This is a genomic window from Pseudomonas sp. NPDC089534, from assembly GCF_044749305.1.
Classification (GTDB): Bacteria; Pseudomonadota; Gammaproteobacteria; order Pseudomonadales; family Pseudomonadaceae; genus Aquipseudomonas; species Aquipseudomonas ekonensis.
In genome coordinates, this window is the sequence record NZ_JBIVHR010000026.1 from 1 (window position 1) to 57,302 (window position 57,302).

A 57,302-nucleotide genomic window follows, 5' to 3' on the forward strand; every position below is an offset into this window, starting at 1 on the left:
CATGAAAGAGAAATGTGGCTGGTTGCATGAGAGTAAGAAGACGTCGAACGGGATGTAGCTAACTTGTAGGCTACTGCCCAGGTCACGATTCCAAGCTGACCCATGCAAACACAGTGGGCAAACTCTACGCCAACTACGGGAGGAAAAACAAGCCCTGTGAAGCCCCCGGTTTTCCTGAGCTTGCCACTAATAACCGGTTCGCGGGCGCGGGCTTAGACGATTGCGTTGTTCAGTTGTTTTCGATCGTTATAAGCCAAGTTCATATTCGAATCGAACGTTAAAACAATGCACTGTTTTATGGCGATTGCGTTACACATTAGTGCACGCATAACGCAATCGCGTTACTTATAGAAACAGTCAATCAGCCACGATAGTAGCGTTGTGGAACAAATGGCATTTTGCTTACAAGCATTGGCACCTTTTTCCCACGCACGATGGCCCAGACTGGCGTGTCGAGGGTGACGTAAGCGTTGTCGAGGTAACCCATCGCCACCGGTCCGCCCAGGGTCGGGCCGAAGCCGCCGCTGCACACGCTGCCGATGATCTCGCCCGCTTCATTGACGATTTCCGCGCCTTCGCGCACCGGCGTGCGTTCCTGCGGCAGCAGGCCGACACGTTTGCGCGCCACGCCGTTCTGCTGCTGCGCGAACACGTTGTCCGCGCCCGGGAAGCCGCCGGCCCGTGCGCCGTCGGCGCGGCGGGGTTTGGAGATGGCCCACAGCAGGCTGGCTTCGATCGGGGTGGTGTCGGTGTTCATGTCGTGGCCGTACAGGCACAGGCCGGCTTCCAGGCGCAGCGAGTCGCGGGCGCCGAGGCCGATGGCCTGGACTTCCGGTTCGGCCAGCAGGGCACGGGCGAGCTTTTCCGCGTCGGCGGCCGGCACCGAGATTTCGTAGCCGTCCTCGCCGGTGTAGCCCGAGCGGCTGACGAAGCAGTCCACGCCCAGCAGGTTCACGCGGGTGAACTGCATGAAGGTCATTTTCGCCACGTCCGGCGCCAGGCGCGCCAGCACGGTCACCGCCGCCGGGCCTTGCAGGGCGAGGAGCGCGCGCTCCTCGAACAGCGCCTCAATGGTGCACTGGCCGCCGATGTGCTTTTGCAGGTGGGCCAGGTCCTGGTCCTTGCAGGCGGCGTTGACCACCAGGAACAGTTCGTCGCCGCCCAGGTTGGCCACCATCAGGTCGTCCAGGATGCCGCCGGTTTCGTTGGTGAACATGGCGTAGCGCTGCATGCCCACCGGTAGGTCGATGATGTCCACCGGCACCAGGCTTTCCAGGGCCTTGGCGGCGCCGGCGCCGGTCAGGCGGATCTGGCCCATGTGCGAGACATCGAACAGGCCGGCCTGCTCACGGGTGTGCTGGTGTTCCTTCATCACGCCCAGCGGGTACTGCACCGGCATGTCGTAGCCGGCGAACGGCACCATGCGGGCGCCGAGTTCCAGGTGCAGGGCGTGGAGCGGGGTTTTCGACAATTGTTCGGTGGACATCTTCAACTCCTTGGAAGGTGGGCTGCTGCCGATGCGCAGGCATCAGCATTCGATAATGTTGACTGCCAGACCGCCGCGGGCGGTCTCTTTGTATTTGCTTTTCATGTCGGCGCCGGTCTGGCGCATGGTGCGGATGACCTTGTCGAGGGAGACGAAGTGCTGGCCGTCGCCGCGCATGGCCATCCGCACGGCGTTGATCGCCTTCACCGAACCCATGGCGTTGCGTTCGATGCAGGGCACCTGCACCAGTCCGCCGATGGGGTCGCAGGTCAGGCCGAGGTTGTGCTCCATGCCGATCTCCGCGGCGTTCTCCACTTGCTGCACGCTGCCGCCGAGGACTTCGCACAGGGCGCCGGCCGCCATCGAGCAGGCCACGCCGACTTCGCCCTGGCAGCCGACTTCGGCGCCGGAGATCGAGGCGTTTTCCTTGTACAGGATGCCGATCGCGGCCGCCGTCAGCAGGAAACGCACGACGCCGTCGTCGTTGGCGCCGGGGATGAAGCGCATGTAGTAATGCAGCACCGCCGGGATGATCCCGGCTGCGCCGTTGGTCGGTGCGGTGACGACCCGGCCGCCGTAGGCGTTTTCCTCGTTGACGGCCAGGGCGTAGAGGTTGACCCAGTCCAGCACCGACAGCGGATCGCGCAGGGACGACTCCGGGTTCTTGCACAGTTGCCGGTGCAGCGCCGCCGCCCGGCGCTTGACCTTCAGGCCGCCCGGCAGGATGCCTTCGTTGCGGCAGCCGGCGGCCACGCAGTCCTGCATCACTTGCCAGATCTTCAGCAGGCCGGCGCGGGTTTCCGCTTCAGGGCGCCAGGCGCTTTCGTTGGTCAGCATCACCTGGCTGATCGACAGCCCGTAGGTGGCGCAGTGGCCGAGCAGCTCCTTGGCGGTCTTGAACGGGAAGGTCAGCGGCGTGGCGTCCTCGACGATGCGGTCGGCCCCGGCGGCGTCCTCGTCGACCACGAAACCACCGCCCACCGAGTAGTACTCGCGGCTGCGGATCTGCAGGCCGGCGGCGTCGAACGCGCGGAAGATCATGCCGTTGGGGTGGTAGGGCAGGGGCTTGCGGATCATCGCCAGGTGTTCTTTCTCGTTGAACGCGATTTCGTGTTCGCCGAGCAGGTTGAGGCGGCCGTTGGCGCGGATGTCGGCCAGGCGGGCGGTGACGGTGTCGGTGTCGACGGTGTCCGGGTGTTCGCCCTCAAGGCCCAGCAGCACGGCCTTGTCGCTGCCGTGCCCCTTGCCGGTGGCGCCGAGGGACCCGTACAGCTCGACCTTCACGCAGGCGGTGGCGGTCAGCAGGTTTTCCCGGCGCAGGCCTTCGACGAAGCGCGCGGCGGCGCGCATCGGGCCGACGGTGTGGGAGCTGGAGGGGCCGATGCCGATCTTGAACAGGTCGAACACGCTTAACGACATGGTTGTTCTCCGGTTTCTTGTTATGGGGTATCAGCGGAATCTGGGGGTGCCGCATTCCCTTGTAGGAGCGGGCCTGCTCGCGATAGCGGTGCTTCAGTCGATGCATTGATTGACTGACATACCGCTATCGCGAGCAGGCTCGCTCCCACAGGGGGCTGCGGTGCAGGCGGGACCTTCGAACCGGTCCCGCCCTGTCTCAAGCGTAGCTTTCGATCGACGGGCAGGCGCAGACCAGGTTGCGGTCGCCGAACACGTTGTCGACGCGGCCGACCGGCGGCCAGTACTTGGCCTCGACCAACGACGCCACCGGGTACACCGCCTGCTCGCGGCTGTACGGGTGAGTCCACTCGCCGACCAGCTCCGCCGCGGTGTGCGGGGCGTTCTTGAGCGGGTTGTCGTCCTTGTCCAGGGTGCCGTTCTCCACCGCGCGGATCTCTTCGCGGATGCGGATCATGGCGTCGCAGAAGCGGTCCAGCTCTTCCTTGGATTCGCTTTCGGTCGGCTCGATCATCAGCGTGCCGGCCACCGGGAACGACATGGTCGGGGCGTGGAAGCCGAAGTCGATCAGGCGCTTGGCCACGTCATCGACGCTGATGCCGCTGCTGTCCTTGAGCGGACGCAGGTCCAAGATGCATTCGTGGGCCACCAGGCCGTTGCTGCCGGTGTACAGCACCGGGTAGTGCTCTTCGAGGCGGCGCGAGATGTAGTTGGCGTTGAGGATCGCCAGCTGCGAAGCGCGCTTGAGGCCGGCGCCGCCCATCATGCGGATGTACATCCAGGTGATCGGCAGGATGCTCGCGCTGCCGAACGGCGCCGCGCAGACCGCGCCTTCCTTGCGCTCCATCTCGGCGTGGCCGGGCAGGAACGGGGCCAGGTGCGACTTGACGCCGATCGGGCCGACGCCCGGGCCGCCGCCGCCGTGAGGGATGCAGAAAGTCTTGTGCAGGTTCAGGTGCGACACGTCGCCGCCGAACTTGCCCGGTGCGCAGAGGCCGACCATCGCGTTCATGTTGGCGCCGTCGATGTACACCTGGCCGCCGTTGTCGTGGATGATCGCGCAGATTTCGCGGATGCCTTCCTCGAACACGCCGTGGGTCGACGGGTAGGTGATCATCAGCGCGGCGAGGTGTTCGCGGTGCTCGATGGCCTTGGCGCGCAGGTCTTCGATGTCGACGTTGCCGCGGGCGTCGCACGCGGTCACCACCACGCGCATGCCGGCCATGTGGGCGGTGGCCGGGTTGGTGCCGTGGGCGGACGACGGGATCAGGCAGATGTCGCGGCGCTCGTCGCCACGGCTCTGGTGGTAGGCGCGGATCGCCAGCAGGCCGGCGTATTCACCTTGGGAGCCGGCGTTCGGCTGCAGCGACACCGCGTCGTAGCCGGTGGCGGCGCAGAGCATCGCTTCCAGCTCGGAGGTCAGCTGCTGGTAGCCGGCGCTCTGTTCGGCCGGGGCGAACGGGTGCAGGGCGCCGAATTCGGCCCAGGTCACCGGGATCATTTCGCTGGCGGCGTTGAGCTTCATGGTGCACGAGCCCAGCGGGATCATGGTGCGGTCGAGCGCCAGGTCCTTGTCCGCCAGCTTGCGCAGGTAGCGCATCAGCTCGGTTTCGGAGTGGTAGCGGTTGAACACCGGGTGGCTGAGGATCGGCGACTGGCGCACCAGCGCCGCCGGTAGGGTGCCTTGCGCCGAGGCGGCGAGGGCGGCGAAGTCCGGCAGGGCCTTGCCGTCGGCGAACAGCGCCCACAGGGTCTCGATGTCGGCCTGGGTGGTGGTTTCGTCCACCGACAGGCCCAGGCGCTGGGCGTCGACCGTGCGCAGGTTGATCCGCTGGGCGCGGGCCTTGTCGTGCAGCGCGGCGGTCTGCGCGCCGGTGGCCAGGGTCAGGGTATCGAAGAAGTGCTTCTGCTCGACGTTCAGGCCCAGGGCGCCCAGGCCCTTGGCGAGGATCGCGGTCAGGTGGTGCACGCGGTGGGCGATCTGGGTCAGGCCTTTGGGGCCGTGGTACACGGCGTACATGCTGGCGATGTTGGCCAGCAGCACTTGGGCGGTGCAGATGTTCGAGGTGGCCTTCTCGCGGCGGATGTGCTGCTCGCGGGTCTGCATGGCCAGGCGCAGGGCCGGCTTGCCGAAGCGGTCGACCGACACGCCGACCAGGCGGCCCGGCATGTCGCGCTTGAACGCGTCCTTGGTGGAGAAGTACGCCGCGTGCGGGCCGCCGAAGCCCAGCGGCACGCCGAAGCGCTGGGCGCTGCCGATGGCCACGTCGGCGCCGAACTCGCCCGGCGGGGTCAGCAGGGTCAGGGCCAGCAGGTCGGCGGCCACGGCCACCAGGGCGTTGGCGGCGTGGAAGCGCTCGGTCAGCTCACGGTAGTCGAACACGTCGCCGTTGCTCGCCGGGTATTGCAGCAGGGCGCCGAAGAACGGGGTCACGTCGGTCAGTTCGCGCTCGTCGCCCACGACCACGTCGATGCCCAGCGGCTCGGCGCGGGTGCGCAGCACGTCGAGGGTCTGCGGATGGCTGTGGACCGAGGCGAAGAACTGGTGGCTGCCCTTGTTCTTGCTCAGGCGCTTGCAGAAGGTCATGGCTTCGGCGGCGGCGGTGGCTTCGTCGAGCAGGGAGGCGTTGGCGATCGGCAGGCCGGTGAGGTCGCTGATCAGGGTCTGGAAGTTCAGCAGCGCTTCGAGGCGGCCCTGGGAAATCTCCGGCTGGTACGGGGTGTAGGCGGTGTACCAGGCCGGGTTCTCCAGCAGGTTGCGCAGGATCGTCGACGGCGTGTGGCAGTTGTAGTAGCCCTGGCCGATGTAGGTCTTGAACAGTTGGTTGCGGCCGGCGATGGCCTTGATCGCGGCCAGGGCCTGGGCTTCGCTCAGGCCGTCGTCCAGGCCGAGCACGCTGGTGCCCTTGATGCTGTCCGGGATGACGCTGGCGCTCAGGGCCTCGAGGGAGTCGAAGCCGAGGCTGTTGAGCATGGCCTGCTCGTCACCGGCGCGCGGGCCGATGTGACGGGCGATGAATTCGTTGGCGGTGGTCAGGTTCACTTGAGTCATGTCCGGTCTCCTCAGGCGTCGGCGTTGGCTTTGAGCAGACGGTCGTAGGCGTCCTGGTCCAGCAGTTTGCCGACGGCGCTGGCGTCGCTTGGCTTGAAGCGGAAGAACCAGCCGTCGCCCAGCGGGTCTTCGTTGACTTGTTCCGGGCTGTCGTTGAGCAGTTCGTTGACGGCGACCACGTCACCGTCCAGCGGCATGTACACGCCGCTGGCCGCCTTCACCGATTCCACCGTGGCGGCTTCGGCGCCCTTTTCGTAGGCCTGAAGCTCCGGCAGCTGAACATAGACCACGTCGCCCAGGGCGTTCTGCGCGAAAGCGGTGATGCCGACCGTGACGGTGCCGTCGGCTTCGGCGCGCAGCCATTCGTGATCTTCAGTGAAACGCAACTCGCTCATGGAAACTCCTAGGGGCCGGACTCGTCCGGTGGACGCGGTGGAAGGCTGGGGCCGTAAAGCCCTTGTTTATGGATGGGTACTTAGCAAGAACGCGGCCAATGTTGATTTATCGTTGTAAATCAATGGCTTATATAGATGCTGGTGAGTCTTGGAACGACTGGCTGTAGCGAAATCGCTACAGCTTGGGGCGGGGAGAAAAGCTGAACCGGATCAAAGCCTTGCGCGGCGGTGGTCGCAGGCGCCTGTATCGATATCGTTCCGCTGTAGCGCTTTCAGTACAGTTGGAGGTCGCTTTTGAGGCGGGTGGGGACTTGGCCGACGCCATCGCCAGCAGGCTGGCTCCCACAATGTTTTGCTGTGTCCAGGCCGTTGCGTACAGCCTGGATTCCTGTGGGAGCCAGCCTGCTGGCGATGGCGTGCGCAAGAACGCCGCAGCGGTTCAGGGCTTGTTGGGAATGCCGTACTTGCGCAGGCGGTGGGCGATGGCCGTGTGGGAGGTCTGCAGGCGGCTGGCCAGTTGGCGGGTTGAGGGGTAGCTGACGTAGAGGGTTTCGAGCAGGGATTTCTCGAAGGCTTCGACGGCCTGTTCGAGGCTGTCGACGTCGGTGTCGGCCTGGCGCGCCACCGAGGTGCCGGCGATGTCGAGGTCGCCGATGTCCACCAGGCTGCTTTCGCAGATCGCGGCGGCGCGGAAGATCACGTTCTGCAGTTGCCGCACGTTGCCCGGCCAGCGGTTGCCGAGCAGCGCCGGATAGGTGCCGGGCGCGAGGCGGCAGACCGGGCGCTGGATCTGCGCGCAGGCCTGCTGCATGAAGTGGCGGGCCAGCAGCAGGATGTCCTGGCCGCGTTCGCGCAGCGGCGGCACTTCGACGTTGAGCACGTTGAGGCGGTAGAACAGGTCTTCGCGGAACAGGCCTTCGCTGACCATTTTCTCCAGGTCGCGGTGGGTGGCGCTGAGGATCCGCACATCGACCTTCACCTCGCGGTCGCCGCCGACCCGGCGGAAGCTGCCGTCATTGAGGAAACGCAGCAGCTTGGCCTGCAGGTACGGCGACATCTCGCCGATCTCGTCGAGGAACACCGTGCCCTGGTTGGCCAGTTCCATCAGCCCCGGCTTGCCGCCGCGCTGGGCACCGGTGAAGGCGCCGGGGGCGTAGCCGAACAGTTCGCTCTCGGCGAGGTTCTCCGGCAGCGCCGCGCAGTTGAGGGCCAGGAACGGCGCGCTGTGCCGTGCGCTGATGGCATGGCAGGCGCGGGCCACCAGCTCCTTGCCGGTGCCGGTCTCGCCCTGGATCAGCAGCGGCGCATCGAGGGCCGCCACCCGCTGCGCCCGGGCCTTGAGGGTGCGGATGGCGGGGGAGTCGCCCAGCAGCGCATCGAAGCCTTCGGCGTGGTCGTGGTGCAGGGCCGAAAGCTGTTCGCCGATGCGGTTGGGTTGGTACAGGGTCAGCAGGGCGCCGGCGTCGGTGATCGGCGTGGCGTCCAGCAGCAGGGTCTGGCCGTTGACGGTGATTTCCCGCAGCGGCAGGCGGAAGCCTTGTTCGAGCAGGGTGTCGAGCAGGCCCGGGTCGTTGAACAGTTCGGCGACGCTTTCGCCCGCCGGCTCCCGGCCGTACAGCGCGATCAGCGCCGGGTTGGCCAGCAGCACCTTGCCGGCGCTGTCCAGGGCCAGCACCGGGTCGGTCATCGCCGCGAGCAAGGCGTCGAGCTGCAGGTGCCGGCGCTGGCCGGGCAGGATGTCGACCACGGTCACCGCTTCCACGCCGCGCACGCGGAACAGCGCGTCCTTGAGCTCTTCGAGCACTTGCGGGCTCAGGGTCGGGGCGTCGATGTAGACGTTGGGCGGCACCATCTCCACCGCATCCAGGTTGAGGTTGCGCCCGCCGAGCAGGGCCAGGACTTCCTGGGTGATGCCGACGCGGTCGATGAAGCTGACGTGGATACGCATGGGGCGGTTCAGTGTTCTGCGGTGCGGAGGGTGGCAAGTATGCCTTGGGGCGGGGGGATGGTGAAACCTGTCGCAGCGGTCGGGACGACGCCGGTCCCCGCAGGAGCGAGCCTGCTCGCGATGGCGCAATGTCAGGCGACATCAGTGTCGGCTGTCCAAACGCAATCGCGAGCAGGCTCGCTCCCACTGGGATTGGGGGATCGGGGCTACTCGAAATGCTCGGGGTTCACCGCGTCGCCGGACTTCATGTTCAGTTGCTGGCGCACGTCCTCGAACATCAGGTCGTAGTGCTTGTGGACCGAGCCGATGCTGCTGAGCGCCTTGGGGATGCCGTACTTCTCGGCGATCTGCGTCACGTTGCGGGCGAAGTTGTAGGCTTCTTCCTTGGGCAGGAAGAACGGCTCGTCCACTGTCTTGCCCTGGATCGTCCCGTGCATCCTGAACTGCATTCCCTTGCCTTTGTGCGGATCCTGGAAGACCTCGTAGGTCAGGCTGATGTCGTAGCTGACGTCGTTCTTGTCCAGCGCGTGGCGCTCGATGTGCAGACGGCCGGGTTCGAATTGGGCCATGGTTCTCTCCTTTCAAGGCATGGGAGAAGGGCAGACCCTCGATCTGCCCCGCCGTTTTTTCTTATCGGTAGGTGATGCCGGGCGTGGCGGTGCTGACCCGCGTGCCGGCGGTGCCCTGGACGATGGCTTCGATGTCCGAGAGCGAACCGATCACCGCGACCTTGCCAGTATGGCGCGCGAATTCGCAGGCTGCCTGCACCTTCGGCCCCATGGAGCCGGCGGCGAATCCCAGGCGCTCCAGTTCGTCGGGGTGGGCCTGGGCGATGGCTTTCTGGGTGGGCTTGTTGAAGTCGATGTAGGCCGCGTTGACGTCGGTGGCGATCACCAGCAGGTCGGCGTCCAGCTGTTCGGCCAGCAGCGACGAGCACAGGTCCTTGTCGATCACCGCCTCGATGCCCTTGAGGTTGCGGTTTTCGTCGTACATCGTCGGGATGCCGCCGCCGCCGGCGCAGATCACGATGCTGCCCTTGTCCAGCAGCCACTTGATCGGGCGGATCTCGAAGATGCGCTTGGGCCGCGGGCTGGCCACCACACGGCGGAACTTGTCGCCGTCCGGGGCGATCGCCCAGCCTTTTTCGGCGGCGAGCTTCTCGGCCTCCGCCTTGCCGTAGACCGGGCCGATGGGTTTGGTGGGGTTCTGGAAGGCCGGGTCCTTGGCGTCGACCTCGACCTGGGTGAGCAGGGTGGCGAACGGCACTTCGAAGTCCAGCAGGTTGCCCAGTTCCTGTTCGATGATGTAGCCGATCATGCCTTCGGTCTCGGCGCCGAGCACGTCCAGCGGGTAAGGGGTGACCGAGGTGTAGGCCGCCGCCTGCAGCGACAGCAGGCCCACTTGCGGGCCATTGCCGTGGGCGATGACCAGTTGGTTGCCGGGATGGATCTTGGCGATCTGCTCGGTGGCGATCCGGATGTTGGCGCGCTGGTTGTCCGCGGTCATGGGTTCACCCCGGCGGAGCAGGGCGTTACCGCCCAGAGCAACGACGATACGCATGGTGCGAGTCCTTCTGAAAAAGGAAAGTGCAGACGGAACAAGTGCGGTCACTGTGGGAGCCGGGCTTGCCCGCGATGGCGACGGGTCAGTCAGCATTGTCGTTGACTGACACACCGCTATCGCTGGCAAGCCAGCTCCCACAGTGACCGTGTCGCGTCAGTGGGAGCTTCGCCGGGTTACAGGTCGGCCAGGGTCGAGACCAGGATCGCCTTGATGGTGTGCATGCGGTTCTCCGCTTGCTCGAAGGCGATGCAGGCCGGCGATTCGAACACGTCGTCGGTCACCTCGATGCCGTTGGCCAGGTGCGGGTACTGTTCGGCGATCTGCTTGCCGACCTTGGTGTCGCTGTTGTGGAACGCCGGCAGGCAGTGCATGAACTTGGTGCGCGGGTTGCCCGAGGCCTTCATCAGTTCGGCGTTGACCTGGTACGGCAGCAGTTGCTGGATGCGTTCGCCCCAGGCTTCCACCGGCTCGCCCATCGACACCCAGACGTCGGTGTGGATGAAGTCCACGCCCTTGACCGCCGCTTTCGGGTCTTCGGTCAGGGTGATGCGCGCACCGCTCTCTTCCGCGTATTTCTTGCAGCGGGCCACGAGGTCGTCATGGGGCCACAGGGCTTTCGGCGCGCTGATGCGCACGTCCATGCCCAGCTTGGCGCCGATCAGCAGCAGCGAGTTGCCCATGTTGTTGCGGGCGTCGCCCAGGTAGGCGTAGCTGATTTCGTGGATCGGCTTGTCGGCGTGCTCACGCATGGTCAGCACGTCGGCGATCATCTGGGTCGGGTGGTATTCGTCGGTCAGGCCGTTGAACACCGGCACCCCGGCGAACTTGGCCAGTTCTTCGACGATCTCCTGCTTGAAGCCGCGGTACTCGATGGCGTCGTACATGCGGCCCAGCACGCGGGCCGTGTCCTTCATGCTTTCCTTGTGGCCGATCTGCGAGGAGTTGGGGTCGATGTAGGTGACGTTGGCGCCCTGGTCGTAGGCGGCGACTTCGAAGGCGCAGCGGGTGCGGGTCGAGGTCTTCTCGAAGATCAGGGCGATGTTGTTGCCCTTGAGGTGCTGCTGTTCGGTGCCGGTGTACTTGGCGCGCTTGAGGTCGCGGGACAGGTCGAGCAGGTAGCGCAGCTCGCGGGCGGTGTGGTGTTCCAGGCTGAGCAGGTTACGGTTGTGGATGTTGAACGCCATGATGATTCTCCTTGGATTCGGTGATCGGCCCGGCCGCGCCGGGTGGGGGCGGCCGGGAAAATGGTCGTTTAGTAGTCGATGGGGTCGCGCACGATCGGGCAGGTCATGCAGTGGCCGCCGCCGCGTCCGCGGCCCAGTTCGCCGGCGCTGATGGTGATGACCTCGATGCCGGCCTTGCGCAGCAGGGTGTTGGTGTAGGTGTTGCGGTCGTAGCCGATGACCACGCCCGGTTCCACCGCCACCACGTTGTTGCCGTCGTCCCACTGCTCGCGCTCGGCGGCGAAGCTGTTGCCGCCGGTCTCGACCACGCGCAGCTGCTTGAGGTTGAGGGCGTCGGCCACCACTTCGATGAACGATTTGTTCTCGCGGCGCACGTCCATGCCGTAAGGCTTGCTGCTGTCGGGGCGGATGATGAACGGCACGATTTCCTTGACCACCTCCGGGAAGACCGTCACCAGGTCGCGGTCGCAGAAGCTGAACACGGTGTCCAGGTGCATCGCCGCGCGGGATTTCGGCAGGCCGGCCACCACGACCTTCTCCACCGCGCCCTTGGCGAACAGCGACTGCGCCAGTTGGCCGATGGCCTGGCGCGAGGTGCGCTCGCCCATGCCGATCAGCACCACGCCGTTGCCGATCGGCATAACGTCGCCGCCCTCAAGGGTAGCTTGGCCGTGGTCTTTGTCCGGGTCGCCGTACCAGACCTCGAAGTCGGCGTTGGCGAACTCGGGGTGGAACTTGTAGATGGCGGTGGCCAGCAGGGTTTCCTGACGGCGGGCCGGCCAGTACATCGGGTTGAGGGTCACGCCGCCGTAGATCCAGCAGGTGGTGTCGCGGGTGAACTGGGTGTTGGGCAGCGGCGGCAGCAGGAAGCTGGAGTGGCCCAGGTAGTCGCGGTACATCTTGATCACGCTGGCGCCTTCGCTGTCCGGCAGGTCCTCGCCGGCCACGCCGCCGATCAGGAACTCGGCGAGCTTGCGCGGCTCCAGGCCTTCGAGCCAGCTGCGCACTTCGTTGGTCAGGCCGACGCCGACGGAGTCGGGGGTGATCTTGCGGTCCAGGATCCATTTCAGCGCTTCGGGGTTTTGGATGGTCTCGGTCAGCAGGTTGTGCATTTCCAGGACTTCGATGCCGCGCTCGCGCATCTTGGTGACGAAGTCGAAGTGGTCGCGCTTGGCCTGGTTGACCCAGATCACATCGTCGAACAGCAGTTCGTCGCAGTTGTTCGGGGTCAGCCGCTGGTGGGCCAGGCCGGGGGAGCAAACCATGACTTTGCGCAGTTTGCCGGCTTCGGAATGGACGCCGTACTTAACTTTTTCCGTGGTCATTACAGTGATCCTCCAGAGATGGATATCTCGCGGTTACAGAGTCAGGAAGCCGTCGTAGAGACCGTAGGCCGCCACCAGGGCGCCCGCGACCACTGCGGCGAAAATGAGCTTCTCGACGGGGGTGAAAACCGGTTTCTTGATTTCGAGCTTGGCCTTGGCGAACAGGATCGCGCCGGGGGCGTAGAGCAGGGCCGACAGCAGCAGGTACTTCACGCCGCCGGCGTAGAGCAGCCATACCGCGTAGAGCAGGGCGACGGCGCCGATGATCAGGTCTTTCTGCCGCTCGCCCGCCGCGCCTTCGTAGCTTTCGCCGCGCACCGCCAGCAGCAGGGCGTAGGCCGCCGACCACAGGTACGGCACCAGGATCATCGAGGTGGCGAGGTAGATCAGCGACAGGTAGGTGCTGGCCGAGAACAGGGTGATGACCAGGAACACCTGCACCATGGCGTTGGTCAGCCACAGGGCGTTGACCGGCACGTGGTTGGCGTTCTCGCGGCGCAGGAACTCCGGCATGGTGTGGTCCTTGGCGGCGGCGAACATGATCTCCGCGCACAGCAGCACCCACGACAGCAGCGCCCCCAGCAGCGAGATGATCAGGCCGACGCTGATCAGCACCGCGCCCCAGTGGCCGACCACGTGCTCGAGCACGGCGGCCATCGACGGGTTCTGCAGCTTGGCCAGTTCCGGCTGGGTCATGATCCCCAGTGACAGCACGTTCACCAGCACCAGGAACAGCAGCACGGTGATGAAGCCTATCACGGTGGCCTTGCCGACGTCCGAGCGCTTTTCCGCCCGGGCCGAGAAGATGCTCGCGCCCTCGATGCCGATGAACACCCACACGGTGACCAGCATCATGTTGCGCACCTGGTTCATCACGCTGCCCAGGTCCGGGTTCTTCGCGCCCCAGATGTCGGCGGTGAAGATGTCCAGCTTGAAGGCGAACACCGCGATCAGCACGAACAGCAGCAGCGGCACCACCTTGGCGACGGTGGTCACCAGGTTGATGAACGCCGCTTCCTTGATGCCGCGCAGCACCAGAAAGTGCACCGCCCACAGCAGCACGGAGGCGCCGATGATCGCGGCGGCCGTGTTGCCTTCGCCGAAGATCGGGAAGAAGTAGCCCAAGGTGCTGAACAGCAGGACGAAGTAGCCGACGTTGCCCAGCCAGGCGCTGATCCAGTAGCCCCAGGCCGAGGAGAAGCCCATGTAGTCGCCGAAGCCGGCCTTGGCGTAGGCGTACACCCCGCCGTCCAGGTCGGGTTTGCGGTTGGCCAGGGTCTGGAACACGAACGCGAGGGTCAGCATGCCGACGGCGGTGATGGCCCAGCCGATCAGCACGGCGCCGGCATCGGCGCTGGCGGCCATGTTCTGCGGTAATGAAAAGATCCCGCCGCCGATCATGGAGCCGACGACCAGCGCAACCAGTGCACCTAGTTTCAGTTTTCCGGGGGACTCAGACATTGCATGACTCCATTGCAGGAGAAGAGAGACAACAGGTTAAGTCTGTTGGTCGGTCGATCAGCTGACTTAGATCAGTGCATGGGCACATTCCATTGTTAAATGAATGACTTATGAATCTGTCTCGGGCATAACGTCGCCTGCCTGAAAGGCCCGTCGCAGAAGGCTTGCAAGAGAAAACGGGAATAACTCGTATTCCCTTGGGGTGTTGAAGCTAGTTCGTTTTGCCGGTTTCGCAACTTTTCCGCATCTGTTTGCAGTACAGAAATGATTTATTACGAATGGCGCACAAAATTGATTGTCTGCAGTGGCCGTTAGAGTCAACGGCTATATATAAGGGACGATTATTGGCGATATCCAATAAACGTTATTACGCTCTTATCCGTTCAGTTAACGACGGTTACATGACGCTGTTTACGGCCTTCGCCACCCACGGGAACCTGGAGATGCTGGAATGTCGCAACCGACGCAAAAACTGCGCCTTGGCGCACTGATCGCCCTGGTGGTGGGCTCGATGATCGGCGGGGGCATCTTCTCCCTGCCGCAGAACATGGCAGCCCGGGCCGACGCCGGCGCGATCCTGATCGGCTGGGCGATCACGGCCGTCGGCATGCTGACCCTGGCATTCGTGTTCCAGACCCTGGCCAACCGCAAGCCGGAACTCGATTCCGGGGTGTACGCCTATGCCAAGGCCGGGTTCGGCGACTACATGGGGTTCTCCTCGGCCTGGGGCTACTGGATCAGCGCGTGGCTGGGTAACGTCGGCTACTTCGTGCTGCTGTTCAGCACCCTGGGCTATTTCTTCCCGGTGTTCGGCCAGGGCAACACGCCGGTGGCCATCGGCTGCGCGTCGCTGCTGCTGTGGGCGGTGCACTTTCTGGTGATGCGCGGGATCAAGGAGGCGGCGTTCATCAACCAATTGACCACCGTGGCCAAGATCGTGCCGCTGGTGATGTTCATCGTCATCGCGGCGGTGGCGTTCAAGGCCGACGTCTTCACCCGCGACATCTGGGGCCGCAGCAACCCGAGCTTCGGCGGCGTGATGGACCAGGTGCGCAACATGATGCTGGTGACGGTGTTCGTGTTCATCGGCATCGAAGGGGCCAGCGTGTACTCGGCGCGGGCGGAAAAACGCAGCGACGTCGGCCGGGCCACGGTGATCGGCTTCATCGGCGTGCTGGCGCTGCTGGTGCTGGTGAACGTGCTGTCGCTGGGGATCATGAGCCAGCCGGAACTGGCGACCCTGCAGAACCCGTCGCTGGCGGCGGTGCTGGAGCACATCGTCGGGCCGTGGGGCGCGTTGCTGATCAGCATCGGCCTGGCGGTGTCGCTGATCGGCGCGTTGCTCTCGTGGGCGCTGCTGTGCGCCGAGATCCTTTTCGCCACGGCCCGGGACAAGACCATGCCGGCGTTCCTCCAGAAGGAAAACGCCAACCACGTGCCGGTCAACGCGCTGTGGCTGACCAACGTGATGATCCAGATCTTTCTGCTGATCACGCTGTTTTCCGCCGGCACCTACACCAGCCTGATCTACCTCGCCTCGTCGATGATCCTGGTGCCGTACCTGTGGTCGGCGGCCTATGCGGTGCTGCTCAGCGGCCGGGGCGAAACCTACGAGCACGCCTCGGCCGAACGCACCAAGGACCTGCTCATCGGCGGCATCGCCCTGTGTTACGCGGTGTGGCTGCTGTATGCCGGCGGGGTGAAATACCTGCTGCTGTCGGCGCTGCTGTATGCGCCCGGCGTCATCCTGTTCGCCAAGGCCAAGCATGAACAGGGCGAGCCGCTGTTCACCACGCTGGAGAAGGGCATCTTCACCTGCGTGATCGGCGGGGCCGGGCTGGCGGCATATGGGTTGTACAGCGGCCTGCTGTCGCTGTGAGGCTGCGGCTGGACTTCAAGGCGTCCTATGACTGGCCGGCGATGCTCGGATTCCTTGGGGCGCGGGCGGTGGCCGGCATGGAGACGGTCGACGCCGGCGTGTATTCGCGGATCATCGGTTTGAACGGGGTCCGCGGCACCGTATCGGTCCGGCCCGGTGACGGGGAGGGCCTGGACGTGGCGCTGGACTTTCCCGAGCCGGCGGCGGTGCCGGAGATCGTCGCGCGCTTGCGCCGGCTGTTCGGCCTGGATGCGGAGGTTGCGCCGATGCAGCGGCACCTGGTGGCAGATCCGTTGCTGGCGCGGTTGATCGCCGAACGGCCGGGGCTGCGGGTGCCGGGGGCGTGGGACGGGCTGGAGTTGGCGTTCCGTGCGGTGTTGGGCCAGCAGATCACGGTGACGGCGGCGATTCGGCTGGCGGGGAAACTGGTGACGCGTTACGGCGTGCCGGTCCGTTCGCCGGTGCCGGGACTGACCCATGCGTTTCCCGAGGCCAGCGTGCTGGCGGTCGCCGACCTGGCGGCGCTGGGCATGCCCAAGAGCCGGGGGCGGACGTTGTCCGGCGTGGCGCAGGCGTTGCTGGAGGATCCTTCGCTGTTCGAATCCGGGGTGCCGCGTTTGCTGGCCCTGCACGGCATCGGCGACTGGACGGCGCAGTACATCGCCTTGCGTCAGTTGCGCGACATGGACGGGTTTCCGACCGGGGACGTGGGGTTGCTGCGGGCGCTGGAAGTGCTGGAGGGCCGGCGGCCGACGGCGCGGGAACTGACGGCGCGGGCCGAGGGCTGGCGGCCGTACCGGGGGTATGCGGCGCAGGTGCTGTGGACCTCGTTGGGGCGGGGGGATTGATTCCGGCTTTTGTGTCGGCTGTACCGGCCTCATCGCCAGCAGGCTGGCTCCCACAGTTGTTGCGGTGGGCACAGAATCTGTAGGCACCGTCAGTCTCTGTGGGAGCCAGCCTGCTGGCGATGGCGCCAGTGAAGGCGCCCGGGCAGCGAGCCGGCGAGGTCACAGCCAATGCGGGGAATGCGAACCCAGTTCGGTGGCCGGCAATGCCCAGTGCAATGGTGTCCCGCTGATGTACAGCGGCGCCTTCAGCCGATGCGCCGGGCCCCACGGCGTCTGCTCCACCGGCAAAGCCTGATCCTGGCCGTCCTCGGCGCGCAACGGTTCTTCCGTCCCCGGCCCCTGTTCGATCAACAGCTTCGCCGTGCGTGCCAAAGACAGCCGCGCCGAGCCGGCCTTGCCGCTGCGCAGGCGCTCGGTCAGCAGGCGGATCACGCTGGCCGCCATCAGATACCCGGTGGCGTGATCCAGCGCCTGCACCGGCAGCGGCGTCGGCGTGTCGCTGCGCCGCCAGCGCTGCCCGGCCTCGGCGATGCCGCTGCTCATCTGCACCAGGCTGTCGAAGCCCCGGCGGTTGCGCCACGGGCCGCTCCAGCCGTAGGCGTTGAGGCTGACGTCGATCAGCCCCGGCGCCCATTCGCGGCGGCGTTCGGCGCCGAAGCCGAGGTTTTCCAGGGCGTCGGCCCGGTAGCCGTGCACCAGGATGTCGGTGTCCTTGAGCAGCGCCGCAAACACCGCGCGGTCCGCCGCATCGTGGAGATCCAGCCGCGCGCAGCGTTTGCCGAGGGTGAGGTCAGGCACCAGGCCGGGCTCGTTCCAGGTCGGCGGATCGATGCGCAGCACCTCGGCGCCCAGGCCGGCGAGAAAACGGGTGGCGGTCGGCCCGGCCAGCACCCGGGTCAGGTCCAGCACCTTGAGCCCGGCCAGCGGTTGCGTCGCCGAACCGGTCCACGGCCTGGGGCTTTGCGCCTGACCGTCGAAGACGTGCACCAGCGGCTCGGCATTCACCGCCAGACCCTGCGGGTGCTGCTGCCACTGGGCCCAACTGCGCATCTGCGCCGCGCAGCCGTTGACCTCGACCACGGCGTGCTCCAGTTCCGCACCGGTCCATTGCGCGACCTTCGCGGCCATCGCGGCGCGGTCGGCGCAGACACCGAGCACGCGTTCGGCGGCGGCGCGGTGGTGCGGGGCGTTGGTGTGCAGGCGGATCCAGCCGTCCTGCGTCGCGTAGTCGCCGGCCACCGGATCCCACAACGGCGGCACGCTCCAGCCGACCGGGCGCAGCGAGGCGGCGAACCAGAACGAGGCGAGGCGGCGGTCGACTTCGACGGCGGGCCGGTGGCCGGTCTGCTGAAGCAACAGTTCGCTGACCGCTTGGCCGGCCGCGGCGATGCTGGCGCAGGCCAGGTCGGTGACGGCGAAGGCCGAGGGCAAGGCGCCGGCGGCGGTGAAGGGGATCGGCGTGCGGGGCAGGCCGAGCGCGGCTTGGATGGATGCGAGCAGATCGGTCATCGGTGGCCCTCCGTGGGAGAGCGCAGCATAGTGCAAAAGGTCGGCGGGCTGGATGAAAACTGGGAGCTGTGCGGTGCCTTGGCTGACGCCATCGCCAGCAGGCTGGCTCCCACAGGGGAGGCGGTGAATGCGGCATTTGTGTTCTGCGGGCAACCGCAGTGTCCGTGTCGGGCGCAGACATCGCTGAATCGGTGGGGGGAGGCTTGTTCCGGGCGGGATCTGAAGACAGGCCTCCACCGGGTTCTGCGACGGGCAGGGATTCTGCGCTTACCTGGGATCCCTGTGGGAGCCAGCCTGCTGGCGATGACGCCAGCAGGGGCACCGCATGGCAGGGACTAGACGCGGAACTGATCCATCAGCTTCATCTGCTGGCTGGCCAGGGCGTTGAGCTGGCTGCTGATGGCCGCCGATTCGCTGGCCTGTTCGGTCAGGGTTTCGGTGACGGTGCGGATCGCCGAGACGTTGCGGTTGACCTCTTCGGCCACGGCGCTCTGCTGTTCGGCGGCGCTGGCGATCTGCAGGTTCATGTCGCTGATCACGGTGACCGCTTCGCTGATCTTGCCCAGCGCGTCCACGGCCTGGCGGATCTGCCCGGCGTTGTTCTGCGCCTGGGACTGGCTGGAATGCATGGTCGCGACCACGCCGCGGGTGCCGGACTGGATGCGTTCGATGACCACGCGGATCTCCTCCACCGAGTCCTGGGTGCGCTTGGCCAGGTTGCGCACTTCGTCGGCCACCACCGCGAAGCCGCGGCCGCTTTCGCCGGCGCGGGCGGCTTCGATGGCGGCGTTGAGCGCCAGCAGGTTGGTCTGTTCGGCGATGCTGCGGATCACTTCCAGCACCGAGCCGATCTGTTCGCTGTTGAGCGCCAGCTCCTCGACTTCGGCCACCGCCTTGCTGACTTCATCGGCCAGTTGGCTGATGTCGCGGGTGCTGCGTTCGATGATCGACATGCCGTCCCGGGCCGATTGGTCCGCGCCCTTGGCGGCGTTGGCCGCGTTGGAGGCGCTGTTGGCGACGTCGTGGGCGGTGGCGCTCATTTCGTTGGAGGCGGTCGCCACCTGATCGATCTCGCGGAACTGCACCTGCATGCCTTCGCTGGTCTGGCGGGCGATGGCCGACGACTGGTCGGCGGTGCCGCGGGCATCGGCGATGCTCTGCTTGATCTGGGCGATGGTCGGCTGCAGCTTGTCGAGGAAGCGGTTGAACCAGTTCACCAGTTCGCCCAGTTCGTCTTTTTTCCCGTAGTTCAGGCGCTGGGTCAGGTCGCCTTCGCCGCTGGCGATGTTCTTGAGCATGTCGGCGACGCCGTTGATCGGCCGGGTCACGCCCGAGGCGGTGAGCCAGATCAGCAGCAGCCCGAGCAGGCCGGCCACCACGGCGACCGACAGGGCGGTGATCGTGCCGGCCTCCTGGGCGTCGTCGAGCACCGCCTGCAATTTGACCGAGTCGGCCAGCAGCACTTGCTTGGGCAGGTCGATGACCACGCCCCAGGCGCGGGAGTCGCCGATCGGGTTGACCGGGTACACGGCGCGGATCAGGTCGCCCTGTTCGAGGATCTTCGGGCTGCCGCCGCCGAGCAGTTGCAGGATGTCCTTGCCCTCGGCGCCCAGGGTGTCGCCGATGCCTTTGCCGACCTTGCTGGCGTCGGCGCTGTAGGCGGCCAGCACGCCGCTGCCGGAGACGATCAGCATGTGCCCGGCGCTGTTGAACAGCTCACGTTGGGAATCCACCGCCGCCGCTTGCAGGGCGTCGAGGGCGATGTCGACGCCCACCACGCCGATGGCCTTGCCGTCCACCAGCAGCGGCACGGAGATGGTGGTCATGAGCATTTCCTTGCCGCCCACGGTGTCGGCATACGGGTCGAGCAGGCAGGTGCGCTTGTTGTCGCGGGGGCAGGTGTACCAGCTGTTGTACGGCGTGCCGCTGAGGCTGAGGGTGGTCTTGGTCATGTCCTCCTCGACCATGATCGTGTTCAGCGCGGTGCCGGCCGCGCGGCTCCAGTAGCTGGCGAAGCGGCCGGCCTCGTTGGATTGGCGGGCGGCGTCGTTCTTGAATTCGCTGTCCTTGCCGTCCAGGCCGTCGGGCTCGAACGCCAGCCAGATGCCGAGCACCTTGGCGTTGCGATCGAAGGCGGTCTTCAGGCTCTGGTTCAACTCTTCGCGCAGGGCGCCGGCGTCCATCGAGCGCTTGGCGGCCATCACCCGCATGTCCTTGATCTGGTCGGCCAGGGCGGTGACCGCCAGCAGGCTTTCGCCGAAGGTCTTCTGCACCCGCACCGCCTGTTCGGCGGCCTTGGCCTGCAGCAGGTTCTGCACGCTGGCGATGAGCATCTTGCTGCTGGAGTCGCTGACCAGCTCGTCGTTGCTGTTGGTCTGGCGGATGTTGATCCCGACGATCAGCGCCACCACGCCGAGCAGGCACAGGCCGGACAGCAGGACGATTTTCAGGCGAATGGAAAGAGAGTCGAACATGGGGCGATCTCGCGAATGAATGAAATGTTGGCCACGGGGCGGACTCACCCGTTTCGCCAAATCCATTCAGCGCCATGCCTTGCTCATCGGCTTGGTGCACAGCCGCATGAGGCGCCGACCGACGAACGGTCATGGCTAAACGTTTGCGCAGGAAAATGTGCCGAAAACAGAATGAAAGTCAGTGAAATTCTCACGGCCGTTGAGGCGGCCTTGTGGCGAGGGAGCATGCTCCCGCTGGGCGGGCCGACCGTTCCCGATTTTTATGAGGCCCGACTGTATTCGGGAGCGCTGCGCGCTCCAGCGGGAGCAAGCTCCCTCGCCACAGGGGAATGGCGTGCCTCATGGGATTGATGTGTTACAGGGGGATGGTTCCGGCCGCGACCAGATCCACAGGTTGCCCAGAGTCATGCCCGCGATCGCGAGGTAGACCGGCCAGCCGTGATCGAGCACCACCAGCATCAGCGTGGCGCACAGCAGCATGCTGGCCGTGGCGCTGAGCTTGGCCCGGCGGGCGATGAGCTTGCCGTTGCGCCAGTTGCGCAGGATCGGCCCGAACAGCCGATGGTTCTCCAGCCAGGCGCTCAGGCGCGGGGAGCTGCGGGTGGCGGCCCAGGCCGCGAGCAGGATGAACTCGGTGGTCGGCAGGCCAGGCACCACGATGGCGATCAGGCCGATGCCGAGGCTGACGTAGGCCAACAGGCCGAACAGCAGGCGGGCGAGTTTCGAGGAGGCGGGTCGGGGCATGGGCTCGGCGGGGCAGATGAGGCGGAAGGGGATCTTACAGGCTTGTGTTGTCTTTCGGTGGGAGCGACTGCCTTGCGGCGCCTATACGGACGCCATCGCCAGCAGGCTGGCTCCCACAGGTGATGTGCAGCACACAAAACCGTGGGAGCCAGCCTTGCCGTTCACAGGGAGACGGCGGCAGCTCAGGCCGGTTCGGCTTCGGTCGAGTAGGCCTGTTCCAGCAGCACGGTGAAGCGGTTGAAGGCGTCGAGGGCGCCTTGCTCGGCCTCGGCCTCTTCCTCGGCAGTGAACTGCAGCGAATCGAGTGTCTTGACGAAGCGCTTCCAGCCTTCGGCGCGGCCGCCCTCCGGTTCGCCCAGGTGACGGGCGCCGAAGGTTTCGCTCAGGTCCAGCGCGACGGCGCGCTTGATCAGGAAGGCGGCGCCGAGCTTCGAACCTTCGGAGACGAAGATCCAGCCCAGGGCACGGGCCTTGCTCGGGTTGTTCACCGCGCCGGCCACCGGGGCCGGGACATCGGTGCCGAGGTCGGCGAGGTCGGCCTTGGCCGCTTCGGCGCGGCAGCGGGCCGGCAAGTCGGGGACGATGGCGGTCAGTTCGGCATCGTTGTACAGCGCCACCAGTTCCGACTGGAACAGGTACTGCGCGACCACGAAGCGGGCGAAGCTTTCGCGGGTCTCGAAGGGGGCGTGAGCCTTGACCAGCGCATCGAGCTTGCTGTGCGGCTCGTGGGTGATCTGGTTCAGGCGTTGCGAACGCAGGGATTTTTCCGGGGCGGTCATGGGATGTCCTTGAAAAGCGATGGCACTTGATAACGAGACGTACAAGAAGACGCGTGAGCGTAAAAAAACCTCACTGCGCGGCGATGGGCGCGCGCAGTGAGGTAGGTCGGGTCAGATGTCCCAGACCAGATTGATCGCGAAGTTGCGGCCCGGCTGGGTGAGGCGGTCGAGGTTGGCCGGGCTCAGCACCGCGGCTTCGCCGACGCTGTCGTAGCCGCGCACGTCGTCCCACAGCCAATACTTCTTGTCGGTCAGGTTGTAGATGCCGCCGCTGACGGTGACGTCGTCGGTGACCTTGTAGAACCCGGTCAGATCGAGGATGCCGAAGCCCGGCGACTTGAACTGGCTGCTGACGCCGTCCGGCGACTTGAACTGGCTGTCGTCGACGCGGTCCTTTTTCTTCACCACGGTCCAGCTCAGCAGGCCGCCGTAGTTGTCCTGGTCGTAGCCCAGGCCGAACACGCCGGTCAGCGGATTGACGCTGTTGAGCGGCTCGCCGGTGTCATTGTTGCGGCCGTAGGCATAGGCGACCGAACCCTGGGTGTACAGGCCCTGCGGCGCCCCGAACGCATCCAGGTTCAGGCGGCCCTTGACCTCGGCGCCCTTGATGGTGGCGTGCTTGATGTTGTTGGTCTGGAAGGTCAGCTCGCTGTAGCCGGGCGTGACTGCGTCTTCGTTGATGAAGTCGCGGTACTTGTTATAGAACACCGCCACATCGAACGAGCCGGACTCGAAGTTGCCGCGCAGGCCGGTCTCGTAGCTTTTGCTTTTCTCCGGTTCCAGGTCCGGGTTCGGCGCCACGTTGTAGCCGGTGGTGCTGTTCTCGAAGCGGCCGTACAGCGCCTTGGCGGTCGGGGTGCGGAAGCCTTCGGCGTACTGGCCGTACCAGGTGTAGTTTTCGGTCAGGGCGTAGGTCAGGCCGAACTTGGGCGAGACTTTGTGCCAGGTCTTGTTCGAATCGCTGACCGTGCCCTTGCCGTCGGCGGCCACGGTGTTGAGGAACTCCTGGGTGATGTGCGGCTTGAGCTGGGTGTAGTCGTAGCGCAGGCCCGGCAGGAAGGTCCAGTCGTTCCAGCTGATCTGGTCCTGGGCGAACAGGCTGTAGGTGTTGATGGTCGGATCCGGGAAGTCGCTGGACTTCTTCAGCACGTCGGCTGCGCTGGTGGCGCCGATGGCGGTGCAGCCGCGGCCGACCGCAAGGCACTTGCCGTCGCCGCTGCGCGAGCCGGTGACTTCCTGCTGCTTGATCGTGGTGCCGTAGGTCAGGACGTGGTCGGTGGCGCCGAGGCTGAAAGCCTTGTCCAGCTGCGCGTCGAACACCCACTGCTTTTCCTTGTAGACCGTGTCGCGGGTGCGCAGCACCTTGCGGGTGATCGGGTAGTAGAACTCGTCGGTGCTCTGGTCGGTCTTGGCGGTCTGGTGGTTGAGGCTCCACTTCACGTTGTCCGCCAGCAGGCTGTTGAGCTCGAAGCTGTGCTCCAGGCCGAAGCGCTCGCGGGTGATGGTGTCGTTGCCGGTGCGCCACTGGTACATGCCGCCGGGCAGCACACTGTTGGGGACCGTTGGCGCACCGTTGAAGTACGGGCCGCCGTAGGCGCTTTTCTGGTCGGTGTCGCGGTCGTCCTTGTACTTCTCGTAGGTCAGGCCCAGGCGCGAGCCCTCGGCGTAGTTCCAGCCGAGCTTGGCCAGCACGTTGCTCGCCTTGACGTCTTCCGGGTTGGCGGCGGTGCGCTCCAGGCCGGTGCCGTTGTTGCTGCCGTAGGAGTCGGTTTCGTGGCCGTCGCGCTGGCTGTAGTGCAGCAGGCCGTCGAACTGGTCGGCGCGGCCGGCGACGGTGGCGGACTTCAGCCAGCTTTCGTCGGCGGAGCTGTAGCCGGTCTTGAGGCGGGCGCCCACATCCTTGCCGGGCTTGATGATGTCGTCCGCGTCGAGGGTGTAGTAGCTCACGGCGCCGCCGATGGCGTTGCTGCCGTACAGCACCGAGGCCGGGCCGCGGAGGATTTCCACGCGTTTGACGATTTCCGGGTCGACGTAGTTGCGTTGGGTCTTGGCGTAGGGGCCGTTGAAGAAGCCGTCCGGCACTTCGACGCCGTCGACCTGGGTCAGGATGCGGTCGCCGTCGATGCCGCGGATGTTGTAGCCGCTGATCCCGCCGCGCTGGCCCGCGCCGCCCACGGAGACGCCGGGCTCGTAGCGCACCAGGTCCTTGATGGTGTTGACGTTGTTGCGGTCGAGCTCTTCGCGGGTGTGCACGGTGACGGTGGCCGGCACGCTGTTCACCGACTGTTCCTGGCGGGTGGCGCTGATGGTCACCTGATCCAGGTTGAGCGCGCCGGCGGTGCTGCGTTTCTCCAGCACGACGTTGTTGTTGCCGATCTTGCGAAAGCTCAGGCCGGTCCCCACCAGCAGTCGCTCCAGGGCCTTCTCCGGCGGCAGCGCACCGCGCACGCCCGGCGACGCCACGCCTTCGCCCAGTTGCGCCGGCAAACCGACCTGCCAGCCGGTGACGGCGGTGAACGCGTTGAGCGCCGACACCAGCGGCTGCTGGGCGATGGCGAACGAATAGTCGCCCATGTTGCGCGCAGGCTGTTCGGTGGCGGCCATCAGCGGTGCGGCGCCGGCCATCAGGATGGCGGCGGTCAGCAGCGACAGTACGCGGGAAGGGGAAGCGGTCTGGCGGGTAAGGCGTGAGGACATCGATAGCGCTCCGTGTCGCACGAATCTTTATAGGTGCTGATCCGCGTCCAGAGATGCGAATCAATTGCATTGGCTATAACGAGACGAACGAGCTTCGGCTATCGAGTAAAAATAATTCTCATTTAGTTCAAGATCACCAGCGCGGGGAATTCCTGCACGCGTGCGGAGGTGATGTGGGCCAGGGAGCGCACCACGTCCAGCGGCTGGTCGAGACGGTAGTTGCCGGTGACGGCGACGTCGGCCAACTGCTCGTTGGTGTTGATGATCCAGCCCGGATAGTAGCGGCGCAGTTCCGCCAGGACCTGGCTGAGCGGGCAGTTCTCGAAGATCAGCCGGCCCTGCACCCACGCAAGGTCAGTGGCGGCGTCCTGCTTGGTCGGGCGGTCGAAGCCGTTGGGGCCGATGCGGATGCTTTCCCCGGCCGACAGGCGCACCCGGGCGTCGTCCCCGGTGGCGCGCAGGTCGACGTCGCCGCGCTGCACGCGCACCTGGGCCACGCCGTCCAGGTAGCGCACGGCGAACGCGGTGTCGTGCACGCTGGCTTTCACGGGGCCGGCGTCGATCTCCAGCGGCTGGCTGCGGTTGGCGGCGATCTCGAAAAACGCTTCGCCCTGGTACAGCCGCGCCACCCGCTGGCGGTCGTTGATGGTGCTGGAAAACGCCGAGTTGGTGTTGAGCAGGACTTTGGAGCCGTCCTCCAGCTGCAGGCGCTGGCGCTCGCCGACCACGGTCAGGTGATCGGCCTGCAGGCGCATCGGCAGGTTGCTGAAGCTGAACAGGCCGAGCACCAGCACCGCCGCCGTGGCCAGCGGTTTCCAGTGCGGGCGCAGGCGGGCGAGGACGGTGACTTTCTGCGGCTTGGCGGCCAGCGCCTGGGCGCACTGCGCCACTTGCGGGCCGTCCCAGATGGCCTGGGCCTTGGCGAACGCTTCGGCGTTGCGCGGATCGGCCGCCAGCCAGGCATGGAACTGCCGGGTCTGCTCTTCGTCCGGACTGCCGAGCGCGATGAGCCAGTCCAGGGCCTGGTCCATTGCGCTGGCGGCGTCCTGCGCCGTATCGGGCGAAGGCGGGCGGTGGGTGTCCGTCACGGTGTTTCCTCGGCAGTGTCGTTGCACGGCTGTCTTTTTAGTGAAGCGTAAAAGTCGGGCAAGGGTAACAAAGCCCGATGATCCGTGCAGTCGCTGCTCGGACTTACAGACCTTTCCTGCGGCTTCAGTCGCCGTTCAAGCGTTCGGCGACGCCGATGCAGATGGTCATGATCAGCTTGAGCTCTTTCTGCACGGTGCTGAGGGACACGTCCAGCTCGTCGGCGATCTGCTGGTAGCTGTGGCCGTGCAGGCGGCTGAGGATGAAGATCTGCTGCTGGCGGGGGCTGAGTTCACTGAGGCTCACGTTCAGGCGCTCCAGCAGTTGTTCGGCGTGGGCGGCGTCTTCGGCGCTGCTGGCGGGGGCGGCGACGCTGTGCACCACTTCCTGCGGCACGTCGTCGACCATGGTGCGCGCGTGGATCTTGCGGGCGCGCAGATGATCCAGCGCCAGGTTGCGGGCGGTCTGGAAGACGAAGGGTTCGAGGTGATCGATGGCCCGCTCGCCCAGCGCACGGGTCACGCGCAGGTAGGTCTCCTGCAGCAGGTCTTCGGCGGTGCTGGGGTTGTTGACCATCCGTTGCAGCGTGCGCAGCAGCGAACTGCGCTGGGCAAGGAAGACGTGGTTGAACTGTGCCTGACTCACGGGAGAACCTGATCCGTTTCGATCAAATGATAATGCTTATCATCCAGTCGAATGGTCAAGCCCTGATTTCAGATTGAAATCAGGCACTTCATGCGGGAGCGGTGGCGTGCCCTGTCCCTGTGGGAGCCAGCCTGCCGAAAGCAGTCGCTCCCACAGAACGATCCGGGGTCACTCGGCGTTGCACAGCGCCAGGCAGTTATCCAGCATGCGGTTGGAGAAGCCCCACTCGTTGTCGTACCAGGCCAGCACCTTGAGCAGCTTGCCGCTGACCTTGGTGTGGTTGGCGTCGAAGATCGACGACAGCGGGTTGTGGTTGAAGTCGCTGGAGACCAGCGGCAGGGCGTTGTAGCCGAGGATCTTCGAATGCTGGCTGGCGGCCTTGAGCAGGGCGTTGACTTCGTCGGCGGACGCTTCGCGCTTGAGCTGCACCGTCAGGTCCACCAGCGACACGTTGATCACCGGCACGCGCACGGCCATGCCGGTCAGCTTGCCGGCCAGTTCCGGCAGCACCAGGCCCACCGCCTCGGCGGCGCCGGTCTTGCTCGGGATCATGTTCTGGGTGGCCGAACGGGCGCGGTAAGGGTCGCTGTGATAGACGTCGGTCAGGTTCTGGTCGTTGGTGTAGGCGTGGATGGTGGTCATCAGGCCGCTTTCGATCCCCAGTTCGCGGTGCAGCACCTGGGCCACCGGGGCCAGGCAGTTGGTGGTGCACGAGGCGTTGGAGATGATCTGGTGCGAGGCGCGCAGGATGTCGTGGTTCACGCCGTAGACGACGGTGGCGTCGGCGCCCTTGGCCGGTGCCGAGATGATCACCTTGCGGGCGCCGGCGGTAAGATGCGCGGCGGCCTTGGCGCGGTCGGTGAACAGGCCGGTGCATTCGAACACCACGTCGATCTTTTCCGCGGCCCAGGGCAGGTCGGCCGGGTTGCGGATGGCGCTGACGGAAATGCGGTCGCCGTTGACGGTCAGGCTCTCGTTGTCATGGGCGACTTCGGCATCGAATGTGCCGTGAACGGTGTCGTACTTGAGCAGATGGGCGTTGATCGCGCTGTCGCCCAGGTCGTTGATGGCGACGATCTGCAAATCCTGCCGATAGCCTTGGGTATACAGTGCGCGCAGGACGTTACGGCCGATGCGGCCAAAACCATTGATTGCGATTCGAAGAGTCATTGAACAGCGCCGCCGTCGTTTTGTTGTTGGAATTACAAGATTATTCGCAAAAAAATAGAAAACAAGCCTTTTTGGTGGCAGTATTTTGTTTTATCTACAACGAGTGACCTGAATCAACTGGTCCGAATGATCAAGAAAACCGTCCGTCATCCCGAGCGCGCGGGCCTTTGATCAGCATAGACAATCAGGTCGCCACATCCGTTAGCCTGGAGTTCTACACATGCATCCCCGCGTTCTTGAGGTCACCGAACGGCTTATCGCCCGCAGCCGCGCCACACGCCAGGCTTACCTTGCATTGATTCGCGGCGCAGCCTCCGACGGGCCGATGCGCGGCAAGCTGCAATGCGCCAACTTCGCCCACGGGGTGGCCGGCTGCGGCAGCCAGGACAAGCACAGCCTGCGGATGATGAACTCGGCGAACATCGCCATCGTCTCGTCTTACAACGACATGCTCTCGGCGCACCAGCCGTACGAGGTCTACCCGGAACTGATCAAGAAGGCCCTGCGCGAAATCGGCTCGGTGGGCCAGTTCGCCGGCGGCACTCCGGCCATGTGCGACGGCGTCACCCAGGGCGAACCGGGCATGGAACTGAGCCTGCCGAGCCGCGAAGTGATCGCGATGTCCACGGCGGTGGCGCTGTCGCACAACATGTTCGACGGTGCGCTGATGCTCGGCATCTGCGACAAGATCGTGCCGGGCCTGATGATGGGCTCCCTGCGCTTCGGCCACCTGCCGACGATCTTCGTGCCGGGCGGGCCGATGGTCTCGGGCATTTCCAACAAGGAAAAGGCCGACGTGCGGCAGAAGTACGCCGAAGGCAAGGCCACCCGCGAAGAGCTGCTGGAATCGGAGATGAAGTCCTACCACAGCCCCGGCACCTGCACGTTCTACGGCACCGCCAACACCAACCAGTTGCTGATGGAAGTCATGGGCCTGCACCTGCCGGGCGCGTCGTTCGTCAACCCGAACACGCCGCTGCGCGATGCGCTGACCCGCGAGGCCGCGCACCAGGTCACCCGCCTGACCAAGCAGAACGGCCACTTCCTGCCGATCGGCGAGATCGTCGACGAGAAGGCGCTGGTCAACTCCATCGTCGCGCTGCACGCCACCGGCGGCTCCACCAACCACACCCTGCACATGCCGGCCATCGCCATGGCGGCGGGCATCCAGCTGACCTGGCAGGACATGGCCGACCTCTCCGAAGTCGTGCCGACCCTGAGCCACGTCTATCCGAACGGCAAGGCCGACATCAACCACTTCCAGGCCGCCGGCGGCATGGCGTTCCTGATCCGCGAACTGCTCGACGCCGGCCTGTTGCACGAAGACGTCAACACCGTGCTCGGCCACGGCCTGCGCCGCTACACCCAGGAGCCGTTCCTCGACAACGGCGAGCTGGTGTGGCGCGACGGCCCGACCGAGAGCCTCGACGAAAACATCCTGCGCCCGGTGGCCCGCGCGTTCTCGCCGGAGGGCGGCCTGCGGGTGATGGAAGGCAACCTCGGTCGCGGCGTGATGAAGGTCTCCGCCGTGGCGCTGGAGAATCAGGTCGTCGAAGCGCCGGCCATGGTGTTCCAGGATCAGCAGGACCTGGCCGACGCGTTCAAGGCCGGTTTGCTGGAGAAGGACTTCGTCGCCGTCATGCGCTTCCAGGGCCCGCGCTCCAACGGCATGCCGGAGCTGCACAAGATGACGCCGTTCCTCGGCGTGCTGCAGGACCGCGGCTTCAAGGTGGCGCTGGTGACCGACGGGCGCATGTCCGGCGCCTCGGGGAAAATCCCGGCGGCGATCCACGTCAGCCCCGAAGCTTATGTGGGCGGCGCTTTGGCGCGGGTGCAAGAGGGCGATATCATCCGCGTCGACGGCGTCAAAGGCACCCTGGAACTCAAGGTGGACGCCGCCGAATTCGCAGCGCGCGAACCCGCCAAAGGCCTGTTGGGCAACAACATCGGCAGCGGCCGCGAGCTGTTCGGCTTCATGCGCATGGCCTTCAGCTCGGCGGAGCAGGGCGCCAGCGCCTTCACTTCTGCCCTGGAGACGCTTAATTGAAACTGGCTTTGGTCGGTGACATCGGAGGCACCAACGCACGGTTCGCGTTGTGGAAAGATCAGCAGCTCGAATCGGTGCAGGTGCTGGCCACGGCCGATCACGCCAGCCCGGAAGAGGCCATCGGCCTCTACCTGAGCCGGCTGGGCCTGGCGCCGGGCGCCATCGGATCGGTGTGCCTGTCGGTGGCCGGTCCCGTCAGCGGCGACGCGTTCAAGTTCACCAACAACCATTGGCGCCTCAGCCGCCAGGCGTTCTGCGAAGCCTTGCAGGTCGAGCGGCTGCTGCTGGTCAACGACTTCTCGGCCATGGCGCTGGGCATGACACGGCTGCAGCCCGGCGAATTCCGCGTGGTCTGCGAAGGCACGCCGGAGCCGCTGCGCCCGGCGGTGGTGATCGGCCCGGGCACGGGGCTTGGGGTCGGCACGCTGCTGGACCTGGGCGAGGGCCGGTTCGCCGCATTGCCGGGGGAGGGCGGACACGTCGACCTGCCGCTGAGCAGCCCGCGCGAGACCCAGCTCTGGCAGCACATTTACAGCGAGATCGGCCATGTCAGCGCCGAGACCGCCCTGAGCGGCGGCGGCCTGCCGCGGGTCTACCGGGCGATCTGCGCGGTGGACGGGCATGCGCCCACGCTCGACACGCCGGAAGCGATCACGGCGGCCGGCCTGGCGGGGGATCCGGTGGCGCTGGAAGTGCTGGAGCAGTTCTGCCGCTGGCTCGGCCGCGTGGCCGGCAACAACGTGCTCACCACCGGCGCCCGTGGCGGGGTCTTCATCGTCGGCGGCGTGGTGCCGCGCTTCGCCGATTTCTTCCTGGCCAGCGGTTTCGCCAAAAGCTTCGCCGACAAGGGCTGCATGAGCGATTACTTCAAGGGCATCCCGGTGTGGCTGGTGACGGCGCCGTATTCCGGCCTGACGGGCGCCGGTGTGGCGCTCGAACAGGCTTGAGGCCGAGTCGGCTTCATCGCCGGCAAGCCGGCTCCCGCAGGTTTTGTGATCAGCGCAGACCCTGGTGGGCGCTGGCTTGCCGGCGATGGGCTCAGAGCAGGTGACAAATTTTCAAGGTTCATCAGGCATAATCCGCCCCAATTCCAATAATCAGGATGCCTTCGAAGTGAGCTCAGTCAACAAGTCGATTTTGTTGGTCGATGACGACCAGGAGATACGCGAGTTGCTGCAGACCTACCTGACCCGCGCAGGGTTTCAGGTACGGGCCACGGCTGACGGCGCCGGTTTCCGCCAGGCGCTCAACGAGGCGCCGAGCGATCTGGTGATCCTGGATGTGATGCTCCCCGACGAGGACGGCTTCAGCCTGTGCCGCTGGGTGCGCCAGCATCCGCGTCGGGCCCAGGTGCCGATCATCATGCTCACCGCCAGTTCCGACGAGGCCGACCGGGTGATCGGCCTGGAGCTGGGCGCCGACGACTACCTGGGCAAACCGTTCAGCCCCCGTGAGCTGCAGGCGCGGATCAAGGCGTTGCTGCGCCGGGCGCAGTTCGCCCAGGAACGCAGCGGCAGCGAGGTGCTGAGCTTCGACGAGTGGCGGCTGGACATGGTCAGCCACCGGCTGTTCCACACCGACGGCGAGGAAGTGATCCTGTCCGGCGCCGATTTCGCGCTGCTCAAGCTGTTCCTCGACCACCCCCAGGAAATCCTCGACCGCGACACCATCGGCAACGCCACCCGCGGCCGCGAGCTGATGCCCCTCGACCGCATCGTCGACATGGCCGTCAGCCGGTTGCGCCAGCGCCTGCGCGACACGGAGAAGCCGCCGAGGCTGATCCGCACCGTGCGCGGCAGCGGGTATCAGCTGGCGGCCAATGTGGTTGCCGGCAATGGCCACTGAGTTTTTGCGCAACCTGGCCGGCAAGGTGCCGATGCCGCGTTCGCTGCTCGGGCGGATGTTGCTGCTGACGCTGTTGGCGGTGCTGTTCGCCCAGACCCTGTCCAGCGTGATCTGGGTCTCGCAGTTGCGCGCGACCCAGCTCGAAGGCCTGGTCACCAGCGCCCGCAGCCTCGCCCATTCGATGACCGCCAGCGTCAGTTACTTCCGTTCGTTGCCGGTGGCGTACCGGCCGCTGGTGCTCGACCAGTTGCGCAGCATGGGCGGCACCCGCTTCGTGGTGACCCTCAACGACAAGCCGCTGGACATGGACGTGCTGCCGGTCACGCCGCGCAAGGCCGCGGTGATCACGGCGGTGGACGAAGTGCTGCACCAGTCGCTGGGGCACGACACCGACATCCTGGTGACCTTCGTCAGCCCCGAGGACCTGCGGATCTTCAACGCCGGGCTCAAGCTCGACGAGCTGCCGCGGTCCTGGGCCCACTACGCGCTGACCCTGGAGCCGGTGAACCCGCCGGTGCTGGTCACCCAGATCCAATTGGCGCCGGGCGAATGGCTGTACATCGCCTCGCTGTTGCCCGAGCCGTACACCAGCCTCGAAGAGCAGGGCCTGCCGACGCAGCAGGTGTGGTTCATCGTCTTCACCAGCGGCTTTCTGCTGCTGTTCATCGGCCTGCTGGTGCATTGGCAGAGCCGGCCGCTCAAGCGTCTGGCGCGGGCGGCGCGGGAACTGTCGCTGGGGGCCGACGTGGAACCGGTGGCCGAGGGCGGCGGCAGTGAAGTGGTCGAAGTGGGCCGCGCGTTCAACACCATGCGCGAGCGCATCAGCCGTTACCTGACCGAGCGCAGCCAGTTGTTCAGCGCGATCTCCCATGACCTGCGCACACCGATCACCCGCCTGCGCCTGCGGGTCGAGCTGCTGGAGGACGAAGCGCTGCAGGCCAAGTTCGGCCGCGACCTGGATGAGCTGGAGATGCTGGTCAAGGGCGCGCTGCAATGCGTGAAGGACACCGACATCCACGAAAACATCGAGCCGGTGGACCTCAACCATGTGCTGGAATGCCTGGTGGAGCCGTACTTGGCGCCCAACGGCAACGGCCGCGTGACCCAGCACGGGCGGGCGCTGGCGACATACCCGGGCAAGCCGCTGGCGCTCAAGCGCTGCATCGGCAACCTGATCGACAACGCCCTCAAGTACGGGCAGAACGCGCACCTGCACATCGACGACGATGAAAGCGCCTTCGTGCTGCACGTCGACGACGAAGGGCCGGGGGTGCCGCAGCAGCGGCTGGAGCAGGTGTTCGAGCCGCACTTCCGCCTGGCCGGCCAGCAGCAGGGCTATGGGCTCGGGCTGGGAATCGCGCGCAACATCGCCCACAGCCACGGCGGCGAGGTCACGCTGCAGAACCTGCGCGAGGGCGGCCTGCGGGTGACGTTGCAGTTGCCGCGCAGCGCCGACTGACAAGCCCTGTGGCGAGGGATTGTCACCGCAGCGCCGACTGACCTAATCCTGTGGCGAGGGAGCTTGCTCCCGCTGTGGCGCGAAGCGGCACTGAAAAGACGGGCCTGCTGCGCAGTCCAGCGGGAGCAAGCTCCCTCGCCACAGGAAATGTCACCGTTCAGTGACAATCCCTGTCCCCTTCGTTACAAGCCCGCCCCGGCCCGTTGTTTAGACTGCCCGCAGTCATAACAACAAAAAAGGCCACCCATGGATCACTTCAATCCAGGCTTCAGCAGTTGGCTGAACGCCCCTGCCCACCAGCGCTGGCTCGCCGACGAAGGCCTGCGCCTGCTGGACTTCGCCAAGGCCTCAAGGCTGCCGGACGGCTTCGGCGACCTTGATGAGCGCGGCCGTCTGCCGGCCGGTGCGCAAGCCGGCACCATGAACACCGCGCGCATGACCCACAGCTTCGCCATGGCCCACATCCAGGGCCTGCCGGGCTTCGCCGAGCTGATCGACCACGGCGTCCGGGCCCTGCGCGGGCCGTTGCGCGATGCTTTGCACGGCGGCTGGTTCGCCACCGCCGAACACCGCGACGGCAACACCGGCAAGAACGCCTACCTGCACGCGTTCGTCGCGCTGGCCGCCAGTTCGGCGGTGGTCGCCCGGCGTCCCGGCGCCGAAGCGCTGCTCGATGAAGCCATCGACATCATCGACACCTGTTTCTGGAGCGAGGAGGAGGGCGCGATGCGCGAATCCTTCAGCCGCGACTGGCGCGAAGAGGAGGCCTACCGCGGCGCCAACAGCAACATGCACGCCACCGAGGCCTTCCTCGCCCTGGCCGACGTCACCGAAGACCCGCGCTGGCTGGTGCGCGCCCAGCGCATCGTCGAGCGGGTGATCCACGGCCACGCCGCCGCCAACGGCTACCTGGTGATCGAGCACTTCGACCGCGACTGGCAGCCGCTGCGCGACTACAACCGCGACAATCCCGCCGACGGCTTCCGCCCCTACGGCACCACGCCGGGCCACGGTTTCGAATGGGCGCGGCTGATGCTGCACCTGGAGGCGGCGCGGGTGCGGGCCGGCATGCTCACCCCCGGCTGGCTGGCCACCGATGCGCAGAGACTGTTCGAGGAAAACTGCCGCCACGGTTGGGAGGCGGACGGTGCGCCGGGCATCGTCTACACCCTCGATTGGGACAACAAGGCCGTCGTGCGCCATCGCCTGCACTGGACGCACGCCGAAGCCAGCGCCGCCGCCAGTGCCCTGCTCAAGCGCACCGGCGAAGAGCGGTACGAGGCCTGGTACCGGCTGTTCTGGGAATTCTGCGAATTGAACTTCATCGACCGCTGCGACGGCAGCTGGCACCACGAACTCGATCCGCAGAACCGTCCGAGCGCCGATATCTGGCCAGGCAAGCCGGATCTGTACCACGCCTGGCAGGCCGTGCTGATTCCTCGCCTGCCCCTGGCGCCGAGCATGGCCACTGCCCTGGCGCAGTGGTCCCAGAGCGTTCCTGTGTAACCATGTCGTGACATTCGCGCATCCCTTCGTTACCTGCGCAGGGATGCGCGCTGTTTAAACTCGTGTGCAGCGCAAGCTCCAGACTTGCATGCATAACAACAAGAAAGGTACCTCTCAGATGAATGCGATTTCTCGCCTCGCCACTGTCATTTCTGTTGCCTCCCTGTTCCCGCTCGCTGCGCTCCCTCTCAGTGTTTCCGCTGCCGAATCCAAAGGTTCGGTGGAAGTCGTGCATTGGTGGACGTCCGGCGGCGAAAAGGCAGCGGTCGATGTGCTCAAGGCCCAGGTCGAAAAAGACGGCTTTACCTGGAAGGATGGCGCCGTGGCCGGCGGTGGCGGCGCGACCGCCATGACCGTGCTGAAAAGCCGCGCAGTCGCCGGCAACCCGCCAGGCGTGGCCCAGATCAAGGGGCCGGACATCCAGGACTGGGCCTCCACCGGCCTGCTCGACACCGACGTGCTCAAGGACGTCGCCAAGGCTGAGAAGTGGGACGGCCTGCTCGACAAGAAAGTCTCCGACACCGTGAAGTTCGAAGGCGACTACGTGGCCGTGCCGGTGAACATCCACCGCGTCAACTGGCTGTGGATCAACCCGGAAGTCTTCAAGAAAGCCGGCATCGAAAAGGCCCCGACCACCCTCGAAGAATTCTACGCCGCCGGCGACAAGCTCAAGGCCGCCGGCTTCATCCCGCTGGCCCACGGCGGTCAGCCATGGCAGGACAGCACCGTGTTCGAGGCGGTGGTGCTCTCGGTCATGGGCGTGGACGGCTACAAGAAGGCCCTGGTGGACCTTGACGACGCAGCCCTGACCGGCCCGCAGATGGTCAAGGCCCTGACCGAGCTGAAGAAAGTCGCGACCTACATGGATCCTGACGGCAAGGGCCAGGACTGGAACCTGGAAGCCGCCAAGGTCATCAACGGCAAGGCCGGCATGCAGATCATGGGCGACTGGGCCAAGTCCGAGTGGACCGCGGCCAAGAAGGTCGCCGGCAAGGACTACGAGTGCGTGGCCTTCCCGGGCACCGACAAGGCCTTCACCTACAACATCGACTCCCTGGCCGTGTTCAAGCAGAAGGACGCGGGCACCGCGGCCGGTCAGCAGGACATCGCCAAGGTGGTGCTGGGCGAGAACTTCCAGAAGGTCTTCAGCATCAACAAGGGCTCGATCCCGGTGCGCAACGACATGCTGGCCGACATGGGCAAGTTCGGTTTCGACTCCTGCGCCCAGACCGCCGCCAAGGACTTCCTGGCGGACGCCAAGACCGGCGGCCTGCAGCCGAGCATGGCGCACAACATGGCGACCACGCTGGCGGTGCAGGGCGCGTTCTTCGATGTGGTGACCAACTACATCAACGACCCGAAAGCCGACCCGGCCGACGCGGCCAAGAAGCTGGGCACCGCCGTCAAGTCGGCCAAGTAGGGCTCTGCTTCGAGCTACAAGCCACAAGCTAAAAGTCGTGCGGTACTTGCAGCTTGTGGCTTGCCGCTGCCTTTCTCTTTCAATTGGATTTCCCCCATGAGTTCTGTCGCTGTGTTCAGCAAGGCCTCGCCATTCGATGCGCTGCAGCGCTGGCTACCCAAACTGGTGCTGGCGCCGAGCATGTTCATCGTGCTGGTGGGCTTCTACGGCTACATCCTGTGGACGTTCGTCCTGTCGTTCACCACCTCGACGTTCCTGCCGACCTACAAGTGGGCGGGGCTGGCGCAGTACGCGCGCCTGTTCGACAACGACCGCTGGTGGGTGGCGAGCAAGAACCTTGCGGTGTTCGGCGGCCTGTTCATCGGCGTCACGCTGGTGATCGGCGTGCTGCTGGCGGTGTTCCTGGATCAGCGCATCCGCCGCGAAGGGTTCATCCGCACCATTTACCTGTACCCGATGGCGCTCTCGATGATCGTCACCGGCACGGCGTGGAAATGGCTGCTCAACCCCGGCATGGGCCTGGACAAGCTGCTGCGCGACTGGGGCTGGGAAGGCTTCCGCCTGGACTGGCTGATCGACCCCGACCGCGTGGTGTATTGCCTGGTGATCGCGGCGGTGTGGCAAGCCTCGGGCTTCATCATGGCGATGTTCCTGGCGGGCCTGCGCGGCGTCGACCAGTCGATCATCCGCGCCGCCCAGATCGACGGCGCGAGCATGCCGACCATCTATTGGAAGGTGGTGTTACCGAGCCTGCGCCCGGTGTTCTTCAGTGCGGTGATGATCCTGGCCCACATCGCGATCAAGAGCTTCGACCTGGTGGCGGCTATGACCGCCGGCGGCCCGGGCTACTCCTCGGACCTTCCGGCGATGTTCATGTACTCGTTCACCTTCAGCCGCGGCCAGATGGGCATGGGCTCGGCCAGCGCCATCCTGATGCTCGGCGCGATCCTCGCGATCATCGTGCCGTACCTGTATTCCGAGCTGAGGACCAAGCGCCATGACTAACCTCGCCGACAAACCTTCCGTCAGCCTGAGCCGCATCGCGATCCACGCCGTGCTTCTGCTCGCCGTGGTGCTGTACCTGGTGCCGCTGGTGGTCATGCTGCTGACCAGCTTCAAGACCCCGGAAGACATCAGCACCGGCAACCTCCTGAGCTGGCCGGCCGTGGTCAGCGGCATCGGCTGGGTCAAGGCCTGGGGCACGGTGGACGGCTACTTCTGGAACTCGATCAAGATCACCGTTCCGGCGGTGCTGATCTCCACGGCCATCGGCGCGCTCAACGGCTATGTGCTGTCGATGTGGCGCTTCCGCGGCTCGCAACTGTTCTTCGGCCTGCTGCTGTTCGGCTGCTTCCTGCCGTTCCAGACCGTCCTGCTGCCGGCCTCGTTCACCCTCGGCAAGATGGGCCTGGCCAGCACCACCACGGGCCTGGTGTTCATCCACGTGGTCTACGGCCTGGCGTTCACCACGCTGTTCTTCCGCAACTACTACGTGACCATCCCCGATGCGCTGGTGAAGGCGGCGCGGCTGGACGGCGCCGGGTTCTTCACGATCTTCCGGCGGATCATCCTGCCGATGTCCACCCCGATCATCATGGTCTGCCTGATCTGGCAGTTCACCCAGATCTGGAACGACTTCCTGTTCGGCGTGGTGTTCTCCAGCGGCGATTCGCAGCCCATCACGGTGGCGCTGAACAACCTGGTCAACACCAGCACCGGGGTCAAGGAATACAACGTTGACATGGCAGCGGCGATGATCGCCGGGCTGCCGACCCTGCTGGTCTATGTGGTGGCAGGCAAGTATTTCGTGCGCGGGCTGACGGCCGGCGCAGTCAAGGGGTAATCATGGCTACGCTCGAACTTCGCAATGTAAACAAGACCTATGGCGCCGGCCTGCCGGACACCCTGAAGAACATCGAACTGTCGATCAAGGACGGCGAGTTCCTGATCCTCGTCGGGCCTTCGGGCTGCGGCAAGTCGACCCTGATGAACTGCATCGCCGGCCTTGAGACCATCACCGGCGGCGCGATCATGATCGGCGACCAGGACGTCAGCGGCATGAGCCCCAAGGACCGCGACATCGCCATGGTGTTCCAGTCCTACGCGCTGTACCCGACCATGAACGTGCGCGAGAACATCGAGTTCGGCCTGAAGATCCGCAAGATGAGCCAGCCGGCCATCGATGAGGAAGTGGCCCGGGTCGCCAAGCTGCTGCAGATCGAGCACCTGCTCAACCGCAAGCCGGGCCAGCTCTCCGGCGGCCAGCAGCAGCGCGTGGCGATGGGCCGGGCGTTGGCGCGGCGGCCGAAGATCTACCTGTTCGACGAGCCGCTGTCCAACCTCGACGCCAAGCTGCGGGTCGAGATGCGCACCGAAATGAAACTGATGCACCAGCGCCTCAAGACCACCACGGTCTACGTGACCCACGACCAGATCGAGGCCATGACCCTGGGCGACAAGGTGGCGGTGATGAAGGACGGGATCATCCAGCAGTTCGGCACGCCGAAGGAGATCTACAACGACCCGGCCAACCAGTTCGTGGCGAGCTTCATCGGTTCGCCGCCGATGAACTTCATCCCGCTGCGCCTGCAACGCAAGGACGGCCGGCTGGTGGCGCTGCTCGACAGCGGCCAGGCCCGCTGCGAACTGCCGCTGGGCGTGCAGGACGCCGGGCTCGAGGACCGCGAAGTGATCCTCGGCCTGCGTCCGGAGCAGATCGCCCTGGCCAACGGCGACGCCAGCGGCGCGCCGACCATCCGGGCGGAAGTGCAGGTCACCGAGCCCACCGGTCCGGACACCCTGGTGTTCGTCAACCTCAACGACACCAAGGTCTGCTGCCGTCTGGCGCCGGACGTGGCGCCGCAGGTGGGCGAGACGCTGACCCTGCAGTTCGATCCGGCCAAGGTGCTGCTGTTCGATGCGCAGACCGGGGAGCGCCTGGGTTCGGCGGGTGTCGCGAAGGCCGAAGCGCATTCGGCGAACGTCGCCCAGTTCAAGGGGCGCTGAGGAACAAATGCGGGAGCGGGCAAGCCCGTTCCCGCAGGGGTGTAAACCGCGTTGGAAAAAACAGTTAATAACAATAAAGACGAGGATGTAGGGATGAAAATGAAACACGTCAATGCCCGCTTGATCTGCCGGATGTCGGCCGCCGCCGCACTGGTGCTGGCCGGCAACGCGATGGCCGCCGATGCGTTCAGCTCCGATTCCAAGTGGATGACCGGCGACTGGGGCGGCGAGCGCACCAAGCTGATCGAGCAAGGCATCGACATCAAGATGGACTACGTCGGCGAGATGGGCGCCAACCTGCACGGCGGCTACAACGACGACAAGACCGGCCGCTACAGCGACCAGTTCGGCCTGGGCGTGGCCCTGGATCTGCAGAAGCTGTGGGGCTGGGACAACACCCAGGCCAAGATCCAGCTGACCAACCGCAACGGCGAAAACATCTCCAACGACCGCATCGGCGACCCGCGCGCCGGCACCCTGAGCTCCTCGCAGGAAGTCTACGGCCGTGGCCACATGGTGCGTCTGACCCAACTGTGGATCCAGCACCAGTTCTTCGACAACAAGCTGGACGTCAAGGCCGGTTACTTCGGCGAAGGCGAAGACTTCAACACCTTCCCGTGCGAATTCCAGAACCTGGCGTTCTGCGGCTCCCAGGTGGGCAACTGGGCGACCAACATCTGGTACAACTGGCCGGTCAGCCAGGCGGCGATCCGCGTGAAGTACAACATCAACGACGAGCTGTATGCGCAGATCGGCGCGTACAACCAGAACCCGTCGCAGCTGGAGCACGGCAACGGCTTCAAGCTCAGCGGCAGCGGCACCGCCGGCACCGTGCTGCCGGTCGAGCTGGTCTGGTCGCCGAAGGTCAACGGCCTGCCGGGCGAATACCGCGTGGGTTACTACAAGAGCACCGCCGACGCCAACGACGTGCGTGAGGACGACAACGGCCTGGACGCCGCGACCACCGGCGACGCCTACCGCGTGCACAGCAGCAAGCACGGCTACTGGTTCGTGGCCCAGCAGCAGCTCACCAGCCACAACGGCGATGCGTCCCGTGGCCTGAACATCGCGGCCAACGCCACCTTCCACGACAAGGACACCAACTTCATCGACAACTACCAGTCGCTGATGTTTGTCTACAAGGGCCCGTTCGACGCGCGTCCCAAGGATGACGTGGGCATCGGCTTCGCGCGCATCCACGTCAACGACGACGTGAAGAAGAACGCCGAGCTGCTCAACGTCGCCAACGGCGTCTCGGACTACGACAACCCGGTGTTCTCGCCGCTGCGCGAAACCGAATACAACTACGAGATCAACTACGGCTTCCACGTCACCAACTGGCTGACCGTGCGCCCGAACCTGCAATACATCACCCATCCGGGCGGTGTGGATGAAGTCGACAACGCTTTGGTCGCCGGCCTGAAAATTCAGTCGGTGTTCTGACGCGTCTGCGATAAGCTCCTCTCCATGTGCGCATATTTGCGGACGGCCAAGGCTGTCCGCTTTTTTTTGCCGGTGGCGAGGGAGCTTGCTCCCGCTGGACTGCGCAGCAGGCCCGTCTCTCGTGGCCCAGCGGGAGCAAGCTCCCTCGCCACGGATTGACAAGTATCCCCGATGATTTTCAGGACCGTGGCCCATGCATGAGCATCCGCTGCAACGCTTCTTCAGATCCCTGCGCGAACGACCGGTGTTCGCCTGGGAGCGCTATCAGATGCGCGACGTGCTGGTGATCGACCATCCGCTGTGTCAGGCGGTGTTCAGTCGCCAGGGCGCGCAGCTGCTGCACTTTCAGCCGCGCGGGCAGAAACCGTGGCTGTGGTGCGCGGCGAAGTGGCCGCATGTCGGTGCGATCCGGGGCGGGGTGCCGGTGTGCTGGCCGTGGTACGGCCGCCATCCGAGCGAGAACGCCTGGCCGTCCCACGGTTGGGCGCGGCTGCTGGACTGGAAGCTGCTCGACAGCGCCAGCGCCGAGGACGGCGTGCGCCTGCACTGGCGACTGCAGCTGTGCGACTGGCAGGTGGACCTGCACGCACACCTGGGCGAGCGCATGGAACTGCGCCTGAGCACCGAGCACCAGGACGACATGCCGTGCCAGTTGAGCCAGGCGTTGCACGCTTACTGGCGCATTGGCGACGTGAGTGAGATAGCGCTGTCTGGGCTCGAAGGGGCGCAGGGTTATGACCAGTTGAACCGTGAGGCTTGCCAGCAGGAAGGTGAGCTGCGGGTCGACGGCGGCTGTCAGCGGGTGTTCCAGCACGACGGCGAACTGCAGCTCAAGGACCACGCCTGGCAGCGCGAGCTGCGCATCGACACCGGCGAGAGCGCCGACACCGTGGTGTGGCACCCGGGTTCACGGCCGTTGCTGGGGGTGAGCTGGGACGAGGTGGCGGAGTTCGTCTGCGTGGAGGCGGCGGCGGGGGGCACCGACAGCCTGCACCTGGCGCCGGGGGAGAAGGCGCACCTGAGTCTGCAGGCCTGGGCGGCGGCCTGAGCCGAGTTTTGCGGTGCCTCTGCTGGCGCCATCGCCAGCAGGCTGGCTCCCACAGGGGGGCGTGGGGGCCTGCGGAATCTGCGGTTCTCACCGAGCCCTGTGGGAGCTTGCCTGCAAGCGATAAGGCCGGCACAGCCGACATCGAGGGTGCTGACACACGGCTGTCGCCAGCAGGCTGGCTCCTACAGTTTGATTGGGTCACGGCTCCTTGTGGGGGCGGGACAGCCGCTGAAGTTGCGGATCAGTCGAACTCGTCGCCCACCGGATAGCGGCTCGCGTTCAGGCTTTCCTTGATCTTGCGCAGGTGCGGCTGGAAATCCACCCCGCGGCGCAGCGTCATGCCGGTCGCCAGCACATCCAGCACGGTCAGCTGAATGATCCGCGAGGTCATCGGCATGTAGATGTCGGTGTCTTCCGGCAGCGGAATGTTCAGGCTCAAGGTGCTGGCCTTGGCCAGCGGCGAGTTCTCGGCGGTCAGGCCGAGCACCGAGGCGCCGTTTTCCCGGGCGATGCGCGCCACTTCCACCAGTTCGCGGGTGCGCCCGGTGTAGGAAATGATCACGAACAGCTCGCCGGTGTGCGCCACCGACGCGATCATGCGCTGCATCAGCACGTCGGCATGGGCGGAGACCGCCAGGTTGAAGCGGAAGAACTTGTGCTGCGCATCCAGCGCCACGGGGGCCGAGGCGCCGAGGCCGAAGAAGTGGATCTGCCGTGCCTGGATCAGCATGTCGACGGCGCGGCTGATCAGGTTCGGGTCGAGGGCCTGGCAGGCGCTGTCCAGCGAGGCGATGGCGCTGCCGAAGATCTTTTGCGTGTAGGCCTCGGGATTGTCGTCGGCCTCCACCGCACGGCTGACGTAAGCGGCGCCGCTGGCCAGGCTCTGGGCCAGCTGCAGCTTGAGTTCGGGGTAGCCGCTGACGCCGAACGAGCGGCAGAAGCGGTTGACGGTCGGTTCACTGACCGAGGCCGCCTGGGCGAGGGCGGCGATGCTGAAGCGGGTGGCCTGCTGTGGGTTGAGCAGGATCACTTCGGCGACTTTGCGTTCGGCCTTGTTCAGCTCTTCAAGGCGACTCTGGATCTGTTCCAGTAAATTTCGCACGCGGTCCATATGGGGTTCCTAATTCACCGGCGCCGGTAAGCGCGCGGCTATGCAAATTGGGCCTTTGATGCGGCCCGTGACGGTGGCCTATCCTACTGTCGGCTCCGACCGACCACCACTCGGAATCTGTATTTTGCGAAAATGTTGTGGTTATTACTACATTTTCCCTTGAGTGATGCCTTGAAAAAAGGTATTTGTAGCTTAACTTGATAAAAGAACAAACATCATGCCTTCGATTACGGTAGAACCGTGCACCTTCGCCTTGTTCGGCGCGCTGGGCGACCTGGCCTTGCGCAAGCTGTTCCCTGCCCTTTACCACCTGGACGGCGCCGGCCTGCTGCACGAGGACACGCGCATCATCGCGCTGGCCCGTGAAGCCGGCACCGAGCAGCAGCACCTGGCGTTCATCGCCGCCGAGCTGCGCCGCTACGTGGGCAAGGAACTGGACGAGGCGGTGGCCGAGCGCTTCCTGGCGCGCCTGAGCTACCTGCACGTCGACTTCCTCAAGGCCGAAGACTATGAGGCGCTGGCCGAGGCCGCCGGCACCGCCCAGCGCATGATCGCCTACTTCGCCACGCCGGCGGCGGTGTACGGCGCGATCTGCGAGAACCTGGCCAAGGTCGGCCTGGCGCAGAACACCCGCGTGGTGCTGGAGAAGCCGATCGGCTCGGACCTGGAGTCCTCGCGCAAGGTCAACGATGCCGTGGCGCAGTTCTTCCCGGAAAACCGCACCTACCGCATCGACCACTACCTGGGCAAAGAGACCGTCCAGAACCTGATCGCCCTGCGTTTCGCCAACAGCCTGTTCGAGACCCAGTGGAACCAGAACTACATCTCCCACGTGGAAATCACCGTGGCCGAGAAGGTCGGCATCGAGGGCCGCTGGGGCTACTTCGACAAGGCCGGCCAGTTGCGGGACATGATCCAGAACCACCTGCTGCAGCTGCTCTGCCTGATCGCCATGGACCCGCCGGCCGACCTGTCCGCCGACAGCATCCGCGACGAGAAGGTCAAGGTGCTCAAGGCCCTGGCGCCGATCAGCCCGGAAGGCCTGACCACCCAAGTGGTGCGCGGCCAGTACATCGCCGGCCACAGCGAAGGCAAGTCCGTGCCGGGCTACCTCGAAGAACCCAATTCCAACACCCAGAGCGATACCGAAACCTTCGTCGCCCTGCGTGCCGACATCCGCAACTGGCGCTGGGCCGGCGTGCCGTTCTACCTGCGCACCGGCAAGCGCATGCCGCAGAAGCTGTCGCAGATCGTCATCCACTTCAAGGAACCGTCGCACTACATCTTCGCGCCGGAGCAGCGCCTGCAGATCAGCAACAAACTGATCATCCGCCTGCAGCCGGACGAAGGCATTTCCCTGCGTGTGATGACCAAGGACCAAGGCCTGGACAAAGGCATGCAACTGCGCAGCGGGCCGCTGCAGCTGAATTTCTCCGACACCTGGCGCAGCGCGCGGATCCCCGACGCCTACGAGCGGTTGTTGCTGGAAGTGATGAACGGCAATCAGAACCTGTTTGTCCGCAAAGATGAAATCGAAGCCGCGTGGAAGTGGTGCGACCAGCTGATCGCCGGGTGGAAGAAGTCCGGCGATGCGCCCAAGCCGTATGCGGCCGGGTCGTGGGGGCCGATGAGCTCCATCGCACTGATCACGCGGGACGGGAGGTCGTGGTATGGCGATATCTGATGTGAAACTGCCGGCGGGCGTCAGCGCCCATGCCTTCAAGAGTCCGGTGCTGCTGGCCGAAGGTCTGGCGCTGAACGTGGCCAAGCAACTGGGCGATGCCATCGCCGCCCGTGGCCACGCGGTGCTGGTGGTGTCCGGCGGCCGCAGCCCGGTGGCGTTTTTCCAGCACCTGGCCAAGCAGGAGCTGGACTGGGCGAACGTGACCGTGACCCTGGCCGACGAGCGCTGGGTGCCGGTCGAGCATGCCGACAGCAATGCCGGCCTGCTCAAGCAGTACCTGCTCAAGGGCCCGGCGGCCAAGGCGCAGTTCCTGAGCCTGTACAGCGCCGCCGCCAACGTTGAACAGGCGGCCGAACAGGCCGACCGCCTGCTCGGCGAGCTGCCGGCCATCGATGTGCTGGTGCTGGGCATGGGCGACGACGGGCACACCGCCTCGCTGTTCCCGGACAGCCCGAACCTCGCCCAAGCCTTGCAGGCCGACGGCGCGCGCCGTTGCTGGCCGATGCTGGCGCCGAGCGTGCCGCGTCAGCGCCTGACCATGAGCCGCTCGCTGCTGGCTTCGGCCCGGCACAAGATTCTGTCGATTTCCGGTCAGTCCAAGCTGACCACCCTGAACGCCGCAGTGGCCGGCGACGATGTCGCCGCCATGCCGGTCCGCGCGTTTCTGCAACCCACGTTAGAGATCTACTGGTGCCCATGAGCCAAGGAACAGCCGCTATGACAAACCCATCCCCGACCGTTTCCATGGCGGACAAAGTTGCCCTGATCGACAGCCTCTGCGCCAAGGCGCGGATCCTGCCGGTGATCACCATCGCCCGCGAACAGGACGTGCTGCCGCTGGCCGACGCCCTGGCCGCCGGCGGCCTGACGGCGCTGGAAGTGACCCTGCGTTCGCAGTTCGGCCTCAAGGCGATCCAGATCCTGCGCGAACAGCGCCCGGAACTGGTGACCGGCGCCGGCACCGTGCTCGACCGGCACATGCTGGCCGCCGCCGAAGCCGCCGGCTCGCAGTTCATCGTCACGCCGGGCATCACCCGCGACCTGCTGGAAGCCAGCGTCGCCAGCCCGGTGCCGCTGCTGCCGGGCATCAGCAACGCCTCCGGCATCATGGAAGGCTATGGCCTGGGCTACCGCCGCTTCAAGCTGTTCCCGGCCGAAGTCAGCGGCGGCGTGGCGGCGATCAAGGCCCTCGGCGGCCCGTTCGGCGAAGTGAAATTCTGCCCGACCGGCGGCGTAGGCCCGGCCAACATCAAGAGCTACATGGCGCTGAAGAACGTCATGTGCGTGGGCGGCAGCTGGATGCTTGATCCGGAGTGGATCAAGAACGGCGACTGGGCCCGCATTCAGGAATGCACCGCCGAGGCCCTGGCGCTGCTGGACTGATTTCGCTTCACCCGACACTTCGTTGTGTGTTCTACGGCTTTACGGTGCGCTTGGTCGGCGCACCGTTTTTTTTGTCCGCGGAAAGGCGGCGGGGACATCACGCGATACATAGTTACCGCACCAAGTGTTTTGCCTGGCGCTAACCTGCATCCATTCAATGGAAGAGAGAGCGCATCATGGATGATCAGTCTTCAGCGCCGTCGTCAGGCACGGTCTACCAACTGGCCCCGGAACAAGTCGCCGGGCCGTATTTCCGCAACCCGAAACTGTTGCGGCGCAACATCAGCGAAGGGGTCGAGGGCTTGCCGTTGCTGCTGCGCCTGACCATCGTCGATGCCATGACCGGCGAGCCGGTCAACGGTGCGCTGGTGGACATCTGGCATTGCAACGCCCGTGGCGCCTATTCCGGCTGGAGCCGGGTCGATCCGGATGTGGAGGTCGATGTGGAGGCGGTCGGCTCGATCCCGCGGACCGACGACGACACTTACCTGCGCGGCAGCCAGTTCAGCGACCCCAAGGGGCGGGTGCGCTTCACCACCATCTACCCCGGTTTCTACGCCGGCCGCACGCTGCATATCCATGTGGCGGTGCGCATCGTCAACGGCCACCGGTATCTGGAGGAGCGCCATGTCGCCTGGGTCGGCCAGCTGTACTTTCCCGAAGTCGTCTCCCGTGCGGTGCTCAATGCCAAGGCCTACCGGGGGCGCAGCGCGTCGCCTTTGGACAACGGCCAGGACGCGTACTACGCCGGCATGGGCGGCGAGGCGTCGACGCTGACCGTGTGGCCGGTAGGGCGCGAATGCCACGAGGACGGATACTTCGGCCACTTGACGATCGGCATCGACACCTTTGCGGTGTCGACGCAGATCAAGCCCGAGGACTTCGACAAGTACACGGTGCAGGAGGTCAACGCAGCTCGTTGAGGGCGACGATCAAGCGCTGAATGTCGGCTGCGGTGGTGGTCAGCCCCGGTGTGATGCGGATGCAGGGGCCGCACGCCGAGCCGTTGCGCGCCACGGTGAACAGGTTGAACTCGTTGAGCAGGCGCTCCACCATCACCTGCTGGTCGGGGTGACGGGTGAAGCGCAACGAGGTGATGCCGCAGTACAGGCGCGGATCGTCCGGAGTCATCACCTCGATGCCCGGCAAATTGCGCACGGCCTTCACCCAAAGGTCGCGCAGGTGATTGAGCCGGGCACCCTTGGCCGGTGCGCCGCCCAGTGCCCGGTGTTCCTCGAACACCAGGGGCAGGGTCATCAGGGCCGGGAAGTTCGGGGTGCTGTAGGGGGTGCGCGAGCGGATGTCGGTGACCGGGAAGTGCGCTTCGGCCATGTCCGGGTCGATGTCGGCCAGGCGCTGCGGGGCGACGTAGAGGAAACCGAGGGTCAGCGGCGAGCCGATCCACTTGTGCAGGTTGTACCCGGCAAAGGCAATGCCCAGCGCTTCCAGGTCGAAGTCGATCTGGCCGAGGGCATGGGCGCCGTCGAGGATGATGTCCACCCCGTGTTCCTTCGCCAGCGCGGCGATGGCCTGCACCGGCATCACCAGGCCGGTGCGGTGGGTGACGTGGGTCAGTGCCATCAGCTTGAGGTTCGGGTGGCGGATGAACGCTTCGCGGTACGTCGCCAGCAGGCCATCGAAGCTGGCCGGGTGCGCATGCCCGATCTCGATCACCTCGACCCCGCGGCTGCCGGCGAGCCAGCGCATGGCGCTCTTGACCGTGTCGTACTCCAGGTCGCTGATCAGCACCTGATCGCCCGGCCGCAACAGGTTGTAGTTGCGGATCAGCGACTGCAGGGCGGCGGTGGCGTTGCAGGTGAAGGCGACGCTCTGTGCCCGCACGCCGATCAGCTCGGCCAGTTGCGCGCGGATCTCGAGGCTGTCGTGCTGCTCGAAACGCTGGCGCACGTAGACCGAGTTGCTGTTGTTGATCAGCTCGATGTTGCGCTGGTACTCCTCGACCACGGTGCGCGACATGCGCCCGAAGTAGCCGTTCTCCAGGTTGATGGGGCCGGGTTGGACATCGTAACGGTCGGCGAAGGTTTGCCAGAAGGCTTCGTCTCGGGCGCGGCGGGTGTTGTCAGGCATGGTCGGCTCGCATCAGGGGGCGCCTCAATGGCGCGGGGCGGGTTTGCCGTGTTTGGCTCGCAGCGGTTCAAGCAGGTCCGACAGGCCGTTGTGGTCGATCTCGTGCATCAGCGCCAGCAGCCCGCCGAGCTCGCCGTGGGGGAAACCCTCGCGGGCGAACCAGTTCAGGTACGGGCCGGGCAGGTCGGCGATGATGCGTCCCTTGTACTTGCCGAAAGGCATTTCGCGGGTGATCAGCAGTTCGAGTTTTTCGGGGTTCATCAGGGGTGCATCCAGATTCGAAACACCTCGGAAAATACAGGCATTCTGCATGCAGGCCAAATGACAGATCATGCAAATAACGGCGATACAGATTTCCGTTGTCGTTGTAACTTTTTGATTTTGTGATGATTAATTCTGATTGAGGGGCTGGCACGGCCGCTGCAGCACCTCCTTGCATCTTCCACCGAAGGCGAGGAACCGAAAAATGACCGACATGAACAAAGAGGCCATCTCCGTACTCAACGACCTGATCGAAACCAGCAAGGACGGTCAGGAAGGGTTCAAGACCTGTGCCGAAGACATCAAGCACCCGGAACTCAAGGCATTGTTCGTCAAGCGCTCCGGCGACTGCGCCACGGCGGCCGCCGAACTGCAGGCGACCGTGCGGTCGATGGGCGGCGATCCGGAAACCTCCACCAGCGTCAGCGGCGATCTCCACCGCCGTTGGGTGGACGTCAAGGCGATGTTCACCGGCAAGGATGAAGAGGCGGTGCTCAACGAAGCCGAACGCGGCGAGGATCACGCCCTGAAGGCGTACCGGAACGCCATCGACAAGATCAACAAGCACAACCTGGTGGGTATCCGCGACCTGGTCGAGCGCCAGTACCACGGCGTGCAGCGCAATCACGATCAGGTGAAGGCCCTGCGCAACCAGGCCCGCGCCCGCTCATGATCCAGCGCTGAAGCAAAACTGCTGTGGGAGCGAGCCTGCTCGCGATGGCGTCGGAACAGTCAGCATCGATATCGACTGTCAGACCGCATTCGCGAGCAGGCTCGCTCCCACATTGTTTTGGGTCATGCCGATCCGGGTCAGCCGATGCTGATCGCCGGCAAGGTCGGCAGCGTCACGGTCTGCTGCTTGCGCGGCGCCAGGATCTCGGCCTCGCCGTCCACCACCAGTTCGTCGCGCTGGTTGAAGACGCGGGTGGCGATGCGCACGCGGAATTTCGGCAGTTTCTCGAGGATCTCCAGGCGCACGGTCAGGGTGTCGCCGATCTTCACCGGCTTCTGGAAGCTCATCTGCTGGCCGATGTAGATGGTGCCCGGCCCAGGCAGCTCGCAGGCGACGGCGGCGCTGATCAGCGCACCGCTGAACATGCCGTGGGCGATGCGCTCCTTGAACATGCTGGCGGCGGCGAACTCGGCGTCCAGGTGCACCGGGTTGTGGTCGCCGGACATCGCGGCGAACAGCTGAATGTCGCGCTCTTCGACGGTCTTGCTGTAGCTGGCGGTCTGGCCGACTTCAAGGGCTTCGTAAGGGATGTTGGTAACCTGGGTCATCGGTTTCGGTTCCTGTGACGGATGGGGTGAATCCAGAAAGATTACTCGGACCGGTGCGGCCGGCGGTGGCTCAGCGCCTGGTCGATCCAGGCCAGCACATCGGCGGTCACTTCGTCGCGGTTGGTCTCGTTGAACAATTCGTGCCGCGCCTGCGGATAGATCTTCAGCTGCAGGTTCTGGCTGCCGGCCGCGCGCAAGGCGTCGGCCAGATCAGTCAGACGCTTGCCTTCGCTCACCGGATCACATTCGCCGCCGATCACCAGCAGCGGCAGGCCCGGATCGATCTGGGCGAGATTGGACGCTTTGCTGATCTGCTGCAACCCGCCGAGCAGGTCGATCCACAACTGGTTGGTGCAGCGGAAGCCGCACAGCGGATCGGCAGCGTACTTGTCGACTTCGGCCGGATCGCGGCTCAGCCAGTCGAAGGCTGTGCGCGCAGGCTTGAAACGGTTGTTGAACGAGCCGAACGACAGCCATTCGATCAGCGCGCTGCGGCCCTTGGCGCCCTGGCGCAGTTTCTCGAAACGGGCGATCTGCCGGGCCGCGCGGTACAGCGCCACCGGCTGGAAATTCGATCCGCTGAGAATCGCCCCGTGCAGGCTGGCGCTGTGGTGCACCAGATAGGCCTGGGCGAGGTAGCTGCCCATGCTGTGGCCGAGCAGGATGATCGGCGCCTCGGGATGTCGCTGGCCGATGTGCTGGTTGAGGCTGGCCAGGTCGCCGACCACCTTGCACCAGCCGTCGTCGTCGGCGAAATGCCCGAGGGTGCCGGAATCGGCGGTTTTGCCATGTCCGCGCAGGTCCGGCGCGTACACGCCGTAGCCTTCGGCGCACAGCCGCTCGGCCAGTCGGGCATAGCGGGCGCTGTGCTCGGCCATGCCATGGGCCAGCAGGATCACCGCCTTCAGCGGCGCGGCGGGCAGCCACTGGTTGACGAAGAGGCGGGTGCGGTCGTTCGCGTCCAGCCAGAAGGTGTCGTGGATCATGGCGATTCCTTTTGCGGGGCTGCCCGGTTCGAAGTCGTTGCATTGTATAGCGCGTCCGATCCGCCCGCGCCACGGCCGCAAGATTCACGGGATCAATGAGAACGCTGCCTGTATTTGCCTGATTGACCATAGCTGCTAGTGTCCGGGAAGCCCCGCTTTTCGCACGGCGCTTTCGGAAGTGACAGAGAGGCGGCCCCGGAACGGCTCAGGTAAAGAGGACAAGAACAATGCAACCTGATTTCTGGAATGACAAACGCCCGGCGGGCGTACCCCTGGACATCGACACGGGTGAATTCAAGTCGGTGATCGAGGTGTTCGAGCGTTCCTGCAAGAAATTCGCGGACCGCCCGGCGTTCAGCAACATGGGCGTGACCCTGACCTACGCCGAGCTCGAGCGCCAGAGCGCGGCGTTCGCCGGTTACCTGCAAGCGCACACCGACCTGGTGCCGGGGGACCGCATCGCGGTGCAGATGCCCAATGTCCTGCATTATCCGATCGCCGTGTTCGGCGCGTTGCGGGCCGGGCTGATCGTGGTCAACACCAACCCGCTGTACACCGCGCGGGAGATGCGTCACCAGTTCAAGGACTCCGGCGCCCGGGCGCTGGTGTACCTGAACATGTTCGGCCAGAAGGTGCAGGAAGTGCTGGCGGACACCGACATCCAGTACCTGATCGAAGCGAAGATGGGCGACCTGATGCCCACCGCCAAGGGCTGGCTGGTCAACACGGTGGTCAGCAAGGTGAAGAAGATGGTGCCGGACTATTCGCTGCCCCAGGCGCTGTCGTTCAAGAGCGCGCTGCGCCTGGGCCGGGGGCTGGGCATCAAGCCGCTGAAGGTCGGCCTGGACGACATCGCCGTGCTGCAGTACACCGGCGGCACCACCGGTTTGGCCAAGGGCGCGATGCTCACCCACGGCAACCTGGTGGCCAACATGCAGCAGGTGCGCGCCTGCCTGGCCCAGCTCGGCGGCGACGGCCAGCCGCTGCTGCGCGAAGGGCAGGAGGTGATGATCGCGCCGCTGCCGCTGTACCACATCTATGCGTTCACGGCGAACTGCATGTGCATGATGGTCTCCGGCAACCACAACGTGCTGATCACCAACCCGCGGGACATCGGCGGCTTCATCAAGGAACTGAAGAACTGGCGCTTCTCGGCGCTGCTGGGGCTCAACACCCTGTTCGTCGCGCTGATGGACCATCCGGACTTCAAGACCCTGGACTTCTCCAGCCTCAAGCTCACCAACTCCGGCGGCACCGCGCTGGTCAAGGCCACCGCCGAGCGTTGGGAGCAGCTCACCGGTTGCCGCATCACCGAAGGCTACGGCCTGACCGAAACCTCGCCGGTGGCCTGCACCAACCCTTACGGCGACCAGTCGCGGCTAGGCACGGTGGGCCTGCCGGTGCCGGGCACCGCCTTGAAGGTCATCGACGACGCAGGCGTCGAGCAGGCGACGGGAGAGCGCGGTGAACTGTGCATCAAGGGCCCGCAGATCATGAAGGGCTACTGGCAGAAGCCCGAGGCCACCGCCGAGGTGCTGGACGCCGACGGCTGGTTCAAGTCCGGCGACATCGCGGTGATCGACCCCGACGGCTTCGTGCGCATCGTCGACCGCAAGAAGGACATGATCATCGTCTCGGGCTTCAACGTGTACCCCAACGAAATCGAAGACGTGGTGATGGCCCACCCGAAAGTCGCCAACTGCGCGGTGATCGGCGTGCCGGACGAGCGTTCCGGCGAGGCGGTGAAACTGTTTGTGGTGGCCCGCGAGACCGGCGTGAGCCTGGAAGAGCTCAAGGCGTACTGCAAAGAGAATTTCACCGCCTACAAGGTGCCCAAGCACATCGTGCTGCGCGAGTCGTTGCCGATGACGCCGGTCGGCAAGATCTTGCGGCGGGAGTTGCGGGACATCGCCTGACGAATTGCGTCTGGCGCCATCGCGGGCAGGCAAGCGCCTACAGAGGCATGGACACTTCTGTAGGCGTTTGCCTGCCCGCGATTTTTTCAGGGATGTCCCGGAAAACCGGGGCTTTCAAGGCTGTATAGGTTTTTTGCTCTAAAATGACTTTTAGCAGGTCTTGAGTCATTTAAATGACTGTGGCGACCACTTTTGGCTCTAGTCGCCCCTTGGCAAAGCTGCTACTCTCGGCGCGCTTTGTGACTTCTCGGCCTTGAAGAAAAGCCAGACTCACCAATAAATACACACCAATAACAATCGCATCGAATGCGGTGTTGAATTCGCGTTGCTGAGGAGTGGGCTTCCATGATCGAAGACTTTTGGAAGGATAAGTACCCCGCTGGAATTGCTGCCGACATCAATCCAGACGAGTACCCGAATATTCAGGCAGTGTTGAAGCAATCCTGCCAGCGCTTCGCCGACAAACCGGCTTTCAGCAACCTGGGCAAGACAATCACCTACGGTGAACTGTACGAATTGTCCGGTGCCTTTGCCGCGTACCTGCAACAGCATACCGATTTGCAGCCCGGCGATCGAATCGCCGTGCAGTTGCCCAACGTCCTGCAGTACCCGGTGGCCGTCTTCGGTGCCATCCGCGCCGGGCTGATCGTGGTCAACACCAACCCGCTGTACACCGCGCGGGAGATGGAACACCAGTTCAACGACTCCGGCGCCAAGGCCCTGGTGTGCCTGGCGAACATGGCCCACCTGGCCGAGGCCGTGGTGCCCAAGACCGGCGTCAAGCACGTCATCGTCACCGAAGTCGCCGACCTGCTGTCGCCGTTCAAGCGCCTGCTGATCAACAGCGTCATCAAGTACGTGAAGAAAATGGTGCCGGCCTACCACCTGCCCAAGGCCGTCAAGTTCAACGACGTGCTGAGCAAGGGCCAGGGCCAGCCTGTGGCCGAGGCCAGCCCGGCCAGCGGCGACGTGGCCGTGCTGCAGTACACCGGCGGCACCACCGGCGTGGCCAAGGGCGCGATGCTGACCCACCGCAACCTGGTGGCGAACATGCTGCAGTGCAAGGCGCTGATGGGCTCCAACCTCAATGAGGGCTGCGAGATCCTGATCACGCCGCTGCCGCTGTACCACATCTATGCGTTCACCTTCCATTGCATGGCGATGATGCTGATCGGCAACCTCAACATCCTGATCAGCAACCCGCGCGACCTGCCGGCGATGGTCAAGGAACTGTCGAAGTGGAAGTTCAGCGGTTTCGTCGGCCTCAACACCCTGTTCGTGGCGCTGTGCAACAACGAAGGCTTCCGCAAGCTGGACTTCTCGGCGCTCAAGGTCACCCTGTCCGGCGGCATGGCCCTGCAGCTGGCGGCGGCCGAGCGCTGGAAGGCGGTCACCGGCTGCCCGATCTGCGAAGGCTACGGCATGACCGAAACCAGCCCGGTGGCCACGGTCAACCCGATCCAGAACATCCAGATCGGCACCATCGGCATTCCGGTGCCGTCGACCCTGTGCAAGGTCGTCGACGACGCCGGCGTCGAGCAGCCGATGGGCGAGATCGGCGAGCTGTGCGTCAAGGGCCCGCAAGTGATGAAGGGCTACTGGCAGCGCCAGGAGGCCACCGACGAGATCCTCGACAGCGAAGGCTGGCTGAAGACCGGCGACATCGCGCTGATCCAGCCGGACGGCTACATGCGCATCGTCGACCGCAAGAAGGACATGATCCTGGTCTCGGGCTTCAACGTGTACCCGAACGAGCTGGAGGACGTGCTGGCGACCCTGCCGGGCGTGCTGCAGTGCGCGGCCATCGGCATCCCTGACGAGAAGTCGGGCGAGGCGATCAAGATCTTCATCGTCGCGCGTCCGGGCGTCACCCTGACCAAGGAACAGGTGATGGAGCACATGCGCGCCAACGTCACCGGCTACAAGGTGCCGCGTTCGGTGGAGTTTCGCGATGCGCTGCCGACCACCAACGTCGGCAAGATCCTGCGCCGCGAACTGCGCGACGAGGAGCTCAAGAAGATCAAGGCCAAGAACGCCAGCGCCGCGTAAACAAGAAGCCCCGCCGATGCGGGGCTTTTTTTTGCCGGTCGCTGTGGCGAGGGAGCTTGCTCCCGCTGTGGCGCGAAGCGGCACCGAAAGCGCGGGCCTGCTGCGCAGTCCAACGGGAGCAAGCTCCCTCGCCACAGGGGCGGGTTCTGCCTTACTGACGGAACTTGGCGAAGTTCACGTTGGTGCCCGCCGGGCGCATGTCCTGCAGGAACGAGTCCTTGTCGGCGCTCAGTTCCAGGCTCAGGGCGGCCTTGCGCTTGCCCTGGTTGCGCACCACCAGGCCGTCGAGCTGTTCGCGCAGGAACGCGGTCGGCACCTTCACGTGCAGCAGTTCGTCGGTGGCCGGGGTGTGCATCAGCAGGTGGATCCACGGGTATTGGCCGATCGCCAGGCGCGACATCGGGATGTCGAACCACCAGATGTTGCGGTTGCGGTTCAGTTCGGTGAAATGGCAGTTGTTGACGCCGAGCACGGCTCCGCCCAGTTGCTTATTGATCCGGGCGATGGCCTGCGGTTTGTCGAGTTTCATGAGATTCCTGCGGGGTCGGTCTTCGGCGCATGGCGCCCATCAGTTGCGCATTCTCGGGGCAAACCCGGCAAACATAAAGCCCGGCATGCCCGGCGCGATGAATGAATGCCGCCGAAAATAAATGAAACCTTGGGCGAACCCGGTCAGTCCACCGTTGCGTAATGACTTTCCCGTCAATGTTCCAAGGAGAATCACCATGGGCAGCACGAGCGATAAAGTGAAAGGTTTGGCCAACGAAGCGGTCGGCAACGTCAAGCAAGGCGTCGGCAAGGCCACCGACAACCCGCGTCTTCAGGCCGAGGGCAAGCTGCAGGAAAAGAAAGGCGAGGCCCAGCAAGCGATTGGCAAGGCCAAGGACGCGATCAAGAAGGGCGTCGACAAGGCGTGACCCGGCCTTGAACGAAAGACCTCGACGGCCATCCAAGGATGGCCGTTTTTTGTGCCGTTCACATGCGGTCACCGAACTCGGTGTTTCAACGGCGCCAAGTAAGCTACCTTGATGAAAGAAAACGGCCCCTGAGTCGCCACGACTTCAACCTGTTTGCGGCGAAAGGAGACGCGAATGATTTTTCCGGACATGAAAGGTCTGCCCCTGCACCGGGTGATGGTGCGCACGGTCACGGAGTTCATCGCCGACGAGATGTCGACCTATGCCTCGGCGCTGGCCTACCAGATGCTGTTCTCGCTGTTCCCGTTCATCCTGTTCCTGATCGCCCTGATCGGTTTCCTGCACCTGCCGGATTTCTTTTCCTGGCTGCGCCTGCAATCGGAACTGGTGCTGCCGCCCCAGGCGCTGGAGCAGGTCAATCCGGTGATCGACCAGTTGCAGCAGTCCAAGGGCGGGCTGCTTTCGGTGGGTATCGTGATCGCCCTCTACACCGCATCCGCCGGCGTGCGCCTGATGATGAGCGCGATGAACGCCGCCTACGACGTCGTCGAAGGGCGGCCGCTGTGGAAGCGCTTTCCGCTGTCGGTCATCTACACCGTCGGCATCGCCGGCATGCTGCTGGCGGCCGCCGCGCTGATGGTGCTCGGGCCCCAGGTGATGGGCTGGATCGCTTCGCAGGTGGGGCTGGAGGAGGTGATCGTCACGGTGTGGACGATCGCGCGCTGGCCGGTGATCGTGATCCTGATGATGGTCGCCGTGGCGGTGATCTATTACGTGATGCCCGACGTCAAGCAGGAGTTCCGCTTCATCACCCCCGGCTCGGTGCTGGCGGTGGTGGTCTGGATCGTCGCTTCCCTGGGCTTTGCGTTCTACGTCAAGACGTTCGCCAATTACAACGCGATGTATGGCAGCATCGGCGCGATCATCGTGCTGTTGCTGTACTTCTACATCTCTTCGGCGGTGCTGCTGCTCGGCGCGGAGATGAACGCGGTGATCGAACACATGTCCAGCGAGGGCAAGGAGCCGGGCGAGAAAATCCCCGGCGAGCTCGCCGAACATCCCAAACAACACGTTTCCGGCCTGGGGCGCGACCATTCGCTCAAGCCGAACGCAGACGAAGCCTGACCATGATCCGTGAAATCCTGAAGATGGGCGACGAGCGCCTGCTGCGCATCGCGCCGCCGGTGCCGGCCGAGATGTTCGACACCCCCCAGCTGTGGCAATTGATCGACGACATGTTCCAGACCATGGAAAGCGTCGGTGGCGTCGGGCTGGCGGCGCCGCAGATCGGCGTGGATCTGCAGTTGGTGATCTTCGGCTTCGAGCGCAGCGAGCGCTATCCGGACGCCGAGGCGGTGCCGCAGACGATCCTGATCAACCCGCTGATCACGCCGTTGAGTCCGCTGATGGAGGAGGGGTTCGAGGGCTGCCTGTCGGTGCCCGGCCTGCGCGGCGCGGTCGACCGCCATCAACAGATCCGCTATGAAGGCTTCGATCCCAAGGGCCAGCCGATCGTGCGCGTGGCCTCGGGCTTCCATGCGCGGGTGGTGCAGCATGAGTGCGACCACCTGATCGGCCGGCTGTACCCGTCGCGCATCACCGATTTCAGCAAGTTCGGTTTCACCGAGGTGATGTTTCCGGATCTCGATCCCAACGCCGACGACTGATTCGGACCTGTAGGAGCCAGCCTGCTGGCGATGGCGGCGCATCCGTCGACGATGAGGCGGCTGACATTGCGCTATCGCCAGCAGGCTGGCTCCCACATAAGAATCCTGGTCAGCCAGTCAGCCAGTCAGCCAGTCAGCCAGTCAGCCAGTCAGCCAGTCAGCTTCGGCGAGGCTCCAGCCCCATCGCAATCATCGGCTTGCTGCGTGCATAGCGGCTCAGGCGTTCGGCCAGGGCGTAGGGCAGGGCGGTGTCGACGCTGAACCCGTGCCGCTCGTAGAACCCGCGCAGGTCCGGATGGCAGAACAGCCACACCGGCTCTTCCAGGCCGTTCACCGCTGCGGCGATCAATTGCGCCGCGACGCCCTGTCCGCGGCAGTCCGGGGCGACGAACAGGCCGGTCAGCCAGTGCCCGCCGGCCACCGGGCGCAGGCACAGCGCGGCGACGGTCTCTTCGCGCCGAGCCACCCACAGCTGCGCCTCGCGCACCGCTTTCATCGACGACTGATGGGCGCGGTAGAACTTG

General features: G+C 65.2%; 48 protein-coding genes and 1 pseudogene (1 of these 49 running past the window's edge). 23 read left to right on the top strand and 26 right to left on the bottom strand.

All coding sequences use genetic code 11. From position 1 onward, the window contains the following. Positions 1-361: 361 nt before the first annotated feature. The 10 genes from gcvT to arcD (ACIP0B_RS10680) form a co-directional block, all read right to left on the bottom strand. Positions 362-1,486, bottom strand: coding sequence for a glycine cleavage system aminomethyltransferase GcvT (gcvT, locus tag ACIP0B_RS10635; protein ID WP_400831753.1), 1,125 nt, complete (start codon positions 1,484-1,486; stop codon positions 362-364). 42 nt (positions 1,487-1,528) lie between these two features. Further along, positions 1,529-2,905 carry an L-serine ammonia-lyase gene (locus ACIP0B_RS10640; protein WP_400831754.1) on the bottom strand — a complete coding sequence of 459 codons (1,377 nt, stop codon included), beginning with the start codon at positions 2,903-2,905 and terminating at the stop codon, positions 1,529-1,531. A 196-nt stretch (positions 2,906-3,101) separates the two neighbouring features. Next, a complete protein-coding gene (gene gcvP, locus ACIP0B_RS10645; RefSeq protein ID WP_400831756.1) occupies positions 3,102-5,954 on the bottom strand; it encodes an aminomethyl-transferring glycine dehydrogenase in 2,853 nt (950 codons plus the stop codon). Between the two features lie 11 nt (positions 5,955-5,965). Beyond that, positions 5,966-6,349, bottom strand: a complete 384-nt coding sequence (gcvH, locus tag ACIP0B_RS10650) for a glycine cleavage system protein GcvH (RefSeq protein WP_085580495.1) — start codon at positions 6,347-6,349, stop codon at positions 5,966-5,968. Between the two features lie 439 nt (positions 6,350-6,788). Further along, complete coding sequence (locus ACIP0B_RS10655) at positions 6,789-8,297, bottom strand: sigma-54-dependent transcriptional regulator (protein ID WP_400831757.1); 1,509 nt, start codon at positions 8,295-8,297, stop codon at positions 6,789-6,791. Between the two features lie 206 nt (positions 8,298-8,503). Beyond that, positions 8,504-8,866 (bottom strand): DUF5064 family protein, encoded by a 363-nt coding sequence (locus tag ACIP0B_RS10660; RefSeq protein WP_400831758.1) that lies wholly within the window; start codon positions 8,864-8,866, stop codon positions 8,504-8,506. Positions 8,867-8,927: 61 nt separating this feature from the next. Beyond that, positions 8,928-9,857, bottom strand: a complete 930-nt coding sequence (gene arcC, locus ACIP0B_RS10665; RefSeq protein WP_400831760.1) for a carbamate kinase — start codon at positions 9,855-9,857, stop codon at positions 8,928-8,930. Positions 9,858-10,033: 176 nt separating this feature from the next. After that, positions 10,034-11,044, bottom strand: a complete 1,011-nt coding sequence (locus ACIP0B_RS10670) for an ornithine carbamoyltransferase (protein ID WP_085580503.1) — start codon at positions 11,042-11,044, stop codon at positions 10,034-10,036. Positions 11,045-11,112: 68 nt separating this feature from the next. Beyond that, on the bottom strand, positions 11,113-12,369 hold the full coding sequence (gene arcA, locus ACIP0B_RS10675) for an arginine deiminase (RefSeq protein WP_400831761.1): 1,257 nt from the start codon (positions 12,367-12,369) through the stop codon (positions 11,113-11,115). A 33-nt stretch (positions 12,370-12,402) separates the two neighbouring features. Continuing rightward, positions 12,403-13,830: an arginine-ornithine antiporter gene (arcD, locus tag ACIP0B_RS10680; RefSeq protein WP_400831763.1), complete on the bottom strand. Its 1,428-nt coding sequence runs from the start codon at positions 13,828-13,830 to the stop codon at positions 12,403-12,405. A gap of 451 nt (positions 13,831-14,281) precedes the next feature. Here arcD (ACIP0B_RS10680) and arcD (ACIP0B_RS10685) point away from each other — a divergent pair, with 451 nt between their 5' ends. After that, positions 14,282-15,709, top strand: a complete 1,428-nt coding sequence (gene arcD / locus ACIP0B_RS10685; protein WP_400831764.1) for an arginine-ornithine antiporter — start codon at positions 14,282-14,284, stop codon at positions 15,707-15,709. Further along, complete coding sequence (locus tag ACIP0B_RS10690) at positions 15,706-16,557, top strand: DNA-3-methyladenine glycosylase family protein (RefSeq protein WP_400831766.1); 852 nt, start codon at positions 15,706-15,708, stop codon at positions 16,555-16,557. The genes arcD (ACIP0B_RS10685) and ACIP0B_RS10690 overlap by 4 nt, the downstream gene beginning before the upstream one ends. 159 nt (positions 16,558-16,716) lie before the next feature. Here ACIP0B_RS10690 and ACIP0B_RS10695 read toward each other — a convergent pair whose 3' ends face one another. From ACIP0B_RS10695 to gap, 9 genes and pseudogenes are all read right to left on the bottom strand, one after another. Next, positions 16,717-18,066: a CoA transferase gene (locus ACIP0B_RS10695; protein WP_400831767.1), complete on the bottom strand. Its 1,350-nt coding sequence runs from the start codon at positions 18,064-18,066 to the stop codon at positions 16,717-16,719. Between the two features lie 335 nt (positions 18,067-18,401). Continuing rightward, positions 18,402-19,157: a methyl-accepting chemotaxis protein gene (locus ACIP0B_RS10700; protein ID WP_400831827.1), complete on the bottom strand. Its 756-nt coding sequence runs from the start codon at positions 19,155-19,157 to the stop codon at positions 18,402-18,404. A gap of 150 nt (positions 19,158-19,307) precedes the next feature. Continuing rightward, positions 19,308-20,606 (bottom strand): annotated as a pseudogene (locus ACIP0B_RS10705) (cache domain-containing protein); the annotation flags it as partial. A 273-nt stretch (positions 20,607-20,879) separates the two neighbouring features. Further along, positions 20,880-21,284 (bottom strand): YbaN family protein, encoded by a 405-nt coding sequence (locus ACIP0B_RS10710; protein WP_400831768.1) that lies wholly within the window; start codon positions 21,282-21,284, stop codon positions 20,880-20,882. Between the two features lie 182 nt (positions 21,285-21,466). After that, the gene (locus ACIP0B_RS10715) at positions 21,467-22,063 is read right to left on the bottom strand and encodes a biliverdin-producing heme oxygenase (protein WP_400831770.1); all 597 of its coding nucleotides are present in this window, start codon (positions 22,061-22,063) and stop codon (positions 21,467-21,469) included. A gap of 111 nt (positions 22,064-22,174) precedes the next feature. Continuing rightward, positions 22,175-24,760 (bottom strand): TonB-dependent receptor, encoded by a 2,586-nt coding sequence (locus ACIP0B_RS10720; RefSeq protein ID WP_400831771.1) that lies wholly within the window; start codon positions 24,758-24,760, stop codon positions 22,175-22,177. Between the two features lie 122 nt (positions 24,761-24,882). Next, the gene (locus ACIP0B_RS10725) at positions 24,883-25,848 is read right to left on the bottom strand and encodes a FecR family protein (RefSeq protein WP_400831773.1); all 966 of its coding nucleotides are present in this window, start codon (positions 25,846-25,848) and stop codon (positions 24,883-24,885) included. A gap of 124 nt (positions 25,849-25,972) precedes the next feature. After that, complete coding sequence (locus ACIP0B_RS10730) at positions 25,973-26,491, bottom strand: RNA polymerase sigma factor (protein WP_085580525.1); 519 nt, start codon at positions 26,489-26,491, stop codon at positions 25,973-25,975. Between the two features lie 168 nt (positions 26,492-26,659). Next, the gene (gene gap / locus ACIP0B_RS10735; protein WP_400831775.1) at positions 26,660-27,661 is read right to left on the bottom strand and encodes a type I glyceraldehyde-3-phosphate dehydrogenase; all 1,002 of its coding nucleotides are present in this window, start codon (positions 27,659-27,661) and stop codon (positions 26,660-26,662) included. 220 nt (positions 27,662-27,881) lie between these two features. Here gap and edd point away from each other — a divergent pair, with 220 nt between their 5' ends. From edd to ACIP0B_RS10790, 11 genes are all read left to right on the top strand, one after another. Next, positions 27,882-29,708 (top strand): phosphogluconate dehydratase, encoded by a 1,827-nt coding sequence (gene edd / locus ACIP0B_RS10740; RefSeq protein ID WP_400831776.1) that lies wholly within the window; start codon positions 27,882-27,884, stop codon positions 29,706-29,708. Beyond that, a complete protein-coding gene (locus tag ACIP0B_RS10745; RefSeq protein WP_400831777.1) occupies positions 29,705-30,655 on the top strand; it encodes a glucokinase in 951 nt (316 codons plus the stop codon). The genes edd and ACIP0B_RS10745 overlap by 4 nt, the downstream gene beginning before the upstream one ends. Before the next feature lie 166 nt (positions 30,656-30,821). Continuing rightward, on the top strand, positions 30,822-31,553 hold the full coding sequence (locus ACIP0B_RS10750) for a response regulator (protein ID WP_400831779.1): 732 nt from the start codon (positions 30,822-30,824) through the stop codon (positions 31,551-31,553). Next, on the top strand, positions 31,543-33,012 hold the full coding sequence (locus ACIP0B_RS10755; RefSeq protein ID WP_085580536.1) for an ATP-binding protein: 1,470 nt from the start codon (positions 31,543-31,545) through the stop codon (positions 33,010-33,012). Before ACIP0B_RS10750 ends, ACIP0B_RS10755 begins: the two co-directional genes overlap by 11 nt. A gap of 246 nt (positions 33,013-33,258) precedes the next feature. Continuing rightward, on the top strand, positions 33,259-34,518 hold the full coding sequence (locus tag ACIP0B_RS10760) for an AGE family epimerase/isomerase (RefSeq protein WP_400831780.1): 1,260 nt from the start codon (positions 33,259-33,261) through the stop codon (positions 34,516-34,518). Between the two features lie 118 nt (positions 34,519-34,636). Next, entirely contained in the window at positions 34,637-35,938 is a 1,302-nt protein-coding gene (locus ACIP0B_RS10765) for an ABC transporter substrate-binding protein (RefSeq protein WP_400831782.1), read from the top strand. Positions 35,939-36,034: 96 nt separating this feature from the next. Further along, positions 36,035-36,943: a carbohydrate ABC transporter permease gene (locus tag ACIP0B_RS10770; protein WP_400831784.1), complete on the top strand. Its 909-nt coding sequence runs from the start codon at positions 36,035-36,037 to the stop codon at positions 36,941-36,943. Beyond that, positions 36,936-37,781 (top strand): carbohydrate ABC transporter permease, encoded by an 846-nt coding sequence (locus ACIP0B_RS10775; RefSeq protein ID WP_085580544.1) that lies wholly within the window; start codon positions 36,936-36,938, stop codon positions 37,779-37,781. The genes ACIP0B_RS10770 and ACIP0B_RS10775 overlap by 8 nt, the downstream gene beginning before the upstream one ends. 2 nt (positions 37,782-37,783) lie before the next feature. After that, positions 37,784-38,944: an ABC transporter ATP-binding protein gene (locus tag ACIP0B_RS10780; protein ID WP_400831786.1), complete on the top strand. Its 1,161-nt coding sequence runs from the start codon at positions 37,784-37,786 to the stop codon at positions 38,942-38,944. Positions 38,945-39,037: 93 nt separating this feature from the next. After that, positions 39,038-40,387, top strand: a complete 1,350-nt coding sequence (locus ACIP0B_RS10785) for a carbohydrate porin (RefSeq protein WP_400831788.1) — start codon at positions 39,038-39,040, stop codon at positions 40,385-40,387. Positions 40,388-40,580: 193 nt separating this feature from the next. Beyond that, positions 40,581-41,435, top strand: a complete 855-nt coding sequence (locus ACIP0B_RS10790) for a D-hexose-6-phosphate mutarotase (RefSeq protein ID WP_400831790.1) — start codon at positions 40,581-40,583, stop codon at positions 41,433-41,435. Between the two features lie 241 nt (positions 41,436-41,676). Here the strand turns inward: ACIP0B_RS10790 and ACIP0B_RS10795 are convergent, their stop codons facing one another. Continuing rightward, positions 41,677-42,537: a MurR/RpiR family transcriptional regulator gene (locus tag ACIP0B_RS10795; protein WP_170929938.1), complete on the bottom strand. Its 861-nt coding sequence runs from the start codon at positions 42,535-42,537 to the stop codon at positions 41,677-41,679. Positions 42,538-42,763: 226 nt separating this feature from the next. Here ACIP0B_RS10795 and zwf point away from each other — a divergent pair, with 226 nt between their 5' ends. The 4 genes from zwf (at position 42,764) to ACIP0B_RS10815 (ending at position 46,536) form a co-directional block, all read left to right on the top strand. Next, the gene (zwf, locus tag ACIP0B_RS10800) at positions 42,764-44,230 is read left to right on the top strand and encodes a glucose-6-phosphate dehydrogenase (protein ID WP_400831792.1); all 1,467 of its coding nucleotides are present in this window, start codon (positions 42,764-42,766) and stop codon (positions 44,228-44,230) included. Continuing rightward, a complete protein-coding gene (gene pgl, locus ACIP0B_RS10805; RefSeq protein ID WP_400831794.1) occupies positions 44,217-44,930 on the top strand; it encodes a 6-phosphogluconolactonase in 714 nt (237 codons plus the stop codon). Before zwf ends, pgl begins: the two co-directional genes overlap by 14 nt. A gap of 17 nt (positions 44,931-44,947) precedes the next feature. Beyond that, on the top strand, positions 44,948-45,613 hold the full coding sequence (locus tag ACIP0B_RS10810) for a bifunctional 4-hydroxy-2-oxoglutarate aldolase/2-dehydro-3-deoxy-phosphogluconate aldolase (protein WP_400831796.1): 666 nt from the start codon (positions 44,948-44,950) through the stop codon (positions 45,611-45,613). 176 nt (positions 45,614-45,789) lie between these two features. Then, on the top strand, positions 45,790-46,536 hold the full coding sequence (locus tag ACIP0B_RS10815; protein WP_400831798.1) for an intradiol ring-cleavage dioxygenase: 747 nt from the start codon (positions 45,790-45,792) through the stop codon (positions 46,534-46,536). Here the strand turns inward: ACIP0B_RS10815 and ACIP0B_RS10820 are convergent. Next, positions 46,520-47,701, bottom strand: coding sequence for an aminotransferase class V-fold PLP-dependent enzyme (locus ACIP0B_RS10820; protein ID WP_400831800.1), 1,182 nt, complete (start codon positions 47,699-47,701; stop codon positions 46,520-46,522). The genes ACIP0B_RS10815 and ACIP0B_RS10820 overlap by 17 nt on opposite strands. 24 nt (positions 47,702-47,725) lie before the next feature. Continuing rightward, entirely contained in the window at positions 47,726-47,962 is a 237-nt protein-coding gene (locus ACIP0B_RS10825; RefSeq protein ID WP_025112833.1) for a DUF3820 family protein, read from the bottom strand. A 205-nt stretch (positions 47,963-48,167) separates the two neighbouring features. Between ACIP0B_RS10825 and ACIP0B_RS10830 the strand changes: the two genes are divergently transcribed. Beyond that, positions 48,168-48,635, top strand: a complete 468-nt coding sequence (locus tag ACIP0B_RS10830) for a PA2169 family four-helix-bundle protein (RefSeq protein WP_400831802.1) — start codon at positions 48,168-48,170, stop codon at positions 48,633-48,635. A gap of 137 nt (positions 48,636-48,772) precedes the next feature. Here the strand turns inward: ACIP0B_RS10830 and ACIP0B_RS10835 are convergent, their stop codons facing one another. Together ACIP0B_RS10835 and ACIP0B_RS10840 are read right to left on the bottom strand one after the other, a co-directional pair. Then, positions 48,773-49,243 (bottom strand): MaoC family dehydratase, encoded by a 471-nt coding sequence (locus ACIP0B_RS10835; RefSeq protein WP_003227420.1) that lies wholly within the window; start codon positions 49,241-49,243, stop codon positions 48,773-48,775. Between the two features lie 41 nt (positions 49,244-49,284). Next, positions 49,285-50,229, bottom strand: a complete 945-nt coding sequence (locus tag ACIP0B_RS10840) for a lysophospholipase (RefSeq protein ID WP_400831804.1) — start codon at positions 50,227-50,229, stop codon at positions 49,285-49,287. Between the two features lie 227 nt (positions 50,230-50,456). Between ACIP0B_RS10840 and fadD2 the strand changes: the two genes are divergently transcribed. After that, positions 50,457-52,145, top strand: a complete 1,689-nt coding sequence (gene fadD2, locus ACIP0B_RS10845; protein WP_400831806.1) for a long-chain-fatty-acid--CoA ligase FadD2 — start codon at positions 50,457-50,459, stop codon at positions 52,143-52,145. Between the two features lie 345 nt (positions 52,146-52,490). Then, positions 52,491-54,194, top strand: coding sequence for a long-chain-fatty-acid--CoA ligase FadD1 (fadD1, locus tag ACIP0B_RS10850; RefSeq protein ID WP_400831808.1), 1,704 nt, complete (start codon positions 52,491-52,493; stop codon positions 54,192-54,194). Between the two features lie 151 nt (positions 54,195-54,345). Here fadD1 and ACIP0B_RS10855 read toward each other — a convergent pair whose 3' ends face one another. Further along, the gene (locus ACIP0B_RS10855) at positions 54,346-54,723 is read right to left on the bottom strand and encodes a hypothetical protein (RefSeq protein ID WP_400831810.1); all 378 of its coding nucleotides are present in this window, start codon (positions 54,721-54,723) and stop codon (positions 54,346-54,348) included. 196 nt (positions 54,724-54,919) lie between these two features. On the opposite strand from ACIP0B_RS10855, the gene ACIP0B_RS10860 reads away from it, so the two are divergent. The 3 genes from ACIP0B_RS10860 to def all read left to right on the top strand — a co-directional run bounded on the left by ACIP0B_RS10860 (position 54,920) and on the right by def (position 56,778). After that, a complete protein-coding gene (locus ACIP0B_RS10860) occupies positions 54,920-55,111 on the top strand; it encodes a CsbD family protein (protein ID WP_400831812.1) in 192 nt (63 codons plus the stop codon). A gap of 174 nt (positions 55,112-55,285) precedes the next feature. Beyond that, complete coding sequence (locus ACIP0B_RS10865; RefSeq protein WP_400831814.1) at positions 55,286-56,236, top strand: YihY/virulence factor BrkB family protein; 951 nt, start codon at positions 55,286-55,288, stop codon at positions 56,234-56,236. 2 nt (positions 56,237-56,238) lie between these two features. Beyond that, positions 56,239-56,778 carry a peptide deformylase gene (gene def, locus ACIP0B_RS10870; RefSeq protein WP_400831816.1) on the top strand — a complete coding sequence of 180 codons (540 nt, stop codon included), beginning with the start codon at positions 56,239-56,241 and terminating at the stop codon, positions 56,776-56,778. A gap of 157 nt (positions 56,779-56,935) precedes the next feature. Here def and ACIP0B_RS10875 read toward each other — a convergent pair whose 3' ends face one another. Continuing rightward, a protein-coding gene (locus ACIP0B_RS10875; RefSeq protein WP_400831817.1) for a GNAT family N-acetyltransferase crosses the window boundary here: on the bottom strand, positions 56,936-57,302 show its 3' portion. It continues 53 nt past the right edge of the window; 367 of the gene's 420 nt are visible here — the last part of the coding sequence; its start codon lies off the right edge, out of view — the gene reads right to left on this strand; its stop codon occupies positions 56,936-56,938.

Coding starts and splice junctions, on each gene's coding strand:
- gcvT (WP_400831753.1), bottom strand. CDS start 1,486: ATGTCCACCGAACAATTGTCGAAAACCCCGCTCCACGCCCTGCACCTG.
- ACIP0B_RS10640 (WP_400831754.1), bottom strand. CDS start 2,905: ATGTCGTTAAGCGTGTTCGACCTGTTCAAGATCGGCATCGGCCCCTCC.
- gcvP (WP_400831756.1), bottom strand. CDS start 5,954: ATGACTCAAGTGAACCTGACCACCGCCAACGAATTCATCGCCCGTCAC.
- gcvH (WP_085580495.1), bottom strand. CDS start 6,349: ATGAGCGAGTTGCGTTTCACTGAAGATCACGAATGGCTGCGCGCCGAA.
- ACIP0B_RS10655 (WP_400831757.1), bottom strand. CDS start 8,297: ATGCGTATCCACGTCAGCTTCATCGACCGCGTCGGCATCACCCAGGAA.
- ACIP0B_RS10660 (WP_400831758.1), bottom strand. CDS start 8,866: ATGGCCCAATTCGAACCCGGCCGTCTGCACATCGAGCGCCACGCGCTG.
- arcC (WP_400831760.1), bottom strand. CDS start 9,857: ATGCGTATCGTCGTTGCTCTGGGCGGTAACGCCCTGCTCCGCCGGGGT.
- ACIP0B_RS10670 (WP_085580503.1), bottom strand. CDS start 11,044: ATGGCGTTCAACATCCACAACCGTAACCTGCTCAGCCTGGAACACCAC.
- arcA (WP_400831761.1), bottom strand. CDS start 12,369: ATGACCACGGAAAAAGTTAAGTACGGCGTCCATTCCGAAGCCGGCAAA.
- arcD (WP_400831763.1), bottom strand. CDS start 13,830: ATGTCTGAGTCCCCCGGAAAACTGAAACTAGGTGCACTGGTTGCGCTG.
- arcD (WP_400831764.1), top strand. CDS start 14,282: ATGTCGCAACCGACGCAAAAACTGCGCCTTGGCGCACTGATCGCCCTG.
- ACIP0B_RS10695 (WP_400831767.1), bottom strand. CDS start 18,066: ATGACCGATCTGCTCGCATCCATCCAAGCCGCGCTCGGCCTGCCCCGC.
- ACIP0B_RS10700 (WP_400831827.1), bottom strand. CDS start 19,157: ATGCAGGTGCAGTTCCGCGAGATCGATCAGGTGGCGACCGCCTCCAAC.
- ACIP0B_RS10710 (WP_400831768.1), bottom strand. CDS start 21,284: ATGCCCCGACCCGCCTCCTCGAAACTCGCCCGCCTGCTGTTCGGCCTG.
- ACIP0B_RS10715 (WP_400831770.1), bottom strand. CDS start 22,063: ATGACCGCCCCGGAAAAATCCCTGCGTTCGCAACGCCTGAACCAGATC.
- ACIP0B_RS10720 (WP_400831771.1), bottom strand. CDS start 24,760: ATGTCCTCACGCCTTACCCGCCAGACCGCTTCCCCTTCCCGCGTACTG.
- gap (WP_400831775.1), bottom strand. CDS start 27,661: ATGACTCTTCGAATCGCAATCAATGGTTTTGGCCGCATCGGCCGTAAC.
- edd (WP_400831776.1), top strand. CDS start 27,882: ATGCATCCCCGCGTTCTTGAGGTCACCGAACGGCTTATCGCCCGCAGC.
- ACIP0B_RS10755 (WP_085580536.1), top strand. CDS start 31,543: ATGGCCACTGAGTTTTTGCGCAACCTGGCCGGCAAGGTGCCGATGCCG.
- ACIP0B_RS10760 (WP_400831780.1), top strand. CDS start 33,259: ATGGATCACTTCAATCCAGGCTTCAGCAGTTGGCTGAACGCCCCTGCC.
- ACIP0B_RS10765 (WP_400831782.1), top strand. CDS start 34,637: ATGAATGCGATTTCTCGCCTCGCCACTGTCATTTCTGTTGCCTCCCTG.
- ACIP0B_RS10770 (WP_400831784.1), top strand. CDS start 36,035: ATGAGTTCTGTCGCTGTGTTCAGCAAGGCCTCGCCATTCGATGCGCTG.
- ACIP0B_RS10775 (WP_085580544.1), top strand. CDS start 36,936: ATGACTAACCTCGCCGACAAACCTTCCGTCAGCCTGAGCCGCATCGCG.
- ACIP0B_RS10780 (WP_400831786.1), top strand. CDS start 37,784: ATGGCTACGCTCGAACTTCGCAATGTAAACAAGACCTATGGCGCCGGC.
- ACIP0B_RS10785 (WP_400831788.1), top strand. CDS start 39,038: ATGAAAATGAAACACGTCAATGCCCGCTTGATCTGCCGGATGTCGGCC.
- ACIP0B_RS10790 (WP_400831790.1), top strand. CDS start 40,581: ATGCATGAGCATCCGCTGCAACGCTTCTTCAGATCCCTGCGCGAACGA.
- zwf (WP_400831792.1), top strand. CDS start 42,764: ATGCCTTCGATTACGGTAGAACCGTGCACCTTCGCCTTGTTCGGCGCG.
- pgl (WP_400831794.1), top strand. CDS start 44,217: ATGGCGATATCTGATGTGAAACTGCCGGCGGGCGTCAGCGCCCATGCC.
- ACIP0B_RS10810 (WP_400831796.1), top strand. CDS start 44,948: ATGACAAACCCATCCCCGACCGTTTCCATGGCGGACAAAGTTGCCCTG.
- ACIP0B_RS10815 (WP_400831798.1), top strand. CDS start 45,790: ATGGATGATCAGTCTTCAGCGCCGTCGTCAGGCACGGTCTACCAACTG.
- ACIP0B_RS10820 (WP_400831800.1), bottom strand. CDS start 47,701: ATGCCTGACAACACCCGCCGCGCCCGAGACGAAGCCTTCTGGCAAACC.
- ACIP0B_RS10825 (WP_025112833.1), bottom strand. CDS start 47,962: ATGAACCCCGAAAAACTCGAACTGCTGATCACCCGCGAAATGCCTTTC.
- ACIP0B_RS10830 (WP_400831802.1), top strand. CDS start 48,168: ATGACCGACATGAACAAAGAGGCCATCTCCGTACTCAACGACCTGATC.
- ACIP0B_RS10835 (WP_003227420.1), bottom strand. CDS start 49,243: ATGACCCAGGTTACCAACATCCCTTACGAAGCCCTTGAAGTCGGCCAG.
- ACIP0B_RS10840 (WP_400831804.1), bottom strand. CDS start 50,229: ATGATCCACGACACCTTCTGGCTGGACGCGAACGACCGCACCCGCCTC.
- fadD2 (WP_400831806.1), top strand. CDS start 50,457: ATGCAACCTGATTTCTGGAATGACAAACGCCCGGCGGGCGTACCCCTG.
- fadD1 (WP_400831808.1), top strand. CDS start 52,491: ATGATCGAAGACTTTTGGAAGGATAAGTACCCCGCTGGAATTGCTGCC.
- ACIP0B_RS10855 (WP_400831810.1), bottom strand. CDS start 54,723: ATGAAACTCGACAAACCGCAGGCCATCGCCCGGATCAATAAGCAACTG.
- ACIP0B_RS10860 (WP_400831812.1), top strand. CDS start 54,920: ATGGGCAGCACGAGCGATAAAGTGAAAGGTTTGGCCAACGAAGCGGTC.
- ACIP0B_RS10865 (WP_400831814.1), top strand. CDS start 55,286: ATGATTTTTCCGGACATGAAAGGTCTGCCCCTGCACCGGGTGATGGTG.
- def (WP_400831816.1), top strand. CDS start 56,239: ATGATCCGTGAAATCCTGAAGATGGGCGACGAGCGCCTGCTGCGCATC.